Consider the following 54,179-nt stretch of genomic DNA (forward strand, 5'->3'; position numbering starts at 1 on the left):
TGATCTAGGGGCGCTTACCGCTTACGAGGCAATTAAAAAATCATCATGCACTTACAAAACAAGGCAGTTGAGGCAGTTGAGGCAGTTGAGGCAGTATCAGAATTCATTAAAAGAAAAGCCGGGACAAGCCCGGCTTTTTCTTTATCACTCAGCAGCTGCTTCAGCAGCGGCCGGGCGGTCTACCAGCTCAATATAAGCCATAGGGGCGTTGTCACCTGCACGGAAACCGCATTTCAGAATGCGAGTATAACCGCCGGCGCGCTCCAGGTAGCGCGGGCCCAGTTCATTGAACAGCTTAGCCACGATCGCGTTATCGCGAGTACGGGCAAATGCCAGGCGACGATTAGCAACGCTATCAGTCTTGGCAAGGGTGATCAGCGGTTCAACGACACGACGCAGCTCTTTTGCCTTAGGCAGAGTCGTCTTGATGATCTCATGACGAACCAGGGAGCTGGCCATGTTGCGGAACATAGCCTGACGATGGCTGCTGTTCCGGTTCAGTTGACGACCACTCAAACGATGGCGCATGACCTTATCCTTCTAACTAAATCTGTGAAACCCGTAATCTGGATTACTCGTCAGCGATGCTGGCGGGCGGCCAATTCTCAAGGCGCATGCCAAGAGACAGACCACGGGAGGCCAACACGTCCTTGATCTCAGTCAGGGACTTCTTACCGAGGTTAGGAGTCTTAAGCAACTCAACTTCGGTACGCTGTACCAGATCACCAATATAGTGGATAGCTTCTGCCTTCAGACAGTTCGCAGAACGAACTGTCAGCTCCAAATCATCGACAGGACGTAGCAGAATCGGATCAAACTCGGGTTTCTCTTCTTTCTTCTCGGGCACGCTGACATCGCGCAGATCCACAAAGGCTTCCAGTTGCTCGGCCAGAATAGTGGCAGAACGACGGATGGCTTCTTCAGGATCCAGAGTACCATTGGTCTCCATGTCGATGACCAGCTTGTCCAAGTCGGTACGCTGTTCCACACGTGCTGCCTCAACATTGTAGGCAATACGAACGATGGGGCTGAACGCGGAGTCCAGCAGCAGGCGACCAATCGGTCGCTCTTCATCATCGTTGTGAACACGAGCAGAAGCAGGCACATAACCACGACCACGCTGAACTTTCAGGCGCATACTGATCTCAGCATTGGCACCAGTCAGGTGGCAGATTACGTGCTCCGGGTTTACGATCTCGACTTCATCACCGTGAGTGATATCACCAGCGGTAACGGGGCCTGTTCCAGACTTGGTCAGGGACAGAGTTACCTCGTCCTTGCCTTCCAGCTTCACAGCGATACCTTTCAGGTTGAGCAGGATTTCAAGAATGTCTTCCTGTACACCTTCTTTGCTGCTGTACTCATGCAGTACCCCGTCAATTTCGACTTCAGTAACTGCACAACCGGGCATAGATGACAGCAAAATACGACGCAGGGCGTTGCCCAGCGTGTGACCAAATCCACGCTCGAGTGGCTCAAGAGTCACTTTCGCATGAGTCGGGCTAACTTGCTCGATGTCAACTAGCCGCGGTTTAAGAAAATCTGTTACAGAACCCAGCATTGTGTCCTCTCTTTAGAAGCTAGCTTTACTTGGAGTAAAGCTCGACGATCAGCTGTTCGTTAATGTCGGCAGACAGGTCGGAACGCTCTGGCAGGCGCTTGAAAGCACCTTCCATTTTAGCGGCGTCAACCTCTACCCAAGTCGGCTTCTCGCGCTGACCAGCAACTTCCAGGGAAGCTTTGATACGCGCTTGCTTCTTAGCCTTCTCACGAACGCAGATCACGTCCTCAGGGGAAACCTGGAAAGAAGGAATGTTCACAACGCGACCGTTTACCATGATGGCTTTGTGGCTCACCAGCTGACGAGATTCAGCACGGGTAGCGCCGAAGCCCATACGGTAGACAACGTTGTCCAAACGACCTTCCAGCAGCTGCAACAGGTTTTCACCGGTGTTACCCTTTTGACGGGCAGCGTCACGGTAGTAGTTGCGGAACTGTTTTTCCAATACGCCGTAGATACGACGAACTTTTTGTTTCTCGCGCAGCTGAACACCGTAGTCGGACAGACGCGCTTTACGCGCACCGTGCTGACCAGGGGCAGTGTCAATCTTGCACTTAGAATCAATCGCACGAACACCAGACTTCAGGAAGAGGTCGGTGCCCTCACGACGGCTAAGCTTAAGCTTAGGACCGATATATCTTGCCATCTTCTTTCTCCAACAATCCTAGACCAAGTAGCTACAGCGTTATACGCGGCGCTTCTTGGGAGGACGACAACCGTTGTGCGGGATCGGAGTCACATCAGTAATATTAGTGATGCGGAAACCAGCCGCGTTCAGAGCGCGGATGGAAGACTCACGACCGGGACCCGGACCTTTGACCATGACTTCCAGGTTCTTCACGCCGTATTCTTTGGCGATCTCACCAGCACGCTCAGCAGCTACTTGGGCAGCAAACGGAGTGGACTTACGGGAACCACGGAAACCTGAACCACCGGAGGTGGCCCATGACAGAGCATTGCCCTGACGGTCAGTAATGGTCACGATTGTGTTGTTGAAAGATGCATGAACGTGTGCAATACCGTCGCTCACTTGCTTTTTAACGCGCTTGCGAGCACGAGTCGGAGTTTTAGCCATTTTCTACCTTCCCGTTACTTCTTGATAGCCTTGCGCGGACCCTTACGGGTACGAGCGTTGGTCTTGGTACGTTGACCACGAACAGGCAGGCTACGACGGTGACGCAAACCACGGTAGCAACCCAGATCCATCAATCGCTTGATGTTCATGGAAATCTGACGACGCAGGTCACCTTCAACGGTGAATTTACCTACTTGTTCACGCAGACTCTCGATCTGAGCTTCGTCCAGGTCTTTAATTTTCACATTCTCAGCGATACCGGCTGCGGCACAGATGGCCTTGGAGCGGGTACGACCGACGCCATAAATCGCAGTCAAAGCAATGACTGCATGCTTATGGTCAGGAATGTTAATGCCAGCGATACGGGCCACTATTCACTCCTACATATAGTAGATTACGACCACCACAAAGCCCGTGAGCGGATACGTGGCGGTCAACCAATACACAACAAAAGTTGGCTGGCTATATTAGCCAGCACAACTATTTGTTGCAAGTACTAACCGTAAAAAATTAGCCTTGGCGCTGTTTATGCTTTGGCTCGCTGCAAATCACACGCACCACACCGTGACGCTTGATGATTTTGCAGTTACGGCAGATCGCCTTAACGGAAGCACGAACTTTCATTGCTTAACTCCGTAACTACGCCGACCTTTAGCGGCCGTAGCCCTTCAGGTTGGCCTTCCTCAGGACGTCGCCATATTGATGAGACATCATATGGGTTTGTACCTGAGCCATGAAGTCCATGATAACCACCACGATAATCAGCAGCGAAGTGCCACCGAAGTAGAACTGTACGTTCCAGGCAGTCATCAAGAACTGGGGTACCAGACAGATAAAGGTTATATAGAGCGCACCTGCCAATGTCAGGCGAGTCATAACCTTATCGATGTAACGTGCTGTCTGCTCGCCCGGGCGAATCCCCGGGATAAAGGCTCCACTCTTCTTCAGATTATCTGCTGTCTCGCGGGGGTTGAACACCAGCGCGGTATAGAAGAAGCAGAAGAAGATAATGGCTGCTGCATACAGCATCTCGTAAAGCGGTTGACCCGGCTGCAGGACCATAGAGACCTGTTGCAAGATGTCAGCTACCTTACCCTCACCCTGACCAAACCAGGAGGTAATGGTCCCTGGGAAGAGGATGATACTGGATGCGAAAATCGCAGGAATCACACCGGCCATATTCACTTTCAACGGCAGGTGTGTGCTTTGCGCGGCGAATACCTGGCGGCCTTGTTGACGCTTGGCATAGTTAACGACGATACGACGCTGACCACGCTCCACGAACACCACAAAGTAAGTCACTGCGAAAACAATCAAGCCCAGCAACAACAACAGCAGGATATGCAATTCCCCTTGACGTGCCTGTTCGGCCGTAGCGCCAATGGCATGCGGCAGACCAGCAACGATACCCGTGAAAATAATCAACGAGATACCATTACCAATCCCACGCTCGGTAATCTGCTCACCCAACCACATCAAAAACATGGTACCGGTGACCAGACTCACAACCGCTGTGAAATAGAAGCCCAAACCCGGATGAGTCACGAGTCCCTGCATCATATTCGGCAGACCGGTTGCAATACCAATGGCCTGGAAAGTTCCCAAAACCAGCGTGCCCCAACGGGTATATTGGCTAATCTTGCGACGGCCGGATTCACCTTCTTTCTTGAGTTCAGCAAGAGCAGGGTGAACCACTGTCAGCAGCTGGATAATGATCGACGCCGAAATGTACGGCATGATCCCCAACGCAAGAATAGAAGCACGCGAGAGTGCACCACCACTGAACATGTTGAACATCTCAATGATGGTGCCCTTCTGTTGCTGGAACAACTCGGCCAGTACGGCGGCGTCAATACCAGGAATCGGCACATAAGAGCCTGCACGGAAAACGATAATCGCCCCGAGAACGAAGAGCAAACGGCTCTTCAGTTCACTCAGACCACCCTGTGCTTTAACATCCAATCCTGGTTTCTTAGCCATTGTACTGATTATTCCTCGATTTTACCGCCAGCGGCCTCGATGGCTGCACGTGCACCTTTGGTGACGGACAGACCACGAACGGTCACAGCACGGTCAATGTTGCCAGACAGAACAACTTTAGCGAATACGATGTTCTTGGTAACAACACCGGCTTGCTTCAGAGTGCTCAGATCGACCACATCACCTTCCACCATGGCGATTTCGTTCAGACGCACTTCGGCAGAAACCAAAGATTTGCGAGAGAAGAAACCGAACTTCGGCAGACGGATTTTCAAAGGCATCTGGCCACCTTCGAAACCAGCGCGGACTTTACCGCCACCGGAACGAGAGGTTTGGCCTTTAACACCACGACCACCAGTCTTGCCCAGGCCGGAGCCGATACCACGACCACGACGTTGTTTTTCAGGCTTGGAACCAGCGGCCGGAGACAGAGTGTTCAGACGCATGCTTAGCCCTCCACCTTAACCATGTAATAAACCTGGTTGATCATACCGCGAACGCAAGGAGTATCTTCCAGCTCAACGGTGTGACCAATGCGACGCAGACCCAGACCACGCAGAGTCGCCTTGTGCTTTGGCAGACGGCCGATAGAGCTGCGAGTTTGAGTTACTTTTACAGTGTTAGCCATGTCGCATTACCCCAGAATTTCTTCAACGCGCAGACCACGCTTTGCAGCGATCTGAGCTGGGGATTGACCCTGCACCAGAGCATCTACAGTTGCGCGAACAACGTTGATTGGGTTGGTGGAACCGTAGGTCTTAGCCAGCACGTTGTGGATACCAGCAACTTCCAGAACAGCACGCATAGCGCCGCCTGCAATGATACCAGTACCTTGTGAGGCAGGCTTCATGAACACGGTGGAGCCAGAGTGAACACCACGCACCGGATGGTGCAGAGTGCCATTGTTCAGCTCAACTTTGCTCAGATTACGCTTAGCCTGTTCCATTGCTTTTTGAATAGCAGCTGGAACTTCACGGGCCTTACCGTAACCGTAACCTACACGGCCGTTACCATCACCCACCACGGTCAACGCGGTGAAGGACATGATACGACCACCTTTAACAGTTTTCGAAACACGGTTGACTGCAATCAGCTTTTCTTGCAGTTCGCCGGCTTGAGATTCGACTTTAGCCATCTTCGACTCCTAGCTTAGAACTGAAGACCAGCGTCACGTGCAGCAGTTGCCAGAGCGGCAATGCGACCATGATACTTGAAACCGGAACGATCGAAAGATACGTTCTGAACGCCTTTGGCAATAGCTCGCTCAGCGATAGCCTTACCCACAGCGGTAGCAGCATCTGCGTTACCGGTGGATTTGAGCGCTTCACTGATGGCTTTCTCTACTGTGGAAGCAGAGGCCAGAACTTCGGAACCGTTGGCTGCGATTACCTGCGCGTAGATATGACGCGGGGTACGGTGAACAACCAGACGGGTAGCTCCCAGTTCCTGCATCTTCTTCCGAGCACGAGTAGCACGACGGAGACGAGCTGCTTTCTTGTCCATAGTGTTACCTTACTTCTTCTTAGCTTCTTTAGTACGCACTTGCTCATTGGCATAGCGTACACCCTTGCCCTTGTAGGGCTCCGGAGCGCGGTAAGCACGGATATCGGCGGCGACTTGGCCAACCATCTGCTTGTCGACACCACGCAGAACGATTTCAGTGGCAGTCGGGCATTCAGCGGTCACACCAGCCGGCAGCGCATGCTCTACCGGGTGAGAGAAGCCCAGCGCCAGCGCAACAGCATTGCCCTTGATGGAGGCTTTGTAGCCAACACCAACCAGCTGCAGCTTACGCTCGAAGCCTTGGGTAACACCGATTACCATGTTGTTGACCAATGCACGGGCAGTACCGGCCTGAGCGTCAGCACCAGAGATGCCGTCGCGCGGGGCGAACTTCAGTACATTGTCTTCTTTGGTCACTTCTACACCGGCGTGAATAGAGCGAACCAGAGAACCTTTACCACCTTTGATGGTCAGTTCCTGGCCGTTCAGAGTCACCTCTACGCCAGCAGGAATAGTGACGGGTGCCTTAGCAACGCGAGACATATCCTACCTCCTATTAAGCGACGTAGCAGATGATCTCACCGCCCATGCTTGCTTTGCGAGCAGCACGGTCAGTCATCACACCTTTAGACGTGGACACGATAGCAACACCGAGACCGCCCATAACTTTCGGCAGATCAGTAGTGCGCTTGTAAATACGCAGGCCGGGACGGCTCACGCGTTGGATCAGTTCTACAACTGGCTTGCCCTGGAAATATTTCAGTTCAATTTCCAGTTCCGGCTTCACATCACCTGCTACGGAGTAGCCAGTGATGTAACCTTCTTCTTTCAGCACGTTGGCGATAGCCACTTTCAGCTTGGAAGAAGGCATGGAAACCGCAACTTTGCTCGCCGCCTGACCGTTACGGATGCGGGTCAGCATATCCGCGATCGGATCTTGCATGCTCATAAGTCTAACTCCCGAGATTCGTTACCAAGAAGCCTTCTTCAGGCCCGGAATTTCGCCCTTCATGGCATGCTCACGCACCTTGATGCGAGACAAGCCAAACTTGCGCAGGAAACCGTGCGGACGACCAGTAATATTGCAACGGTTACGCTGGCGGGACGGACTGGAATCACGGGGCAGCTGTTGCAGTTGCAGTACAGCATCCCAACGCGCTTCTTCAGAAGCGTTCATATCAACAATGATAGCTTTCAGCTCGGTACGCTTGGTGGCGTACTTGGCTACCAGCTTCGCACGCTTTGCTTCGCGCGCTTTCATGGATGTTTTAGCCATAACCCTAACCTTACTTGCGGAATGGGAAGTTAAAGGCAGCCAGCAGAGCACGGCCTTCTTCATCGGTATTCGCGGAAGTGGTGATGGTGATATCCAGACCACGGACGCGATCGACTTTGTCATAGTCGATTTCCGGGAAGATGATTTGCTCACGCACGCCCATGGAGTAGTTACCACGACCATCAAACGCTTTTGCGTTCAGGCCACGGAAGTCACGGATACGCGGTACGGAGATGCAAATCAGCCGTTCCAGGAACTCCCACATACGCTCGCCACGCAGGGTTACTTTACAACCTATCGGGTAGCCTTCACGAATCTTGAAGCCCGCAACAGATTTGCGAGCTTTGGTGATCAGCGGCTTCTGACCGGAAATGGCGGCCATATCGGCAGCAGCATTTTCCAGCAACTTCTTGTCAGAGATCGCTTCACCAACACCCATGTTCAGGGTGATTTTCTCGATCCGAGGGACTTGCATGATAGTCTTGTAACCGAACTGTTTGGCCAGTTCATTTACTACATCTGATTTGTAGTAATCATGCAGTTTCGCCATCGTTAAACTCCAATTACTTCACAAGTTCGCCGGTGGATTTGAAGAAACGAACTTTTTTGCCGTCTTCAATCCGGAAACCAACGCGGTCAGCTTTGCCAGTGGCAGAGTTGAACAGCGCTACGTTTGATACATCGATCGGGGCTTCTTTGGTGACGATACCGCCAGCCTGACCCAGTGCGGGTACCGGCTTCTGGTGCTTCTTCACCTGGTTGATGCCTTCAACGATTACCTTACCTTTTGCAATCAGAACTTGAGTGACTTTGCCACGCTTGCCCTTGTCTTTGCCGGTAAGTACGATCACTTCGTCTTCGCGACGGATTTTAGCTGCCATCGTTCGACTCCTTACAGTACTTCGGGTGCCAGGGACACAATCTTCATGAACTTCTCATTACGCAGTTCACGGGTCACCGGGCCAAAAATACGAGTACCGATTGGCTGTTGGTTGCCGTTAAGCAAAACAGCCGCATTGTTGTCGAAACGGATGACTGAGCCGTCCGGACGACGAACGCCTTTACGGGTGCGTACGACCACCGCGTTATACACATCACCTTTCTTCACTTTACCGCGAGGAATGGCTTCCTTGATGGAAACCTTGATGATGTCGCCGATGCCGGCGTAACGGCGGTGCGAGCCACCCAGAACCTTAATACACATTACACTGCGAGCGCCGGAGTTGTCGGCTACGCCCAGCATACTTTGCATCTGGATCATTTTAGTGCTCCGCTTTGTTTACTTCTTATCCCTAGTGGGATCTGGCTGCCTTCAAAAGGCGCGAAACTATAACACAGGATTTTTAGAAAAGGTAGCCTAAAAAACAAACGGCCCCTGAAAGGGGCCGTTTGGACTAAAAAGTACCGATTAGGCCTTTTCTAAGATCGCAACCAGGGTCCAGGACTTGGTCTTGGACAGCGGGCGGCATTCGCGGATTTCCACGAGATCGCCTGCTTTACACTCGTTGGTCTCGTCATGCACGTGCAGCTTGGTAGTGCGCTTGATGATCTTACCGTAGATCGGGTGCTTTACCTTGCGCTCGATAGCAACAGTGATGGACTTGTCCATCTTGTCGCTGATTACACGACCTTGCAGAGTACGGATCTTGTCAGTCATTACGCACCTGCCTTCTCAGTCAGTACAGTCTTGATACGTGCGACGTCACGACGCACTTGTTTCAGAGTGTGAGTCTGAGCCAGTTGGCCAGTGGACGCTTGCATGCGCATGTTGAATTGCTCACGCAGCAGGCCCAGCAGCTCCTGGTTCAGTTCTTCGACGCTCTTTTGACGCAGATCTTGGGCTTTCATCACATCACCGTCTTAATTACGAAAGTGGTCTGAACAGACAGCTTAGCTGCGGCCAGGGCAAACGCTTCACGCGCCAGAGCCTCAGGTACACCGTCCATCTCGTACAGAACCTTGCCAGGCTGGATCGGGCAAACCCAGTATTCCACGTTACCCTTACCTTTACCCATACGAACTTCGAGGGGCTTTTCGGTGATGGGCTTGTCCGGGAACACACGGATCCAGATCTTACCTTGACGCTTAACGTGACGGGTCATGGCACGACGGGCTGCTTCGATTTGACGAGCAGTCAGTTGACCACGGGATGTCGCCTTCAGGCCAAAGGTACCGAAGGATACTTCGTTACCAGAGGTGGCCAGACCGCGGTTACGACCCTTATGGGTCTTGCGGAATTTAGTACGCTTAGGTTGCAACATTTACCGAATCTCCTTACTTAGCAGCGCGGCGCTTGTTGTCACGCTTGGGCTTTGCAGGAGCTTGCTCTTGAGCAGCGGCAGCGTTAACAGCAGCCAGACCGCCCAGAACTTCGCCCTTGAAGATCCAAACTTTAACGCCGATCACACCGTAAGTGGTGTGGGCTTCAGAAGTTGCGTAGTCGATGTCGGCACGCAGGGTGTGCAACGGCACACGACCTTCACGGTACCATTCGGTACGCGCGATTTCAGCGCCGCCCAGACGACCGGAAACTTCCACTTTGATGCCCTTGGCACCCAGGCGCATTGCGTTCTGTACGGCGCGCTTCATAGCACGACGGAACATTACACGACGCTCCAGCTGGGAAGTGATGCTGTCGGCAACGAGTTTGCCATCCAGCTCCGGCTTGCGGACTTCGGAAATGTTGATCTGAGCAGGCACGCCAGCAATAGTGGCTACAGCTTTGCGCAGCTTCTCAACGTCTTCGCCTTTCTTACCGATCACAACACCCGGACGAGCGGTGTGAATGGTCACACGGATGCTCTTGGCCGGACGCTCGATGGTGATCTTGGACAAGGACGCGTTTTTCAGTTCCTTGGTCAGGAACTGGCGTACTTGAAAATCGCTGTACAGGTTGTCAGCGAAGTCTTTGGTGTTCGCGAACCAGGTAGAATTCCAAGGCTTGGTAATACCCAGGCGAATGCCATTAGGATGTACTTTCTGACCCATTGCTTATCTCCCAGCCTTAGCGTCGGATACCACTACAGTGATGTGAGCGGTACGCTTGAGGATACGATCCGCACGACCTTTGGCACGCGGACGGATGCGCTTCATGGAGGGACCTTCGTCGACCATGATAGTAGCAACACGCAGCGCGTCGATATCGGCGCCTTCGTTGTGCTCAGCGTTTGCAATGGCAGATTCCAGCACTTTCTTAACCAGCACAGCAGCCTTTTTCGGGCTGAAGGTCAGGATATTCAGAGCCTTGTCTACGGACAGACCACGTACTTGATCGGCTACCAGACGAGCTTTCTGGGCAGAAGTACGGGCATAACGGTGTTTAGCGATAGCTTCCATCATTTATCCCTTAGCGCTTCTTAGCCTTCTTATCAGCAGCATGGCCGCGATAAGTACGAGTCGGTGCGAATTCACCCAGTTTGTGACCGATCATTTCTTCGGTAACGAAAACCGGAACGTGCTGACGACCATTATGGACAGCGATGGTCAAACCGATCATGTTCGGGATGATCATTGAACGACGGGACCAGGTCTTAACCGGCTTTTTATCCCCGCTTTCCACCGCTTTCTCTACCTTCTTCAGCAAGTGCAGGTCAATAAATGGACCCTTCTTGAGAGAACGTGGCATGGTGATTCCTCTATGTTAACAATTACTTGTTACGACGACGTACGATGTACTTGTCGGTACGCTTGTTCTTACGGGTCTTGAAGCCTTTAGCCTTCTGGCCCCATGGGGACACAGGCTGCATGCCTTTGTTACGACCCTCACCACCACCGTGCGGGTGGTCGACCGGGTTCATCGCCATACCGCGAACGGTCGGACGAATACCACGCCAGCGGTTTGCACCGGCTTTACCCAGTTGACGCAACATGTGCTCGGAGTTACCGACTTCACCGATGGTAGCGCGGCACTCGGCCAGAACTTTACGTACTTCGCCGGAACGCAGACGCAGAGTTACATAGTTACCGTCACGAGCCAGGATCTGGATGAAAGTACCAGCGGAACGAGCCAGCTGGGCACCTTTACCAGGCTTCATCTCTACAGCGTGAACGGTAGAACCAACCGGGATGTTGCGCATCGGCAGGGCGTTACCTACCTTGATGGCTGCATCAGCACCAGAAGCGATTGCATCACCAGCTTTCAGGCCTTTCGGAGCCAGGATGTAACGACGCTCACCGTCTGCATACAACACCAGAGCGATGTTAGCGGTACGGTTAGGATCGTATTCCAGGCGCTCTACTTTAGCCGGGATACCGTCTTTGTCGCGCTTGAAGTCGACGATACGGTAGTGCTGCTTGTGACCACCACCGATATGACGGGTAGTGATACGGCCGTTGTTGTTACGACCACCGGACTTGCTTTTGCTGTCCAGCAGAGCGGCGAAGGGCTTGCCCTTGTACAGCTCTTGATTGACGATCTTGACGACGTGACGGCGGCCCGGAGAAGTAGGCTTGCACTTAACGATTGCCATTTTTGAGAACTCCTCTTACTCGGCTGCGCCCATGAAGTCGATGTCCTGACCTGCTTTCAGGGTCACATAAGCCTTTTTCCAATCGGAACGACGGCCTACACGCGCACCTGAGCGCTTGGTCTTACCCTTCATGTTCAGGGTACGGACGGTCTCAACTTCGACCTCAAACAGTTTCGCAACTGCAGCTTTGACTTCCGCCTTGGTGGCATCAACAGCAACTTTGAACACGATAGTGTTCTGCTTTTCTGCGACCATGGTGCTCTTTTCAGAGATGTGCGGAGCCTTCAGAACTTTTAACAGACGTTCTTCGCGGATCATGCCAGCATCTCCTCGATTTGCTTAACTGCGTCAGCAGTCATCAGAATCTTGTCGAAGGCGATCAGGCTGACCGGGTCGATACCGGCAACATCACGCACGTCGACCTTGTACAGGTTGCGAGCAGCCAGGAACAGGTTCTCATCGACTTCAGCAGTCACGATCAGAACGTCAGTCAGTTCCATCTCTTTCAGCTTGGCGATCAGTTCTTTGGTCTTCGGCGCTTCGATGCCGAATTTCTCGACAACGATCAGGCGCTCTTGACGTACCAGTTCGGACAGGATGCTACGGATAGCGCCGCGGTACATCTTCTTGTTTACTTTCTGGCTGTGATCTTGCGGCTTAGCAGCAAAAGTCACACCACCGGAACGCCAGATGGGCGAACGGATGGAGCCAGCACGGGCACGACCAGTACCCTTCTGACGCCACGGCTTTTTGCCGCCACCAGACACTTCAGAGCGAGTCAGCTGCGCACGAGTACCCTGACGGGCACCAGCGGCATATGCAACGACGACCTGGTGAACCAGAGCTTCGTTGAATTCGCGCCCGAAGGTAGTCTCGGAAACTTCAAGAGCGCTCTTGGCGTCTTTCATTACCAATTCCATTACTATCTCCTCAGACGTTACGCTTTGACGGCAGGTTTGACGATCACGTTGCCGTTGGTTGCACCCGGTACTGCACCTTTGATGAGCAGCAGGTTGCGTTCAGCGTCAACACGAACCAGTTCCAGGTTCTGAGTCGTTACACGCTCAGCACCCATGTGACCAGCCATCTTTTTGCCCTTGAATACACGACCCGGAGTCTGGTTCTGACCGATAGAACCCGGAACGCGGTGAGACAAGGAGTTACCGTGGGTCATATCCTGGGTGCGGAAGTTGTGGCGCTTAACAGTACCAGCAAAGCCCTTACCTTTGGATGTGCCGGTAACGTCTACCAGCTTAACGTCAGCGAGAAGATCTACTTTCAGCTCGCTACCAACAGTGAAAGTTTCACCGTTGTTCAGGCGGAATTCCCACAGACCGCGACCGGCTTCTACACCAGCTTTGGCGAAGTGGCCAGCTTCCGGCTTGGTTACACGGCTGGCTTTCTTGGCGCCAGTGGTAACCTGAATAGCGTTGTAGCCGTCGGTTTCTACAGATTTGACCTGAGTTACACGGTTAGCTTCAACTTCGATAACAGTCACCGGGATAGAAACGCCATCTTCAGTGAAGATGCGAGTCATACCCACTTTGCGACCTACAAGACCGATTGTCATTGTTATCAACCTCTTTCCGTAATTAACCCAGGCTGATCTGGACGTCTACACCAGCTGCCAGATCCAGACGCATCAGGGCGTCAACGGTCTTGTCAGTCGGCTCAACGATGTCTACCAGACGCTTGTGAGTGCGGATCTCGTACTGATCACGCGCATCTTTGTTGACGTGCGGGGAGATCAGGACGGTGAAGCGCTCTTTGCGAGTCGGCAGCGGAATAGGACCGCGAACCTGCGCGCCAGTGCGCTTTGCAGTTTCAACGATTTCCGCAGTGGATTGATCGATCAGGCGATGATCAAAAGCCTTCAGGCGGATACGGATTCTTTGGTTCTGCATTGACAGAGCTCCAATAGATAAAAGAACATAAATCAACACCGCCCGACCGAGACTTCTCCCGCCAGAGGTGTGATTTTTCACGTTTCCTCCCATATCGGGAGGACTGTATGGCTGGTCCCTGTAAACAGAAAACTCAGCAGCAGACATATCGTCTGGCTTACCTCATGGGTAAGCGGAGGGGATTATACGGATTTTTCAAATTTGCGCAAGGGAGAGCGAACAGATTATGCGCAGCTTTATGTGACAGATGGATCTCGCCTGCGACAATACACTCTGCTGCCAACACCCAGATAACGACAATGTTACAAGCAGACTGGTAGACTGTGCGCTTGCCTCTGTCAGTGGAACGACACCCCATGCTCAAAGATCAAAAGAAGGCCTATCAGTATGGCCTTTGCGCCGTTGCCCTCTGGTCGACGGTCGCTACAGCCTTCAAGATCTCCCTCACCTATTTCGAACCTGTGCAACTGTTGCTTGTGGCCGCCTTCACCTCGACTCTCACGCTGACAGCCGTCGTCGCCAAACAGGGCAAACTGCCGCTGCTGGGGAGCCACATCAAGGCCCACCCTTTCTACTACCTGACTCTGGGAGTGCTGAACCCCTTCCTCTATTACCTGCTGCTGTTCAAAGCCTATGATCTGCTGCCTGCCCAGCAGGCCCAGACCCTCAACTACACCTGGGCAATCACCCTCAGTCTGCTGGCCGTCCCCTTTCTCGGCCAGAAGCTGCGCCGCCGCGACGGGGTGGCCATCGTGCTGGGGTATTTCGGCGCCCTGGTAATTGCCACCAGGGGGGATGTATTCGGTCTGCAGTTCGACAGCCCGCTCGGAGTGACCCTGGCGCTGGTATCGACCCTCATCTGGGCCAGTTACTGGATCCTCAACACCCGCAATCAGGGAGACCCCATCGTCAGCCTGCTGCTTGGCTTCATTATCAGCCTCCCCTTTATCGTGCTTGCCACCTGGCTACTGGCTGACTTCCGGCTGACCGCCTGGCAAGGGTGGGCTGGCGCCATCTATGTGGGGCTGTTCGAGATGGGCTTCGGCTTCGTGCTCTGGCTGATGGCGATGCGCCATGCCACCAACACGGCGCCCATCAGCAACCTCATCTTTATTTCTCCCTTTGCCTCGCTGCTTCTGCTCAACCTGCTGATCGGCGAAACCATCCATCCAGCCACGCCGATCGGCCTTGCCCTGATCGTCGCAGCCCTGCTGATCCAGCAGCTCAAGTACGGCAAACGCTATCGCAACCAGGCCGAAACGGAAGGCTGACAAAAGCAGAGGGGCGTATCCACGGATACGCCCTTATCTCAATCCACCCACTCCTGCGGCTGATGTTTTGGCAGCCTCATCTCGACCAGCAAACCACCGAGGTCCGAGCTACCCAGCCGGATGGTACCGTGGTGCTGGGCAACGATCTTGGCCACAATCGCCAGCCCACTGCCGCCGACGGTGCGGGCAATATTCCCCTGGGTGAATGGCTTGAGCACTCGGGAGTAATCCTCCTCCGGAATGCCGGGACCATCATTAGAGAGGCGCAGACGCACCCAATGCCCGTCATCCTTCAACTCGGCGTGCAACCGACCCGCCCCATAGCGCAACGAGTTGCTTGAGAGGTTGTTCAATACCCGCCGTATGCTGACCGGATTGCAAGCGACTCGCACCGCCTCTTGCGGCAACGCCAGATCGACCTCCAACCCCTGCTCCGAGTAGAGCAGTAAGGAATCGTGTACCAGCTGGGTCAGGTCGATCGGCAATAAATCCAGCCCCTCATCCGGGCGGATATAGTCGATAAACTGATCGATGATGGCGTTGGACTCGTCGATATCCGAGTTGATGCTCTCCTTGAGATACTCGTCACTGGAGGACATCATCTCGGTCGCCAGCCGGATACGAGTCAGCGGGGTGCGCAGATCGTGGGATACCCCCGCAATCATCAGGTTTCGCTCCTCGATCAGGCTCTTGATGGAGTGCGACATATGATTGAAGGTGCGGGTCAGTCGCCTGACCTCTCGCGATCCCAACTCCCCCAGCGCCTCGGGGAAATGGCCTCTGGCCACCGCAACTGCACCAGCCTCGAGATCCTCGAGCGGGCGCACCAGCTGGCGGGCAAAGCGCCAGGCCGCAAACAAGGTGATCACCAGCAACATGCTCAGATAGATGATGAGGGGTTCGATATCGTCGTCTTCAATCTCGGTCAGCGGGATCCGTACCCAGATTTTGCTGGCCTGGGGCGGCTGGATCCAGATGATGTAGTGATCCTAGATCTCGACCCGCATCTTGGCCGGGCCACCCAGTTCACGACTGATGTTCTCTTCCAGATAGGGGTACGGCTTGGCATTGTTGAAGCCATGATGGATCGCCTCGCTCTGGGTATAGATGTCGGTGCCGGTCGCCACATAGACCAGCGCCTCGGCATCTTCACTCAGCGCCAGCTGATCGGTATTGACCGGAAAGATCAGCTTGACCTGATTGGCCAGCAAGTGACTGATCTGTTTGACGGTGGGAGCAAGCGGGAAACCTGCACGTCAATGCTGCGCTCGGTGGCGGTGTACTCGCGGCCACGGGCCAGATTCATCAGCTTGTCGCGGGAGAGCGGCTCACGGGGATGGCTGACCAGCACCTTGAGCACCGCAAATTCACCGCTGGTGAGCGCCATCGGCTCGCCATCACGGCTCAGCTCGCGGGTCGCCAGATTGAGCTGGAAGGCCCCGAAGTTGACGACCTTTTCCGCGACAGAGGGGGCCCCCGGCAGCTCGACGGTATGGCGACGCAGCACGGCACGGATCCGTGCCAGCAGTTCGCGGGGATTGAACGGCTTGGGCAGATAGTCGTCCGCCCCCATCTCGAGCCCGACGATACGATCCACCTCATCCCCTTTGGCGGTGAGCATCAGCACCGGGATCTGATTGCCCGCTTCGCGCAGACGGCGGCAGATGGAGAGCCCATCCTACCCCGGCAGCATCAGGTCGATGCACCATCAGACTGAAATTTTCACGAGTCAGCAAGCGATCGGCCTGTTCGCCATTGGCCACGCCGCGCACCACGAATCCCTGCTCGGTGAGATAGCGCTCCAACAGGGAACGTAATTTCAGGTCATCATCCACCACCAGGACCCTGTATTGCTGCTGACTCATTGCATTGCCTCTTCGTTCTTTCGCTGCCACCCATACTAGGGGGCAGCTGGCGGGAGCAAAGCACACATATGTTACCGGTTATTACCCATCCCGAGCGCGTGACGGGCCTCAAGCCCCCTTCACCAGCGCCGCCAGGATGGCGCCAGCCAAACAATCACGATTTCCCTCGACAGCGAGAGGACAAAAGCTAATATTCCCGAGCAGTTAGCGATGAATACCCCTCTTTGACCAGACCCGGATCACCATGAAGACAAAGCTGATCACCCGCGAAGGCTACAACAAGCTGAAAGAAGAGCTCGATCTTCTCTGGCGTCAGGAGCGCCCCGAGGTCACCAGGAAGGTGGCATGGGCTGCCAGTCTGGGGGATCGCAGCGAAAATGCCGACTATCAGTACAACAAGAAGCGGCTGCGGGAGATCGACCGGCGGGTGCGCTACCTGCGCAAATGCCTCGAAGAGCTGGGGATCGTCGACTATGCCCCCGCGCAGGAGGGCAAGGTCTTCTTCGGTGCCTGGGTCGAAGTGGAAAACGAAGAGGGCGAGACCAAGCGCTTTCGTATCGTCGGCTATGACGAGATCTTCGAGCGCAAGGATTACATCTCCATCGACTCCCCCATGGCCCGCGCCCTGCTCAAGAAAGAGGTCGGGGATGAGGCCATCGTCCGTACCCCAGTGGGTGACGCCTGCTGGTATATCAACGAGATCAGCTATCCCAAATAAACCAGCGCTGGCCCTGACGGCCAAATCTGCTGACGAGGCCAGGATGGATCGAGCATGCCCACCCACAGGGTATGACAAGAGTCATGTATGCCGGGGTGGCATCCCGCTGCCCGACCCCATATAGTGCTCACACTTGGCGCCTGATGGCGCGGACTCGACCACTGAGGCCATCAACAACATCATGATGCAAACCATAGAGAGACAGATTGCCGATGAGCTCAATGCTCGTCCGGAGCAGGTACAGGCTGCGGTACGCCTGCTGGATGAAGGCTCGACCGTGCCCTTTATCGCCCGTTACCGTAAAGAGGTGACCGGTGGCCTGGACGACAGCCAACTGCGCACTCTGGAGGGCCGCCTCGGCTACCTGCGTGAACTGGAAGATCGCCGTCAGGTGATCATTCGCTCCATCGAGGAGCAGGGCAAGCTGACCCCCGATCTGATGCGCGAACTGAATGGCGCCGACAGCAAGACCCGGCTGGAGGATCTCTACCTGCCCTACAAACCCAAGCGCCGCACCAAGGGGCAGATGGCGATCGAAGCAGGGTTGGAGCCGCTGGCCAATCTGCTGCTCAGCGACCCGATGCAGGATCCCGAGCAAGCGGCAGCCGCCTTCCTCAATCCCGAACAAGGCATTGCCGACAGCAAGGCCGCCCTCGATGGCGCCCGCTATATCCTGATGGAGCGCTTCGCCGAGCAGGCCGACCTGCTGGAGAAGCTGCGCGACTACCTGTGGCAAAACGCCACCCTGCGCGCCCGCGTGGTAGCAGGCAAGGAGCAGGAAGGGACCAAGTTCAAGGATTACTTCGAACACGACGAACCACTGCACAAGGCACCTTCCCACCGGGTGCTGGCCATGCTGCGGGGCCGCAACGAAGGGATCCTCAATCTGGCGCTGGTCACCGGTGAAGATGAGAGTGCCAGCCCCTGCGAAGGGATCATTGCCCACTACCTCAAGCTCAATCTGCAGAACCGCCCGGCCGACAAATGGCTGCAAGGAGTGGTGAGCTGGACCTGGAAGATCAAGCTCTCCCTGCAGATGGAGACAGAGCTGATCGGTCGCATCCGCGAGTCGGCAGAGGAGGAGGCGATCAAGGTGTTCGCCATGAACCTCAAGGATCTGCTGATGGCCGCCCCGGCCGGTATGTGTTGCACCATGGGGCTGGATCCCGGCATCCGCACCGGGGTCAAGGTGGCTGTCGTCGATGCTACCGGCAAGCTGGTCGACTACGCCACCATCTATCCGTTCGAACCGAAACGCCAGATTGACCAGAGCCTCAAGACCCTGAGCGAACTGTGCCAGAAGCACAAGGTAGAGCTCATCAGCATCGGCAACGGCACCGCCTCGCGGGAGACCGATCGACTGGTCAGCGATCTGTTCGAACGCTACCCCGCCACCAAGGCACAGAAAATCGTGGTGAGCGAAGCGGGGGCCTCGGTCTACTCCGCCTCCGAGCTTGCCTCCCAGGAGTTCCCGGATCTCGACGTCTCAATCCGTGGAGCCGTCTCCATCGCACGCCGCCTGCAGGACCCGCTGGCCGAGCTGGTCAAGATCGATCCCAAGAGTATCGGGGTGGGCCAGTATCAGCACGACGTCGGCCAGAGCCAGCTGGCCCGCCGACTCGATGCCGTGGTCGAGGATTGCGTCAACGCGGTCGGTGTGGATGTGAACACCGCCTCGGTTGCCCTGCTCAACCGGGTTTCCGGCCTCTCCCAGACCCTGGCCCAGAACATCGTCGCCTACCGGGATGAAAACGGCGCCTTCAAGAGCCGTCAGCAGTTGCTGAAAGTCAGCCGCCTCGGCCCCAAAGCCTTCGAACAGTGTGCCGGCTTCCTGCGCATTCGCGGTGGCAGCAACCCCCTCGACAGCTCGGCGGTACACCCGGAGTCCTATCCAGTGGTGGAACGGATCCTCGCCAAGCTGGAACAGAGCGTCGCTAGCCTGCTCGGCAACAGCAGCCTGCTGCGCAGCCTGAAACCGGCCGACTACACAGACGAACAGTTCGGCGTGCCCACCGTCACCGACATCATCAGCGAGCTGGACAAGCCGGGTCGCGATCCGCGCCCCGAGTTCAAAACCGCCACCTTCAAGGAAGGGGTGGAGAAGATCAGCGACCTGGTGCCCGAAATGGTACTGGAAGGGGTGGTCACCAATGTCACCAACTTCGGCGCCTTCGTCGATATCGGCGTCCATCAGGACGGGCTGGTGCACATCTCCTCCCTGACCGATCGTTTCGTCAAGGATCCCCGCGAGGTGGTCAAGGCGGGGGACATTGTGCGGGTCAAGGTGCTGGAGGTGGATGCCCCACGCAAACGGATCAGCTTGACCATGCGCCTCGACGAGAAGGCGGGACAACCTGCGCGCAAGCCAGCGGAGTCGCGTCACGCCACTGCGGGCAGCGCCAAGCCAAGAAATGAGCCCCGGCAAACTACCCCTGTGGGTGGCGCCATGGGCAACGCCTTCGCGGCGGCCCTCTCCAAAGCGAAAAAATAACGAAGCATTCCAGAACCCCTCTGAATACAAAAAGCCCCGCAAGGGGCTTTTATACAAGCGAAGATCAGGATTACTGCACCAGGGCAGCGAGAATACTCTCGGGCTCTCCATGGTGTGCCAGCACCTCGCGCAGCCGGTTGAATGCCTTGCAGGCCTCTTGCGGATACTTGCCGTAAGAGACGACGCCGGTGTGGCTCCAGCCAGCTACCAGCATCACTTTTTTCTTGAAATGGGTGCCTTCGGTCCCTCCTCCTCCGAGCTGCATCAGAAACTGCTCCATCTGCAGGTGGGGTGGAGGTACACGGGAGAAGGTAGTGAAATCTTCCGCTTTGACTTCGTCGAAATGCATATCTGCTCCTGTGGAATTGGACTGATCTTCAGGTTAGTTGCAAAACAACGAAAGCTTCTGAAAGTTTGGCGAACCTGATTCAGATATGCAGGCTGAGGGACTTTTTAGAGTCCGGACTGACAGCCTGTTGATAGTGGCCCGCGATGACGCGGTTACGCTTGTCCATATAGGCGCTCAGCACACCACCCGATGTCACGTTTTGCTCAGCCATCAGCTCTTTGCGAGCCCGGGATTCACTCGCGGCGGCACTGCGCGCGACCGACAGGTCTTGTGCGGAGGGCGCGGCAGGCGCCAATGCAGCTGCGCGGATCTGCTGCATCTTGGCGATGGTGGCGGCAGGGTCACCGGGTACGACACTGGTATCGATCTGGACTTCGCCACCTGTTGCATAACGCTTGCCATCCGGTCCTTGCGTAAACTGATAGGTGGGTGAACTGGCGTACTCACCTCCCGCTGACTGATGGGCCTGCTCGTGGGTGCGCACCTCCTTGTCACGTTCGATCAGATCCTGAACCTGCTGCTCTTGCCGCTGTTGCTGCTCCTGCTGTTTGGGATCTTGCTGCTTGCGCTGACCCTCTTCGCCGGTTGCCTCGACAAAGCGATTGTCTGGCAGTATCGTCGGCGCCGGTTGCCCGGTTTCACGGCTGTTCTGGGAGGTCTGATTGCTGGAGGCCTGACCGGCTTTGGATTTCTCTTTCTGGGAGCCGACTTCAGATTCGGCAACGGAGGCTTGACCCGCACGGGCCTGCGGGATCAGTTCTGCCCGGCGATTATCCGTCCTCGCCGCTTCCACCTGGGGTTGCAGCTGTGTCGGGATAAGAGGGGGCAGACTGACATTGATGTTCATCTCACACCCGGATGTCGATGAGGGTTCCCATCATCTCGCTGGCAGTCTGCACGACCTTGGCAGACGCACCAGCCTGCAGCTCGGCCACCTTGAGATTGACGAGCTCATCGGTCACTTGCACCCGATCCCCGCCGGGGGTGTTAAGACGTGCAATCTGATTGGATGCCTTGTCGGCAATCTGTTCGGCTCGCTGAAATCCCTGCACCCCACTGCTGAAAGCAGAATCAATACGCATGATGTTACTCCTCTGATCACAGATTAATTATCAGCCAGTCCAGAGGATTAATGAAGCTTGCCGGCTGTTTTTTAGCCAACAAAATCTCGAACGATTTCAATGAACTCGTCAGGATGGGAGATAAAGGGTGCGTGTGAGGCCTTATTGAGGGTCATGCTGCAACTGGCAGGGTAGAGGTCGTCCAGCAGGGGAATGGCCGCCTTGGGCACCAATGAATCCAGTCTGCCATAGATCCGCAACCAGGGCAGATCCAGTTCCCGCAGCGGTTCGCGCAGGTCAATGTCGGCCAACAGCGTCAGCCCCGCCTCAAGTGCGGCAAACTGGGGCGTCGGACGCTCGGCCAGCCAGTGGCGCAACTGACGGATATCGTCACGGGCATGTTCGCTGCCCATCGCCTGGATGGCGAGGAAACGCTCTATGGTCTGGCGAAAATCCCCCGCCAGCATCTGGTTGAAACTGGTCAGTACCTTGGGGGCGATCCCCGGCCACTCATCGCGGGCCATAAAACAGGGGGAGCTGGCCACAGTGACGAGGGAGTGCAACCGCTCGGGATGCGTCAGCGCCAGCTGGCTTGCCACCAGACCGCCGAGCGACCAGCCAAGCAGATGGCACTTCTGTGGCAAGATGGCGGCCACCTGCTCAGCAAGCCAGGGCAAGCTGTAATCCACCTCATCTGCCAGCGGGCTGTTGCCAAAACCGGGCAAGTCCACCAGATGCACCCGATAATCGGCTGCCAACTGTTGGGCAATGCCATGCCAGACCGCACCGTTCATCCCCCATCCGTGCAGCAGCACCAAATCGGCCCCTTGGCCAAACTGCTCTACCGATATACTCATCTAGACTCAAGATCCCTGTTCATGCTCTTGGGGTCAGCATGTTAAAGCGACTGCTCGCTAAAGCAAGCCTGCTGCTCGGCAGCCACAGCGACTGGCAAGGGATCTGCCTGCTCTGTCATCAGCCTTGCGACAACGAGCCCCTGCTCTGCAACTGGTGTCGGAAGGCGCTGCACCAGTCACAGCCAAGATGCCGCCTCTGTGCCGCACCGCTGGCTGACTATATAGAAGAGAGCATACAGGTCTGTGGCCGCTGCCAGCGCAGACCGCCCCCCTGGGAGCGGTTGCAGGTGGTCGGTGACTACAAGGCCCCCTACCCCATGCTGATCCCGCAGCTAAAATATTCCGGCCAGACCTTGCTGGCACCATTGCTGGCACGCCTACTGGCCGATCATCTGGATGGCAGCGATCAGCCTGAGGCGATCATTCCGGTCCCCCTCCACTGGTGGCGACAGTGGCGGCGAGGTTTCAATCAGGCGGAGGAGCTCGCGCAAGCCCTTGGCGAGCTCACCGGCATCTCCTGCGACAACTCGCTATTGCAGCGCATCAAGGCAACTCCGCAGCAAACAACCCTGAGCGCCGGGCAGCGACGGCGCAATCTACGCGGGGCATTCCGGATCCGCCCTCACCACTATCGCCACGTAGCCCTGCTCGATGACGTTGTGACCACAGGCGCCACCGCCGGTCAGCTAAGCCGTTTGCTCCATGAGAGCGGCATCACAAAGGTAGAAGTGTGGGCAATCTGTCGTACCCTCCGGCACAGCAAGTAGCCCTCGGCATGCTACCCAAGCATTAATAACCGCGTTATCATGAATACCCTAGTCGTACACTCAGGTTTATGAGGATAGTGATGATCAGCATTTCCGACACCGCCCAGGCCCATTTCCGTAAACTTCTGGAAAAACAGCCTGATGGCACCAATATCCGGGTGTTTGTGGTCAATCCGGGAACCCAGAATGCCGAGTGTGGCGTATCCTATTGCCCGCCCGACGCAGTGGACCCGGAAGACGAGCACCTCCCCTTCAGCGGCTTCGACTGCATGGTCGATCCCCTGAGCGCCCCCTTCCTGGTGGATGCCACCATCGATTTCGTGACCGATCAGATGGGCTCCCAGCTCACCCTGAAAGCGCCGAATGCCAAGATGCGTAAAGTGGCGGACGACGCGCCACTGATCGAGCGTATCGAGTACACCCTCATCTCCGAGGTAAACCCCATGCTGGCCGGCCACGGCGGCAAGGTGACCCTGACCGAATTGACCGAAGATGGCTACGCCATTCTGCAGTTTGGCGGCGGCTGTAACGGTTGCTCCATGGTCGACTACACCCTGAAAGAGGGGATCGAGAAGCAACTGCTGGAGAAGTTCCCGGGCGAGCTCAAGGGGGTGAAAGACGCCACCGAGCACCAGCGCGGCGATCACTCCTACTACTGATTTGTTGTGCTTGCGACGCAAAGAAAAGGCCCCGCCAGATGGCGGGGCCTTTTGCATGGGCAATCGTCCGATTACTCGTCCTTCTTGTCGCGCGACAGCAGGGCGATGGCAGCCTCTTTCGGGTTCTTACCCTCGTAGAGCACCTTGAAGATCTGCTCGCAGATGGGCATCTCGACGCCGCAGCGGGCCGCCAGAAGATGCACCTCCTTGGTATTGCGATACCCTTCCACCACCTGACCAATTTCGGTCATGGCGGTGTCGACATCTTTACCGGCGCCCAGCGCCAGCCCGAAACGACGGTTGCGCGACTGGTTGTCGGTACAGGTGAGCACCAAATCCCCGAGCCCCGCCATCCCCATAAAGGTTTTGGCATCGGCCCCCAGCGCCGCCCCCAGACGCTGCATCTCTACCAGACCCCGGGTGATGAGCGCGGTTCTGGCATTGGCGCCAAACCCGAGCCCGTCGGAGAGACCGGCCCCGATAGCGATGACGTTCTTCACTGCCCCACCCAGCTGCAAACCGACGAAATCCGGATTGGTATAGACCCGGAACGAACGGCCACAGTGCAGCAGGTGGGAGAGATCGTCGGCGAACTCGTCGTGGGTTGAGGCGACCGAGATGGCGGTCGGCAAACCGGCAGCCAGCTCCTTGGCGAAGGTGGGGCCGGAGATCACCGCCAGCGGCATCTCGTCACCCAGCACTTCGCGGGCCACATCCTGCAACAGACGGCCGCTGTCAGGCTCCAACCCCTTGGTGGCCCAGGCGATACGGGTATCGGGGCGCAGAAAGGGCTTGATCCGGGTCAGCACATCGCCAAATACATGGCTAGGCACGACCAGCAGCAGCACGGGGGCAGCTTGTACCGCACGTTGCAGATCCGCAGTCAGCTGCAGATCGGCAGGAAAAGGGACATCAGGCAAAAATGCCTTGTTGCAGCGGTCTTGTTCCAGCTCGGCGACATGGGCGGGGTCGTGACCCCACAGCAGGGTCGGGTGACCGTTGCGCGCCAGAGAAATGGCAAGGGCGGAGCCATAAGACCCCGCCCCCAAGACCGAGATAGCGATCTGGTCAGCCATTATCAGGCTTCCGCAGTCGCCTGCTGGGCCTGTGCTTGCGCCATGTGCTGGGCAAACAGGGCATCGAAGTTGACCGGTGCCAGGTTCAGCTGCGGGAAGGAACCCTTGCTCACCATGTTGGCCACGGCTTCGCGGGCATACGGGAACAGGATGTTCGGGCAGAAGGCAGCCAGGCAGTGAGCCAGTTGCGGCTCCGGCAAGTTACCGACGGTGAAGATACCGGCTTGCTGTACTTCGCACAGGAAGGCGGTTTCGGTTTCCAGTTTGCAGGTCACGGTCAGGGTCAGCACAACCTCGTACACGCTCTCAGCCAGGATGTTGGTCTTGGTATCCATATCCAGCTTGACGTCCGGCTGCCACTCTTTCTGGAAGATGTGCGGGGTGTTCGGCGCTTCGAAAGAGACATCCTTGGTGTAAACACGCTGGATGTGGAATTCCGGTTGTACTTCCTGGTTGTTGATCTCGTCAGCCATTTCGTTTGATTCCTTGTTATATGGGTAAGTGGGCTCAGGCCCTGCTTAAATCAGCGTTTCTTGGTTACCGGCAGATTTTCTGCACGCCATTGGGCCATGCCGCCGCCGAGCACATAAACCTGCTTGAAGCCAGCTTTGCTCAGCTGACGGCCCGCGCCGCCCGCAGTCATTCCCGACTCGCACACCACTATGATGGGGGCATCTTTATGCTTTTCAACCGGGCCCAGATTATTGCTCTGGATCTGGGTCAGCGGGAGGTGCTGGGCACCGGCCAGATGGCCCTTGGCGTACTCTTCCTGACTGCGAATATCCACCACGGTGGCATTCTCGCGGTTGATAAGCAGGGTCGCGGTGTGGTTGTTGACGGTTTTGACCGGAGACAAACGGGCACGCACCGTGGTGTAAACCAGGGTGCCAGCCAGACCCAACCAGGCGGCGGTCAGCAGCGGGTTACGGGCCGCAAAATCCAAATACTCTTGCATCTTCTACTATCCAGGGACCAAGACAAGGGCCCGAGTATACATGGGGGTATTGATAAGATCAGCCATCTTGGCAGCAAAGCGCGAGCAGGCTCCCATCATCATTGGGCAGCGAGCATGGCAGGAAGGGCGTGGCTTGCGGGGCCGCGGGAGCGCCCCTTGGCTATCAGGTGACTATTTCGGCAGATGTAGTAATATTACGCTAGTTTCATTTCCCGCATTCTTTCCACTCCGAGAGGACATACTCTTATGTCAACAGCTAAGAAACCTTTGGTTCTGGTCATCATGGACGGTTGGGGCTACAGCACCAAGCAAGAGCACAACGCCGTCGCTGCCGCCAAGACCCCCAACCTCGATCGTCTGGCCCGTGACTACACCAGCACCCTGATCTCCGGCTCCGGCCTGGATGTGGGTTTGCCGGATGGCCAGATGGGCAACTCCGAAGTGGGCCACGTCAACATAGGTGCCGGTCGCATCGTCTATCAGGAGCTGACCCGCATCTCCAAAGACATCAAGGATGGCGACTTCTTCCAGAACGTCGAGCTGGCCAAGGCTGTTGACGCTGCCGTGACCAACGGCAAAGCCGTTCACATCATGGGCCTGATGTCCCCGGGTGGCGTACACAGCCACGAAGAGCACATCATGGGCATGATCGAAATGGCTGCCAAGCGTGGCGCCGAGAAGATCTATCTGCATGCCTTCCTGGATGGCCGCGACGTTCCGCCGCGCTCAGCCCAGTCCTCCATCGAGCTGTTCGATGCCCTGTTCGCCAAGCTGGGCAAGGGTCGTTTCGCCTCCATGATCGGCCGTTACTTCGCCATGGACCGTGACAACCGCTGGGATCGCGTGCAGCAAGCCTATGACCTGATGACCCAGGGCAAGGGCGAGTTCACCGCCGAGAGCGCTACCGAAGCACTGGCTGCCGCCTATGCTCGCGATGAGAACGACGAGTTCGTCAAAGCCACCCGCATCGGCGAAGCTGCACCGATGGAAGATGGCGATGCGCTGATTTTCATGAACTTCCGTGCTGACCGTGCCCGTGAAATCACCCGCGCTTTCGTTGACGCCGACTTCACCGGCTTCGCCCGTGCAGTTGAGCCCAAGCTGAACTTCGTGATGCTGACCGAATACGCGGCCGACATCAAAACCGCCTGCGCCTACCCGCCGACTGCCTTGGTCAACACCCTGGGTGAGTGGCTGGCCAAGCAGGGCAAGACCCAGCTGCGCATCTCCGAAACCGAGAAGTACGCTCACGTCACCTTCTTCTTCAACGGCGGTGAAGAGTCCTGCTTCACCGGCGAAGATCGCGAGATCGTGGCCAGCCCGAAAGTGGCAACCTATGACCTGCAGCCGGAGATGAGCTCCGAAGAGCTGACCGACAAGCTGGTTGCGGCCATCAAGAGCGGCAAGTACGACGTCATCATCTGTAACTACCCGAATGGCGACATGGTTGGTCACACCGGTGTGTTCGATGCTGCCGTCAAAGCCTGTGAAGCCGTTGACCACTGCATCGGTCGCGTCACCGACGCGCTGCGCGACGTGGGTGGCGAGTGCCTGATCACTGCCGACCACGGTAACGCCGAAAAAATGCAGGACGAAGAGACTGGTCAGGCCCACACCGCCCACACCAATCTGCCGGTTCCGCTCATCTATTTCGGTCGCAAAGCCGAGGTTGCTGAGGGTGGCAAACTGTCCGATCTGGCCCCCACCATGCTGACCCTGATGGGTCTGCCGGTGCCGCCGGAAATGACTGGCAAGCCCCTGATGATTCTGAAATAATCCTTCCCCATGCGGGGATGCGAAGTTATTTCACAGAAAACCAGTCGCGTCGGCCTGTTGGCCGGCGCGCTGTTTTTTTGCCTGCTGGGTGGCGCCACGCCTGTCGTTGCCGCCAACCAGCAGTTGGGGACCATGCAGTCCCAGATCAAAGAGCAACAGAAGACCATCAAGCTCAGCAAGCAGGAGCTTGCCAAGCTCAATACCCAGCTCAAGGCTGACGAGCAGGCCATCTCGGCCGCCGCCGCCAAACTCAACCAGACCAGGCAGCAGTTGAAGCAGAACCAGCAGACGCTGGCGACCCTGCAAAAAGACAAGCTGGCGCTGGAGCTGCAAGCCAAACACCAAAAGCAATTGCTGGCCAAGCAGGCGGAGAGCGCCTTTCAGGCGGGCAACCACGACTACCTCAAACTGCTGCTTAATCAGCAGGATCCGGCCAAACTGAGCCGCTCACTCGACTACTACGACTACCTCAACAAGGCCCGCATCGAGGCCATCGATGCGCTGCGCGCCACCCGCGACCAGCTGGCAAAAAACCAGCTGGCTACCAAAGAGACCGAGAGCAAGCTGCAAGCCCTGCTAAGCGAACAGCAGGAGCATCACCAGACCCTGCAGGCCAGCCAGCAGAGCCGGGCCAAGGTGCGCAACCAGTTGCAGCAGTCGGTACAGGATGACGAGCAGAAGCTCACCAAGCTGGTCAAGGCGGAGAAGGCGCTGAAAGCCCGACTGGAAGAGCTGCGCCGCAAGCGAGAAGAGCAGGAGCGCCGTGAACGGGCCGAGCGGGAACGGCTGGCCAAGCTGAAAGCGGAGCAGGAGCGTCAGCGCAAGCTGGCCGAACAGCGCCGCGCCGAGCAACAACGACTCGCCGCCCAGCAGAACAAAACCGTCAAACCGGCAGAACCGGCAGAACCGGTCGAAGAGGTAGCCAGCAGCAAACCGGAGCGCGGCTCGGGCATCAGCAGTGCCGGTCACTACAGCGGTCTCAAGACCAATGGCAGCCTGCGCTGGCCGGTACAGGGGCCGATCCTCATCTCCTACGGTTCGCCGCGCACCGCCCAGCTCAAGTGGAAAGGCACCCTGATCGGCGCCAGCGAAGGGACCCAGGTCAAGGCCGTCGCACCCGGGCAGGTTGTCTATGCCGACTGGCTCGACGGCTTCGGCATGCTACTGGTGATCGACCACGGCCGTGGCTACATGAGCCTCTACGGTCACAACCAGTCGCTGCTACGTCATGTCGGCCAGAATGTCGAGCAGGGTGAACCGGTGGCGCTGGTCGGCGACAGTGGCGGCCAGGACAGACCGGGCCTCTACTTCGAAATTCGCTATCAGGGCGAGGCGATCAACCCGACCAAATGGCTGGCCAAGGGTTGAGTTAACCCGGCCAACAAGCGCGTCACACGCTCACTAGCAAAAGCCTGCCTCACGCAGGCTTTTGTCATCTCAGGAGCGCCCTCCCCACTGTCGGTCCCATTTGATGAAAAATTACCTAATTTTTCGCTCGGCTCAGGGGAAGACAACCAGACCGATCTGCTCCAGCAAGATCTGCTGCTGATCCTCGTTGATCTGCACTCCCTGCAGATCGACCCGGCGCAGATCCAGCCCAGGCAGATCGCACTGGCGCAGATCGCAGCCCTGCAGCTTGAAGCTGGTCCAGTCAATCTGGCCAAACTCGGAGCCGCTGAGATCGGAACCCGCCAGCGAGGCACCAAACAGGTTGGCTCCCTGCCAGCGGTTGCCGGTCAGCTCGCACTTCTCCAGCAGGCAGCCCTCGAAGCTGGCGTAGCTGAAGTTGTTGCCGGTCAGATGGGCCTCGCAGAAGTAGCTTTTGGCGGTGATCTGGTTGGCGAAGCTGGCATGGCTGAAGTTGATGCCGACCGCCTGACAGTCGCGCATCTCCAACCCCAGACACTGGCTGCGGCTGCAATCGGCCATGGTGAGATCACAGCACAGGAAGCTGGCCTCGCGCAGATCGCAACCCTGCAACAGGCAGCCCCGTTCACTCTCCCGATCGTAGAAGCTGCAGTCGATGAAGCGGCTATCGCTCAGATCCAGCCAGGAGAAGTTGCAGCCGATAAAGCGGCACTCCGAGAACTGCTCCCCCTCCACATCCTGCTGCCCGAACCTGACATCCACGAACTGCTTGCCTCTGATCATCGGAAAACTCCTGCAAAAACGGCTTCATATGCTGACTTTATCCGCCAAAAACGGTAATGTTACATGTAACATCCACGCTGGACACCCCTATGAGCCCCACCCGCAAGCGCCGCCCCACCCTGCAAGATATCGCCGACCAGACCGGCGTGACCAAGATGACTGTCAGCCGCTATCTGCGCGACCCGCAAACTGTGGCGGAGGGGACCCGCGAGCGGATCGCCGCGGTGGTGGAAGAGCTGGGTTATATTCCCAACCGGGCGCCGGATATACTCTCCAACGCGACCAGCAAGGCGATCGGCATCCTGATCCCCTCACTCTCCAACCAGGTCTTCTCGGCGGTGATCCACGGCATCGAGTCGGTGACCCGACCAGCCGGTTACCAGACCCTGCTGGCCCACTACGGCTACAGCCCGGAGCGGGAGGAGGAGCAAGTCGCGTCCCTGCTCTCCTATCACGTGGATGGGCTCATCCTCTCCGACAGCCAGCACACCGAGCGCACCCGCAAGATGATCGCCACCGCCGGCATTCCGGTGGTGGAGACCATGGATCTGCCGCAAACCCCCATCGACATGGTGGTCGGCATGGATCATAGAGCCGCGGCCCGGGCCATGGTAACAGAGATGCTGCGCCGGGGCCGACGCAAGGTAGTCTATCTGGGGGCGCGGCTCGACGTGCGTACCCAGCTGCGGATGGAGGGTTACTATCAGGCGATGACCGATTTCGGCCTCACCGGCCAGCATCTGCTGACCGAACAATCCTCCAGCTTCACCCTGGGGGGCGAGCTGCTGGATCAGGTGCTGGTGCGCTATCCCGACCTCGACGGCCTGTTCTGCACCAACGATGACCTGGCGGTGGGCGCCCTGTTGCAGTGTCAGGCAAAGTGGATCCCGGTGCCCCAGCAGATCGCCATCGCCGGTTGCAACGCCCTCGACATTGGCCACGCCATGACACCCAAGCTGGCCAGTATCGCCACCCCGCGCGAAGCGATCGGTCGGGAGGCGGCCACCATGCTGCTGGCACGTCTCAACGGCCAATCGCAACCCGACACCCGCAAGGATATCGGCTTCTCCCTCTATGTCGGGGAGAGTCTGGGGTAATCCCTTCCCTCACCCACTTACGTCACGCCGATAACAAACAGGCCACCCGAGGGTGGCCTGTCTGGTTTTCTGCACAACTGACGCTTAGCGTTTAACCATTGCAACCGCTTCGCGGGAGAGGCGGGTCACCTCTTCCCAGTTGCCGCTCTTGACCGCATCGGCCGGCAGCATCCAGGAGCCGCCGACGGTGGCCACGCACTTGAGCGCCAGATAGTCGGCCACGTTTTTCGGGCCGATACCGCCGGTAGGGCAGAACTTCACCTGGGGCAGCGGCGCGGCAATGGCGGAGAGCGCCTTGGTGCCGCCGTTCGCTTCGGCCGGGAAGAACTTCAGATGGTCATAACCCGCTTCCAGCGCCTGCATCACTTCAGACGGGGTAGCGACGCCCGGGATCAGCGGTGCAGTGCTCTTGGCCGCGTGGGCCAGCAGGGCCGGGGTCATCCCCGGGGAGATGACGAAGCGGGCACCGACAGCAACGGCTGCGTCAAACTGCTCGCAGTTGAGCACGGTACCGGCACCGACCATGGCATCCGGCATCGCCTTGGCGATGAGGGCGATGGCATCGAGCGCCACCGGGGTGCGCAGGGTGATTTCGAAGACGGAGATACCGCCGTCGAGCAGCGCCTTGGCCATCGGCAGGGCCTGATCCAGCTCGTTGATAACCATCACGGGTACCAGCGGGGAGGCGGCAAACACCTCGGCCGGGGTCACTTTCCAGTTCTGCATAGCTCTTCCTTAGTCAGCTCTTAATCAAAGATGGTAGCGCCACACTCGGCGCTCGATACCGCGCGACGCATCACGCTGAACAGTTCACGGCCCCACCCCTCTTGTTCCAGAGTGAGGTCAATCTCGGCCTGGGTACGGCCACTCAAATCGGTCAGGCAGTCGAGGCGACCACTCACCGCATCCACCCGCAGCAGATCGCCGTCGGCAAGCAGGCCGATGGCCCCGCCGTGCAGCGCTTCCGGAGTGACGTGGATGGCGGCCGGGATCTTGCCGGAAGCGCCGGAGAGACGGCCATCGGTGACCAGCGCCACCTTGTAACCCGCCTTCTGCAGGTTGCCGAGCACCGGCATCAGCTTGTGCAGCTCCGGCATGCCGTTGGCGGCCGGGCCATTGTGGCGCACCACGATCACGGCGTCCTGATTGAGATCGCCCGTCTTGTAGGCCGCTTCCACCGCATGTTGGGAGGAGAAGACCCGCGCCGGGGCTTCAATCACCCGATACTCGGGCGCGACGGCAGAGACCTTGACCACGGCGCGGCCCAGATTGCCCGCCAGCAGCTTGGTGCCGCCAGTCGCATTAAATACGCTACCCGTGGGAGAGAGCACGCTCGCATCGCTGCTTTCACCGACCGGCAGCCATACCAGCTGGCCATCGACCAGTGCCGGACGGGTGAGGTAATCCTGCATCTCGCCAAAGACCGGGGTGGCATCCATGTGGATCAGCCCCTCTTCGGCCAGACGACGCATCAGACCCGGTACACCACCCGCCTGTTCGAAGGCGTTGACGTCGGCCGGGCCGTTCGGGTACATGCGCACCAGCAGCGGCACCACGTCAGAGAGATCGCTGATGTCATCCCAGGTCAGTACCAGACCGGCTGCGCGGGCCAGCGCCACCATGTGGATGCTGTGGTTGGTGCTGCCACCGGAGGCGAGCAGGGCCACCAGACCGTTGACCAGTGAACGCTCGTCCAGCACCTCACTCAGCGGGCGATAGGCCGGGGAGCCCGGGATCATGGCGCTGATGCGGCGGGCCGCCTCATCGGTCAGGGCGTGGCGCAGTTCGCTATGGGGGTGTACGAACGCCGAACCCGGCAGCATCAGGCCCATGGCCTCGAATACCAGCTGGTTGGTGTTGGCGGTGCCGTAGAAGGTGCAGGTGCCTGCCGCGTGGTAGGCGCCGCACTCCATCTCGAGCAGGGCATCGCGACCCACTTCACCGGCGGCGTACTGCTGGCGCACCTTCACCTTTTCATCGTTGCTGATGCCGCTTGCCATGGGGCCAGCAGGAACAAATGCCGTCGGCAGGTGAGCGTGGGAGAGCGCCCCCATGATCTGACCCGGAGCTATCTTGTCGCAGATGCCGAGCAGCAGGGTGGCATCGAAGGTGTTGTGAGAGAGCGACAGCGCGGTGGCCTGAGCAATCAGGTCGCGGGAGAAGAGGGACATGTCCATCCCCGGCTGACCCTGAGTCACCCCGTCACACATCGCCGGAACGCCGCCAGCAACCTGAGCGCTGTGACCCAGTTCAGCCAGCGCCAGCTTGATCTGGTCCGGATAGCCCTGATAGGGCTGATGGGCACTCAGCATGTCGTTGTAGGCAGTGACGATACCGACGTTGGCACGGGTCATGTCGAGAATGCGGCCCTTCTCGTCACTGCTGCAGGCGGCCACGGCGTGGGCCAGGTTGCCGCAGGCCAGCGCGGCGCGGGTCTTGCCCTGCTCTGCCTGACGCTGGATGCGGGCCAGAAATGCCTGACGACGGGCGACACTGCGTTCGCGGATGCGGGCGGTGACGTCGGAAATGACCTGATGAATCATTGGGCTTGCTCCAAGGCTGTGACGGCGCGGTCAACCACCTGTTCGAAGGTGCCGTCGATATCAATGTGGAAGACACCGGCTTCGCCATCCGGGCGCTCCAGGGTATCGAACTGACTTTGTACCATGCTTTCGCGCATGAAATGGCCCTTGCGGGCCCGCATCCGCTCGAGGATCAGCGGCTGGCTGCCATCAAGGAAGATGAAATTGACCGATTCGTTGCCTTCGCGGATCTGGTCGCGGTACTTCTTTTTGAGGGCGGAACAGACGATGATGCCGGTCTCGTTCTTCTGCTCAAGGCTATAGGCGGCGTCACGGATCCGCTCCAGCCAGGGGGCGCGGTCCTCATCGTTGAGGGGGTTGCCGCCTGCCATCTTCTGGATGTTGGCCTTGGGATGCAGATCATCACCATCGATGAACTTGGCGCCCAGTGCGTCGGCCACTTTCAGACCCACGCTGGATTTGCCGCTACCACACACACCCATCACGATAATGCACTTACCCGCCATAATTTGACCTCTGTCCCACTTTTCAAAAAACCAGCTGTTGATGGGTTCTAATTTACCACGTTACCGGTAACATGTTACCGGTAACTACTAAAAATGTGAAGTCTGCCACAGACTGAGCAAACCCATAGTCACCTGGGCGCCTGATGTTGAGCCCTCGCCATAAATCTAAATAAATCATAAAGATATGGTTTGCCGACGGATCGGCAAGGTGTCACTACTGAACTTGGAAAAAGGAACGCATAACAATGTCTGACCTCTCCCTGATCATGACGGCCGCCGGCTCGATTGTGCTGCTGCTCTTCCTGGTGATGAAGGCCCGTCTGCACGCCGTCGTCTCCCTCATTCTGGTCTCCATGGTGGCGGGTCTCGCCGCCGGCATGAACCCGGCCGATATCGCCGCCACCATCCAGAAAGGGATGGGCGGTACTCTGGGCTTCGTGGCCGTGGTCGTGGCGCTGGGCGCCATGTTCGGCAAGGTGATGGAAGTGACCGGTGCCCTCGACCGGGTCGCCCATACCCTGCTCGGCAAGTTCGGCGTCAAGCGCGCCAACTGGGCCATGGCCCTGACCGGCTTTGTCTGCGCCCTGCCGCTCTTCTTCGACGTGGCCGTGGTGCTGCTGATCGGCGTCGCCTTTGCCATCGTCCGTCGTGGCGGCGGCAGCGTGGTGAAGATCGGTATCGCCCTGCTGGCGGGTATCGCCACCTGTCAGGCCTTCCTTATTCCGGCGCCGGGCCCCATCCTGGTGGCTTCCCAGCTGGGGGCCGACTTCGGCTATATGATCCTGTTCGGCCTGATCGCCGCCGTACCGGCGCTGATCCTGGCGGGCCCGCTGTTCGGTGACTTCATCAGCAAGATCGTCGATGTACCGCTGCCTGCCGATGCCCAGAATAGCGTCCACGATGACAGCAAATCCCTGCCCTCCTTCGGGCTGGCCATGGGGCTCATCGGTCTGCCGCTGCTGCTGATCGGCCTCAAGACCATCGTCAGCCGCTTCGTCGAGACAGGCACAACCCTGCACAACTGGCTGGAATTTGTCGGTCACCCCTTCACCGCCATCATGGTCGCCTGTCTGGCCGCCTTCTATCTGCTGGGCATTCGCCGCGGCATGTCCCGTGACGAGGTGATGAGCGTCTGCAACAGCGCCATCCAGCCCGCCGGTGTCATCATCCTGGTGACCGGTGCCGGTGGTGTGTTCAAGCAGGTACTGGTTGATTCCGGCGTAGGCGCCGCTCTTGGCAACATGCTGGCCGACTCCGGTCTGCCCATCGTCGCGCTGGCCTTCATTCTGGCCGCTGCAGTACGGGTGATTCAGGGCTCCGCCACCGTCGCCATGCTCACTGCCTGCGGTCTGGTGCTGCCAATGCTGGAACCCCTCGGCCTGAACGGTGCCCAGCTGGCGGCCGTGACCATCGCCATTGGTGGTGGGTCCATCGTGCTCTCCCACGTCAACGACTCCGGTTTCTGGCTGGCCAACCGCTACCTCGGCCTGACCGAGAAGCAGACCCTGCAGACCTGGACCGTGATGGAGACCATCATAGGCACCACCGGCGGCGTGATGGCGATGATCATCTACAGCTTCCTCTGACAAGGGCAAAAAACTGACAAAAAGGCCTCACTTGTGAGGCCTTTTTCATCTTTCTGATGATTCTTTCTTTGGCTGAGAGGGCGAGATTGCTAGAATCACCTATTCATCGCTCCGAGTGGAACGCTTAACCCCGTGATTTCAGGTTTATCTATGCATTCATCGGCCCATTATCGACAACTGCTGGCGCGCCTGCCCCAGATCGCCGTCCCGGCGGATCAGTTTGAAGTGCTCTACAGCACGCAGGATTTCAAACGCCGTATTCTTGCGCTTATCGCCAGCGCCACCCGGCGCATCTATCTGGTCGCGCTCTATCTGCAGGATGACGAAGCCGGCCGGGAGATCCTCTCCGCCCTCTACGCCGCCAAGCAGCGCAATCCGGCCCTCGACATCAAGCTGTTCGTCGACTTCCACCGTGCCCAGCGCGGCCTGATCGGCAAGGGCAAGCAAGGCGGCAACCACCTGATGTATCAGGGTATGGCTGCCGAAAACGAGCACCCTATCGAAATCTACGGCGTGCCGGTCAAAGGACGCGAGCTGCTCGGCGTGCTCCACCTCAAGGGCTTCATCTTTGACGATGTGGTGCTTTACTCCGGCGCCAGCCTCAACGACATCTACCTGCACCAGCAGGATCGCTACCGCTTCGATCGCTATCACCAGATCACCAGCCCGGAGCTGGCCCGCAGCATGGTCAACTATGTGGACGACCTGCTCGTGAAGAGCGACGCGGTGCAGCGACTGGATCACAGCGACATCCCCAGCGCCAAACAGCTGAAGGGGCCGATCCGCCGCTTCAAGCAGAGCCTGCGCAAGAACCAGTACCGCTTCAGCACCATGCCGGTCAGCACCCAGGAGGTGGCCGTCACCCCCATGGTGGGTCTGGGCAAGCGCAACAATCAGCTCAACCTGATGATCCGCAATCTGGTGCGCGCCACCGAGCGGGAGATCTTCATCTGCACCCCTTACTTCAACCCCCCCAAGGAGTTGAGCAAGGATATCGAGGATCTGCTGCAACGCGGTTGCAAAGTCACGATCGTAGTGGGCGACAAGACAGCCAACGACTTCTTCATTCCGCCGGAAGAGAAGTTTTCTACCATAGGTGGCCTGCCCTACCTCTACGAGACCAATCTGCGCAAGTTTGCCGAACGCAACCAGCGTCACATCGACGACGGACGCCTCAACCTGATGCTCTGGCGTTGCGAGCGCAACTCCTACCATCTCAAGGGGATCTTCGTGGATGACGAGTGGGCCCTGCTCACCGGCAACAACCTCAACCCCCGCGCTTGGGCGCTGGATCTGGAGAATGGCCTGCTGGTGCACGATCGCCGCCATCTGCTGCGCCCCCAGTTCAACGCGGAGCGGGACAACATCCTGGCCAACACCAAGCGGATCAGCTGCTTAGATCAAGTGGAGCAGGTCCAGGACTACCCGGAGCAGGTGCGCAAGCTGCTGGGGCGGATCCACCGGGTCAAGGCCCATCTGCTACTCAAACGCATCATCTGACCCCGGGCGTCATGCGCCTGCCCGTTGCCACCCGCACAAAGGCCTCCCGTTTTCGGCAGGCCTTTGTTATATCCGCCGCGTCCCCCGCGTTGGCGGCCCGGCCCGCAGCAACTCGGCTTGCATCAGCCCCTCAACAACCCCTATCATCTGGACATATTTACAGTATTTTCGGGCATCTAATTGATGAAATTGGATAAAATCTCCCTCGACAGCCTCAAGGGCGTCGGCAGCAAGATGCAGGAGAAACTCGAGCGGCTGGGGCTGGCAACGGTGCAGGATCTGCTGTTCCACCTCCCCCTCCGCTACGAGGACCGCACCCAGGTGTGGCCCATCGGCGATCTGCCGCCCGGGCTACACGGTGCCGTCGAGGGAGAGATCCAGGACACTCAGTTGGTGATCGGGCGCCGTCGCATGCTGGTCTGCCGTATCAGCGATGGTACCGGCACCCTTACCCTGCGCTTCTTCAACTTCACCGCTGCCCAGAAGAACAGCCTGAGCCCGGGCCGCCTGATGCGCTGCTTCGGCGAAGTACGCCCCGGTAAATATGGGCTGGAGATGGCCCACCCCGAGTACAAGCTGCTCGGCGAGGAACAAGCGGGCCAGACCGAAGAGGCGCTCACCCCCGTCTACCCGACTACCGAAGGGCTACGCCAGCTCACCCTGCGCAGCCTCACCGATCAGGCGTTGGCCCAGCTCGACCTCTATGGCGTGGAGGAGCTGCTGCCCGCCGGACTCTATCCCCATCAGATTGAACTGGCCGTCGCCCTGAAATTGCTGCACCGCCCGCCACCCTCGGTGGCGCTGCCACTGCTTGAAAGCGGCCAGCATCCGGCCCAGCAGCGGCTGGTGCTGGAGGAGCTGCTGGCTCACAACCTCTCGGTACTCAAGGTGCGCGCTCAGGCACAGACCCAGCTGGCTCGCGCCCTCAAACCGGCACCCGCGCTGGTTGAACAGCTGCTCGGCGCCCTGCCATTCAAACCCACCGGCGCCCAGAGCCGGGTAGTGGCCGAGATAAGTAAGGATCTGCAACAGCGCCACCCCATGATGCGGCTGGTGCAGGGGGATGTGGGCTCCGGCAAGACCCTGGTCGCGGCGCTGGCCGCCCTGCAAGCCATCGGCAACGGCTGTCAGGTGGGCTTGATGGCGCCGACCGAACTGCTGGCCGAACAGCATGCCATCAACTTCGCCAAGTGGCTGGAGCCGCTCGGCATCGGAGTCGGCTGGCTGGCGGGCAAACAGAAAGGCAAGGCGCGGGAAGAGGCGCTGGCCGCCATCGCCGATGGCAGCGTCAAGATGGTGGTGGGCACCCACGCCATCTTTCAGGAGCAGGTGATGTTCCAGCGTCTGGCGCTGGTCATCATCGATGAACAGCACAGATTCGGCGTGCATCAGCGCCTCGCCCTGCGGGAAAAAGGGGAGCGGGAAGGGGTGCATCCCCATCAGCTCATCATGACCGCCACCCCCATCCCCCGCACGCTGGCGATGACCGCCTATGCCGACCTCGATACCTCGGTCATCGACGAGCTGCCACCGGGCCGTACCCCCATCACCACGGTAGCGCTGCCCGACAGCCGTCGCGGCGATGTGATCGAGCGGGTCAAACTCGCCTGCACCGAGGGCAAGCAGGCCTACTGGGTCTGCACCCTGATCGAGGAGTCGGAGGTGCTGGAGTGTCAGGCCGCCGAGGATACCGCCACCGAGTTGCAAGCCCTGCTACCCGGTCTGCACATCGGGCTGGTGCACGGCCGGATGCGGCCGGTGGAGAAACAGCGGGTGATGGAGGAGTTCAAGGCTGGCATACTGCAACTACTGGTCGCTACCACCGTCATCGAGGTGGGGGTAGATGTGCCCAATGCCAGCCTGATGATCATCGAGAACCCGGAGCGACTGGGGCTGGCGCAGTTGCACCAGCTGCGCGGTCGGGTTGGCCGGGGGGCGGTCGCCTCCCACTGCGTGCTGCTCTATCATGCCCCCTTGTCCAAAACGGCCCAGAGCCGACTCGGGGTGCTGCGGGAGACCAACGACGGCTTCCTCATCGCCCAGCGCGATCTGGAACTGCGCGGCCCGGGGGAACTGCTCGGCACTCGCCAGACCGGTCTTGCCGACCTCAAGATCGCCGATCTGGTGCGCGACCAGCCGCTTATTCCACAGGTGCAAAAAATGGCGCGCTTCCTCATGGATAGGCATCCAAGCCATGTCGAACCCTTGATACGGCGCTGGCTCGGCTTACGGGATCACTATTCCAATGCCTGATCTAGGTAGATGCAGAAGATGGGCACATGTCCTTATGGATAGGCATCCAAGCCATGTCGAACCCTTGATACGGCGCTGGCTCGGTCTGCGAGACCACTACTCAAACGCCTGACAACACACCCCAAAACAGGAGGAAAGCAACTATGAATTCCTGGCTACGCGGCCTGCTCTACACCTTCGCCTTCCTGCTGCTGTTTGTCTGGGTTGCCCTCGGCCTGTTCGACGCCGAGCGCGCCAAAGGCCCCATCGCCAGCTGGATCAGCCAGCAGACCGGCGTGCCGGTCACCATAGGGCGGCTGGTGTTCAATCCACTTCACCCCTACACCCTGCTGGCGGAGCAGGTGCGTTATGGCGATGCGGTCTCCCTCGACAAGATCTATCTGGAGATCGAGAGCATCGACTGGCTGAGCCGCGATGTGCGCATCGCCCATCTCGATCTCATTCGTCCCGCCATCAAGCTGCCACTGCCCAACCAGTTGCCAAGCCTGCCGGTGCACTCCCTCACCATCAGCGACAGCACTATCGACAGACTCAGTCTGGAGAGCAGCGAGCTGACCATCCGCGGCCTCAACGCCACCCTGAGCGACTGGGAGCTGATCGACCCGAAACGGCAACCACAGGCCAACCTGAACCTCAACATCGGCCAGCTGGAGACCCCGCAATTCACCTTCGCCCGTCTCAACCTGCAAGGACGGCTGGAGGGGGAAGTGCTGCGCACCGACAAGCTGGTGACCAACCTGTTCGACGGCGGGCTTACGACCGGCATGGTGCTGGACTGGCCCGCCCGCACCCTGCAACTGCAAGACCTCAAGGCGCGCGGCATGCGGGTGGAGCTGGGTGATCTGACGCAGCACGAATTCCCGCTACGGCAGGTATCGCTGGATCGCGGCCAGCTGGACGGCGTCAGCCTCAACGACATCAATCAGGAGCTCTCTTTCAACAACTTCAGCGGCCAGCTCACCGCCTTCAACTGGCAGGCGGGCAGCCAGCCTACCGGCTATCTGACCGGCACTCTGGGCGACATGGGGCGCGGCCTGTTCCAGCTGGAGGAGATCAAGGGCAAGGTTGCTTTCTCCGCACAGCAGATCGATGCCGAACTGCAGGGCAAGGCCTATGAAGGGGCATTCACCCTGGATCTGGCCCTTGACACCCAGCAGCAGAAGCTGACCCTCAAGGATATGACCCTGAGCGGCATGGATATCAGCCTGCCGCAGGGGTGGTGGCAGGATTGGCAGAGCTGGCGCCCGCAACAGGTGGATATTCGCAAGCTGGCGTTCGACAAGCTCAAGGTGCTCTCCTTCGACGATACTCTGCCCCTGTCGCTGACCGGCTGGCAGCTCTATCTGAGCGATCTCGCCCTGCGCGATAATCAGCCCGGCCCGTTGCTTGGCCGTGCCCGCATCGAGAGCAAGTGGTTCGAGCTGGTGTGGGATGGTCTCAGCGCCCGCAACGGCGAGCTGGATGGGGAGCTGACCCCCAGCTCCTGGCAGTTGGGCAAACTCACCAGCTCGCTGCCGGATGAGGGCACCCTCAGCATAAGCGGCCAGTGGGGCCGCGAACCGGGCCAGAGCAGCCACCTGCAACTGCAGGCGACCCAGCTGGATCTGCAGCAGTGGGGCAAGATATTCCACTCCCCGGTCTCCTTTGCTGGCAAGGCGGACGTGAACGCCGACCTGCAAGCCGAACACGGCAAAACAGCGGGCGAGTGGCGCCAGACCCTGCAGGGCAGCTTTGCCCTCGATGCGGACGAGCCCTTCTGGGACAAGGTGAAGATAGACCCGCTGCTGGATGAGTGGTTCAAGGGAGCGACCCCGCCCACCCTGACGCCGGATCAGCTATGGCTGGCGATGCAGGAGGGTGACACCCCCTTCTACCGCATCAAGCTGCAAGGCAAGATCGACAAGGGGGAACTGCAGATCGAGCAGGCTGGCGCCTCCACCATCACCCACCTGCTGGCGCTGCAAGGGGGGGTCGATCTGGTCAACGAGCTGTGGCAGCTCGATCTGGGGGTCCTCAACGGCAACCGCTGTGCCGAGCTGCTCGGCCAGTGGCGCGGGCCACTGACGGCCCCCACGCTGGCATGGAGCTTCCCGCAGAAGCAGGACGCCTGCGGCTGGGAGGTGGGGGTACGCTATCCGCCACAAGGTAACAGCACTCCGCTCTGGCGACCGGCCCCGGTGCCTAAAACCCAGGCCCAAGCGGGCCAGACAACCGACAGACAGCAAGGGTAAAAACAGACCAGGCCTCATCGTGAGGCCTGGTCGTTTGATGGGGAAACGGTGCGGTTACTGGCCCGAACGGCGGGGCGGCTGCACCACGTAGTGACCGAGGAACTCCGCCGCCAGTTTGCTACCGCTGAACAGCTGGATCCTGAGGCTAAACTTGGCGGATTCGCCGGCCTTGAGCGGCTCAAGCACGGCGGGCATACCTTCCCGCGCCACCCGCGCCTCTGGCTCTTCCTTGACCGGCCGGTAGTATTTGATGTTGCCCTCCGCCAGCACCGTATCCCCCACCAGCCCAGCCTCCTTGAGTTGCAGCCAGATCAGGCCCCAGCCCGCCAACACGCACTGACTGTAAATGCTGCCGGCAAACATGGTGTCATGCACGTTGAAATTGGCTGCCAGATTGGCCTTGAGGTGGAAAGTCTGGCCGTCGTAGTGGGTGATATGCACCCCCATCTTCTCGCTGATGGGAATGCCGCGCGACCAGCGGGTGGTCAGATCCTGGCACCACTCCGGCCGGTACTGGATGGTCTGCAGCGGGCTCAGGGACTTGATCATCTGGCGGTGCGGGATGCGCCCGAAGGAGACGGGACCCTCCCCCACCTCGAGAAAGCCACACTTGCGGTAAAACTCCACCGCCTCCTGGCGGGCATTCATCACCAGCCGCTTCACCTTCTCGCTGCGAGCCAGCTGTTCAAGATCTTCCACCATGCGAGCGCCCAGCCCCTGACCGCGAAATTCGGGGCGCAGCGCCATAAAGCGGATCTGTGCCTCGTCGCCACCGACAAACAGCCGCCCCACCGCGATAGGGGTGCCGTCGGGGGCCAACATCAGCCGGTGAATAGCGACGGTGTCGTACTCATCCCGTTCGGAACCGACCGGCAGATTGAAGGGTTTACGCAAGAGTTCCCAGCGCAACTGGTAGTAGGCATCCAGCTCGGCGGCTGTCTGAGGGGTGACTACCCGATACATAAAGCGATCCTTAGAGTTTGCGCCGACAGGCAGATTGAAGGGCTTACGCAACCATTTATTCCAGCGCAGCCTGCAGTAAGTACCCAGCTCGGCTGCCGCTTGGGGGGGACTACCCGGTACATAGTTTCATCCTTGAGTTACACTGGTCGGAAACCATCTTGCCGTGCAAATTCATGGACTTCAATCTGCAAGCGTACCAAGCCGATCACTTGTTGCACCTCAGCGTCAAACCCCAGCGCCGCCTTACCGTGCAGGAAAATAGCCACCACCGCTGGCTGGAAATAGACGGCGTGGTGCAATCCGCCATGTCGCTCGCCGACCCCGCCGCCCTCTGCCTGCCCCATCAGCGGGTCATCGCCTGTCTGCTGCCCGAGCAGGCCACCCGGATCCTCGAGCTGGGGCTGGGGGGCGGCGATTTCACCCGCCATCTGCACCAGCGCTGGCCCGCTGCTCGCCACGAGTGCGTCGACCTCGACGAAGAGGTGTTGACCGTTTATCAGCAGTTTTTCCAGCATCAGGAGAGCGATAAACGCGCCGCTCCGGCACTCCATCAGGCCGATGCCCTCGCCTTTCTCGAACAGAGCGAGCAGCAGTACGACCTCATCCTGCTCGATCTCTTCAGTCAGGATGGCAACCCGCTGCTGCTGTTTCAGGAACGGCTCTACCGGGCGCTGGCTCCCCGCCTCAGCGGCACCTTGGTTATCAACCTGCTGCCGCGTACCGAACTTGAGCTAACCCACGCCCTGACACTGATCGAGCAGTGGGTTGGCCCGGCCACCCCCTATCCGGTCGCGGGACTCATCAACGTGATCGTCCACGTCACACCGCGGGATCAAGCCTCCTCAGACCTGTAGCCAGAAGGTGACCGGGCCGTCATTGACCAGCGCCACCTTCATGTCGGCGGCAAAACGGCCGGTTTCGGTCGGGATACCGCTGGCTGAAGCCTTGGCCACGAAGTAGTCATAGAGCCGCTCGGCCTCGCTCGGGTGGGCACCGCAGGAGAAGCTGGGACGCATCCCGCTCTTGGTATCGGCCGCCAGGGTGAACTGGGAGACCACCAGCAGGCTGCCGCCGACTTGGCTGACATTGAGATTCATCTTGCCATTCTCGTCGCTGAAGACCCGATAGCCGCTCACCTTGTGCAGCAGCTTGTCGGCCTTGGCCTCGTCATCCCCCTGCTCCACCCCGAGCAGCACCAGCAGCCCCTGCCCGATGGCACCGGTCACTTCCCCCTCGACGGTCACGCTGGCCTCGCTGACCCGCTGAATCAATGCAATCACATCCCTCTCCTCTGAAAACAGAACGACCGCCCCCTCACAGGGACGGTCGTCGATGCTACCAATAAACCGGTGGCCAAGGCGATGGATCAGCCCAACTCTTCGCTCGCCGGTTTTTCGTATTCACCGAGGCAGGCCGTGGTTTCCGCACCAAGCAATACCACCAGCCAACTGAGATAGACCCAGACAAACAGAATTGGAATGATGCCGCTCAGCCCGGCTCTTCGCTGGCTGGTTTCTCGTATTCACCGAGGCAGGCCGTGGTTTCCGCACCAAGCAATACCACCAGCCAACTGAGATAGACCCAGACAAACAGAATTGGGAATGATGCCGCTCAGCCCAGCTCTTCGCTGGCTGGTTTCTCGTATTCACCGAGGCAGGCCGTGGTTTCCGCACCAAGCAATACCACCAGCCAACTGAGATAGACCCAGACAAACAGAATTGGGATGGTCGCCAGCGCGCCATAGATAGCCTGATAGGAGGGGAAGCTGGTGATGTAGATGGCAAAGCCGCGCTTGGCCAACTCGAACAGGGTCGCCGCTACCAGCGCGCCGATAAAGGCGTGGATCAGCCGCACCTTGCAGTTGGGCACCACCGTATAGACCAGCAGGAAGGTGAGCACAGAGAAGAGGAACGGCAAGCCGCGCAACAGCAGATAACCGATGCCGAACAGGCTCTCGGCACCAAACAGCCGCAACGAAAAGATGTAGGAAGAGATGGCAATGCTGGCCCCGATAAGCACGGGCCCCAGGGTCAGGATCATCCAGTACATGGCGAACGCCTGCGCCAGCGGGCGGCTCTGGGTCGAGCGCCAGATGTAGTTAAGATTCTTGTCGATGGCGGAGATCAGCATCAGGGCCACCACCACCAGCGCCCCGATCCCCACCGCCGTGGTGTTGGTGGCGTTGGCCACGAAGCCGTCGATGTACTCCTTGAGCATCTCCCCGGCGGTCGGCACGAAGTTGTGGTAGACGAACTGCTCCATCGCCTGCTTGAGGCTCTGGAACACCGGGAAGGCGGACATCATGCCAAACACCACGGCGATCATCGGCACCAGCGAGAGCAGGGTGACATAGGCCAGATAACCGGCGGTGACCGTCAATCTGTCCTGCTGGAAACGGCCCCAGACAAACTGGGCGAAGTGGCGACCATCGTGGCGCACAAAGGAGAGGGCGTGGGCCAAACGGCCGCTGATTTGCTGCTGCATCTTGATTCCCGTAAGTGTCGACATGCCGACATTGTGTCAGAGGGGAGCGCTGTTTGACCACCTGTGAACCGGGATCGCCGCCATATCTCCCCCGTTGCGGCACAGGCTGCACCTCTGGCTGTCACCGGATGCCATAACAACAACAGCCCCGATAACGGGGCCGTTTGCAACGCCGGATTACAGCATGTAGTCCGCTAGTAGAAAGGGCAGCAAGTGGACCTTGCCGCCCTATTCCGGTGCCGATGCTGTCGAGCCAGCTCAGTTACCCAGATAGACAGGCAGCAGACCCGCCATCGACAGGAAGTGGAACAGCGCGGTCGCCAGACCGAACAGGATCAACAGCCAGGCCATCAACTTGCCGCCCGGGGTGACAAAGTGCGGTGTGACTTCACCACGCTCGGCCCGCGCCCGGGTACGCAACACCAGCAGCGCCGGGATGATGCAGGTCCAGATGGTGGCGGCGGCACCGGCATAGCCGATGGCCAGCAGGAAACCAAGCGGGAAGAGCAGGGAGAGCAACAGCGGCGGCAGGAAGGTGACCGCCCAGGTCTTGCTGCGACCGGCGCGGCTGTTGTCGAACTTGAACAGATCCGCCAAATAGTCGAACACCCCGAGCCCCACCCCGATAAAGGAGGAGAGGATGGCCGCCATGGAGAAGCCGTTGATGGCGCTGGCCACCTTCTCCGATTCGATCACCCCAGAGAGTGCGGAGAGCAGCACGTTCACATCACCCCCCTTGGCAATGACCGGGGCAAAATCCTGACGGGGCAGGTTGCCGAAGATCCCCAGCAGCCAGAGCACATACAGGGCCAGCGCGATCAGGGTGCCCACCAGAATCGCCCAGCGGGCCTGCTGCTCGTTCTGGTAGTAGGCGCGCAGGGAGGCGACCGAGTGGTGATAGCCGAACGAGGTGAGCGCCACCGGCAGCATGGCCATGGCGTAGGGGGCATAGCGGCTCTCGCTGCCCGCCAGATCGAGCAGGGTCGGCAGCTTGATATTGCCGAGCAGCCCGGCCACACCGAGGGCGAAGCTGAGGATCATGAAAGCGATCAGCACCACAGAGATGCGGTCAACGGCGCGGGTCGAGTGCCACACCACCAGCGAGAAGATCGCCACGAACAGTACCGAAGCGAGCTTGCTGTCGATCCCCAGAATGCCCTGCAGGATGGCACCGGAGGAGGTGATATAAGCGTAAAGCAATATGCCGCCAACAAAGTAGACCGAGAGGTTGTTGAGGAGATTGAGCTTCTCCCCCAGCAGCTCGCGGGTCACGGTATTGAAGGAGACCCGCATCTCGTGGTGCTGGAAGGACTCCAGCAGCATCCAGCCAGAGAGGGTCATCATCACCATGGTGACGGTCAGTGCCAGCACCGACCAGAGGGTCCAGGCCCCCGCCCCAGAACTCGGCAGACCGAGCATGCCGGCGCCCACGCAGACGCTGGCAATGATGCAGGCGCCCCCCAAAATTGACGGTTTTTTCTTCATAGTCCCTTCTTTTTCTGACTGATTATCTATCCGCAGTAAACAAGACCGCGGCATGATGCCAGCCTTTTCCATAAGACGCCTACCACTATCTGCCGCGACAGGGCATGGCGGCCCCATAAAAAAGTGCCCCGTTCGGGGCACTCTATCAGCGGAAATGATGTGAAGAGGGGTTAATCCATCACCGGGATACCCGCTCTCGCTTCGGCCTGACGGGCGATGGCTTCGGTCATCCCCTGAAAGATAAAGAGGTGGAACGGCAGCATGGCGAGCCAGTAGGCCAGCCCCCAGGCGCCCTGCGGGTGCCAGTGAGCGGTGACCCGGATGCGGGTCAGGCCAGACTCCTCCGGCAGGATGTTGAACTCCAGCCGCCCGACGCCCGGGGCCTTCATGTTGAACAAGAGATCGAGCCTGCGCCCCTCCTCCACCCCGAGGATCTGCCAGGAGTCGAGCATGTCACCCTTCACGAAGCGATCGGGATTGGTGCGGCCACGGGTACGGGCCGGGCCGCCGATCAGATGATCCATCCATTCGCGCACCACCCACAGCTCGTTCATGTAGAAGTAGCGCTGCTCACCCCCCAGCTGCTGCAACACCTGCCACACCACCTCGGGAGAGGCGAGGCAGATGGCCTCGCCGCTGGCGGTACGGTCGTAGAAGCCATATTCGGGATGGCGCCAGCGCAGGCCGAGCGGCGTCTCCTGCCCCTGCTGCTCGGCCCCGAGCGTCTGCTCCAGGGCCAGACTCTCCGTCAGCGCCTCGTCGAAGCTGAGCAGGGTCTGTGGCAGCAGGGCACGCAGCGGGCTGTCATCGGCCGGGATGTCGTGCTTGAGGCCGCCCACCAGCGCCTTGGCCACCGGCTGTGGCACCGAGGTGACAAACTGCAGCCACCAGGCGGAGAGGCGTGGACTCAGAAACGGGATGGGAATGATGGGGCAGCGCTTGCCGATATGGGCGGCGAACTTCTGCAACTGCTGCTGATAGCTGAGCAGCTCGGGGCCGACCGCGTTGAAAATTCTGCCATCCACCTCGTCTGCTTCCACCAGTCCACTCAGATAGTGCAGCAGGTTGGACAACGCGATGGGGGGGGTGCGCGAGCGCACCCATTTGGGCGTCACCATCATCGGCAGGTTGAACACCAGATCCCGCATCACCTCGAACGCCGCCGAACCGGGCCCGATGATGATGCCGGCGCGCAGCTCTACCGTCGGTACGCCAGCGTCACGAAACAGCTCGCCGCAGTGGCGGCGGGAGTTGAGATGGCGGCTGTTGCACTGCCCGGGCTGGATCGCACCCAGATAGATGATGCGGCGTACCCCGGCGGCGCGGGCAGCGGCGGCGAAGTTCTTCACCCCCTGCTGCTCCAGCCGGTGAAAATCGGCCCCTGCGCCCATGGCGTGCACCAGATAGAAGACGGTGTCGATGCCCGCCAGCGCAGGCAGCAGGGTGATGGGTTTGAGGCTGTCGGCGAGGCGAAACTCGACCCCCTCCGGCAGACGGCAGGGACGGCGAGCCCCGGCAATCACCCTGTAGCCCAATGTTTGCAGGTGGGGCACCAGATAGGAGCCTATGTAGCCCGCCGCCCCCATCACCAGACAATTTCTCATCCTCTATTCCTCTTCACATGTTGCGCCCTGCGCTTGGGCAAACGGGCTACCACCCGCATGCCCATCATCCTGCCACGCCGCCACCTTGCAACCTAGTACTAACCACCTCTCTGATTAGTCCGATTTGGTGTTAAGCCCTGCTCACCAACTGGTCGATAACCGACCAGATGTATAGCGCCGAGGGCGAACGTATGCGCATCGATCACTACGACCTCCAGGGGGAGGTGCAATACCGGCAACAGCAGGCCCAGAGCCGCAAGGTGCGCAACCTCGGGCCAGTGCCACCCACCGTCAATCCACCAGAAGGCAACAGAGCGGCTGCGGCTGGCGAACGCGGCAGCACCCTGACACTCACCAACCCCCTGACGCTGCAAACCGCGAGGCAATCGGCAGTCAGCCAGCAAGCGGCAACGCCTCCCGCCCCGCCCGCAGCGGACGTCGGCAAAGAGCAGGATGGCATTCCCGATGATGGGCTCGATAACCGCCAGCGGCTGATCAAGCTGATGGTAGAGGCGATGCTGGGCCATGAGATCGAGTTGCCCAAGCCGATCAAACCCACTGAAGAAGGGGGCAAGGGAGTGACCCAAGGAGACGCCGCCACTCAGGCCGTCGAGCAGGATCAAGTGGTGGAGGTAACGGACACCCTGCTGCAACAGGAGCAGCTCAAGGTGGTGGCGTCAGCCAGCGTAGCGACTCGGGATGGCCAGACTATTCAGCTCGATCTCGGCTTTTTCCTCGACTGGCGTCAGCTGGAGGTGAGCCAGCGGCGCACCACCCTCAATGCCCTCAAGGATCCGCTGGTGCTCAGTCTGGATGGCAAGATTGCCGATCTGACCGAGGCACGGGTCACTTTCGATATCGATCAGGATGGCAAGGAGGATAGCCTGCCGGGCCTGCGGGAAGGGAGTGGCTTCGTGGCACTGGATCGCAATGGCAACGGCACCATAGACGATGGTGGCGAGCTGTTCGGCGCTCGCTCTGGCAATGGCTTCGGCGAGCTGGCCGGGCTTGATGAAGATGGCAACGGCGTGCTGGACGAGGGGGACAGCCAGTTTTCTGCGCTGCAGTTCTGGCACCCGGAGCACACCCCCATCGCCTTGGTGGAGCTAGGGATCGGCGCCATCCTGCTGCGTCCCCTCGATACCCCCTTCAACCATCTGGGGGAGAGTGGCACTCAGGGGGTGCTGCGCCAGTCCGGCCTCTATGTGACCGAGCAGGGCAAGGGAGGCTGGGTGCAGCAGATCGACCTGCGGGTCTGAGCCTTGAAACGGAATCATCCGATCGGTCGTTGATGAAATCTGCCAGCGACCGGCTCCGGCGCCATCAACTCAGCTCGGTGGGGTCGATATCCAGACTCCAGCGCACCTTTTTGGTCTCGGGCCAGCCTTCCAGCTCCTTCACCGCCCAGTCCAGCAGTTGGGCCATTGGCGCTCGATTCGGCCCCTGCACCAGCAACTGCATGCGAAACTTGCCCGCCTTGCGCTCCATAAAACCGCTGATGGGCCCCAGCACCTGCAGATGGGGATAGCGGGCGCTGCGAAGGGTATCAGCGAGACGGGTGAGGAACAGCTGCACCTCGTCGCGGCCGTTGGCCTCGGCGCGGAACAGCCCCTGATAGCTGAAGGGCGGCAACCCCAACAGGCGGCGCTCTTTCAGCGCCGTGTCGGCAAAATGGCCGTAGCCGTTCTGGGTCAGATCCTGCAGCAGGGCATGCTCGGGGTGGTGACTCTGCAACACCACCAGCCCCGGCTTGCTGGCGCGACCGGCGCGGCCCGCCACCTGGGTGTAGAGCTGGGCCAGCTTCTCGGCGGCGCGAAAATCGGCGCAGAACAAAGCACCATCCACATCCAGCAGACCCACTAGTGTCACATCCGGGAAGTGGTGCCCCTTGGCCAGCATCTGGGTACCGATCAGGATCTTGTACTTGCCCGCCTTGATGTCGCCGAGATGGGTCTCCAGCTCCCCCTTGCGGCGGGTGTTGTCCCGATCGATGCGCACCACAGGGTATTGCGGGAAAACGGTGGTGAGCAGCTGTTCTAGCTGCTCGGTACCGACCCCGGAACCGATCAGCTCGCTGCTGCCGCACTCGGGGCAGTGGTGGGGCAGCGGGCGCACGCTGTCGCAGTGGTGGCAGTGCAGCCGTCGCCCGGCCTGGTGCCAGGTGTACCAGGCATCGCAGCGCTCGCAGGCGGCGCTCCAGCCGCACTGGTGGCAGATGAGGGATGGGGCATAGCCACGGCGGTTGAGAAACAGCATCACCTGATTGCCTGCCGCCAGATGTTCCGCCATCAACTGCTCCAGCTGGGGGGAGAGCCCTGCCTGCAGCCGCACGCTCTTGATATCCAGGATCACCTGACGGGCCATCTGGGCGTTACCGGCGCGGCGGGTCAGGGTGAGGTGGTGATACTTGCCGGTGCGGGCGTTGTGCAGCGTCTCCAGCGAGGGGGTGGCTGAACCGAGCAGGATCGGGATGCCGGCACGATGGGCCCGCATTACCGCCAGATCCCGCGCGTGATAGCGAAAACCGTCCTGCTGCTTGAAAGAGCCGTCGTGCTCCTCGTCGATGATGATGATGCCGAGGTTGTGAAACGGGGTGAACACCGCAGAGCGGGTGCCGATCAGGATGGCGGCACCACCGTCACGGCAGGCGAGCCAGGCATCGAGCCGCTCCCGGTCGTTCATGGCGGAGTTCATCGCCACCACAGGCACATTGAAGCGACGGCGGAAGCGGTTGATGGTCTGCGGGGTGAGGCCGATCTCCGGCACCATCACCAGCGCCTGCTTGCCCGCCTTGAGCAACGGCTCGAGGATACTCAGGTAGACCTCGGTCTTGCCGGAGCCGGTGATGCCATCGAGCAGGAAGGCACCGAACTGGTTGCTCTGGCTGGTAACGGCGGAGACGGCCAGCGCCTGCTCGCCGTTGAGACGCAGCCCCTCCCCCGGTTCAAAGCGGGCGGCCCAGTCGCCGTCGTGGCTCGGCTCCAGCAAGCGTTTCTCCAGCAAGCCCTTCTTCTCCAGCGCGGTGAGGGCGGCGCTCTGGATCTCCTCCTGCTTGAGGGCGGATGGCGTTTGCGGCCCCTTGCGCAGCAGCGCAAGCGCCTGCTGCTGCTTGGCCGCACGCTTGAGCTCGTTCAGATCGACGGCCATGCCAGCCTCGGTGGCAAACCAGAACTCCAGCTCCCGATAGGCGGCAGGCTCCCCCTTGCGCACCAGCACCGGCAGGGCGTGGGGCAGCACCTCCCCCAGCGGATGCTGGTAGTAACTGGCGCTCCAGTTCATCAGCGCCAGTATATCCGGCCCCAGCACGGGGGTACTGTCGAGCACCCGCTTGATGGGCTTGAGCTTGTTGCGCGGCACCTGACTGTCGGTCGGATGATCCACTACCAGCCCGACCAGAGTTTGCGGGCCAAAAGGGATCTCGACCCGGCAACCGGGAGCAGGTAACGGCAGGGAAGAGAGATAGTCGAAGTGACGGCGTAACGGTACCGGGACAGCGACACGAACCATATCCAGCGTTTGGGAAGAATTCACCAGGGGTTGCCTATTTTTTCTGCGAAGCCACTTGCCTGATCTCAGGCATTTCCTATATTATTCGCAGCCTTTGAAACTGTGTTCAACAATCGTGTGGTGTCCGACAAGAGATCGGATGGCGACACGGCCTATTAATTGAGGTTGTCCATGAAAGCTGGTATCCATCCTGACTACGTAGCCATCACCGCCAAGTGCTCTTGCGGTAACGTCATCAACACTTTCTCTACCCTGGGTAAAGATCTGAACCTGGACGTGTGCTCCGAGTGCCACCCGTTCTATACCGGCAAGCAGAAAGAAGTTTCTAGCGGCGGCCGCGTAGACAAGTTCAACAAGCGTTTCGGTGCGATGACCACCAAGAAGTAATTTTACTTCTGAAGAATTCTGAAAAAGGCGCCCATCGGGCGCCTTTTTTATTGTTCCTCGTTTGCTTCCTGCACATTTCCTCAACCGGCCGCACTCGCTCCTACTGACCAACCTCCATGGCACGACGCAGATAGACATACCCCTCACCCGGGCTGCCCCAGCGCGGGCGCCCTGTGTTGTCATAGGCACGATCCAGCAGTCTGACACTATCCGGGCCAATCCAGATATGCTGCACCAGCGTCGTGGCACCACCAAAATCGGTGGCGCAGTGGCCAACCCGGGTGTGACCTGCATATTCGCCGGAGGGGGTGCGGGTCAGCCAGATCTCGCACCCATGGCGCAAGGAGAGCTGCTGCGGGGTCAGGCTGTCGAGCAGGGTGGGCTCATGCCAGGCACCGGCAAAATCGATGGCCCGGGGCATGGTTAACTCTGCCATCAGGATCCGCCCGTCAGGGGCAGGGGAGAAGCGATAGATGCGCTGGCGGAAGGGGCGGATGGAGCGCTGGCTCAGGGACTGCTCGGCATAGACCCAGCGATAGCCCAGATAGCCGGGCCAGATCTCCATCAAGCGCAGCTCGGCACTGGTAAAGCGGCTGTCGTAACTGGCCTGCTCCCGGCTCGAGAATGCCCCGTTGTACCAGCTGAGGAGCGGCTCCATGCCCGGCTTGAGTGGGGTGGCCTGGGGGACCGGTCCTGCCAACGCCAGACAGGAACAGATCAGCCCGAATACAGCCACCAGCAACTTTGCCATCGAATCCTTCCGAATCATCATAGTGGCGGCGATTATATGAGCGAATTCGCCCAATAACAGCCCTTACGATCAAATCATTGCCACTCTGGTGCAAAAACCTCGCAAGGATCTTCGCCCGGTCACTAGACTCGGTACTTCGCAACCGCCTGATTCAATAGCTGAGCCTGTTTATTGAGTCCATCGCTGGACTTGGCATTCTCTTCGGCCATGGAGCTCGACTCCTGGGCGATGTCACGGATGTTGTTGACGTTGCGGTTCACCTCGTTGGCCACCAGGCTCTGCTGCTCGATGGCCGCTGCTATCTGGGTACTCATGTCCATGATGTGGGTCACATCCTGGGTGATCTGCCCCAGCAACGCCCCTGCGGTACTGGCCTGATCCGAGCTGCGGTTGCCCTGCTCGCGACAGGTTGCCATCACCTCGACGATGCTGCCGGTCTGTTTCTGCAGGGAGTCGATGATGCCGGCGATCTCCTGGGTCGATTTCTGGGTACGAATGGCCAGATTGCGCACCTCATCGGCCACCACCGCAAAGCCGCGACCCTGATCCCCTGCCCGGGCCGCTTCGATGGCCGCGTTGAGGGCCAGCAGGTTGGTCTGCTCGGCAATACCACGGATCACATCGAGCACCGAACCGATGGTCTCGCTCTCTTTTTGCAACTGGCTCACCTCGCGGGATGAGCTCTCCAGATTGCCCGCCAGCGAGCGGATCTGCTCGACAGTATTCTCGACCGCAGCCCGCCCCTCCATCGCCTTGTTGTTGGTCGCCTGCGCATTGTTGGCCGCCTGCTCGGTGTTGCGGGCGATCTCTTCGATGGTGGAGCCCATCTCGGTGGAAGCGGTCGCCACCATGTCGGTCTCCTGCAGCTGGCGCGCCGCCCCTTCACTGGTGCGTTTGACGTTGGTCGAAAGGTGATCCGCCGCCTCGGTCAGGGTGTGCACGCTCTGCTTCACATCGCCAATCAGGTTGCGGAACCCGCCCAGCATCACGTCGAGATTGCCAGCCAGCTGGGACATTTCATCAGCGCCTTGCAACTCTATCTTCAGACGCAGGTCATTATCCTGACGAATGCGGTTGACTGTTTCATTCACCTGAGTAATGGGACGGTCGATACTGCGCCCCAGCAACACGCTCATGATGCCGATCAGCACCACAATCACCCCGCCACAGACCAGCATCAGGCTGTTGAGGCGAGCGCTCTGCCGCTCCAGCTCATCGACAATGTGCTGATCGACGGCTGCAAACCCCTGTTCGGTCTGATGCACCAGATCCCGCATCTGGTTGCGCAGCCCTTCATCCTCTTTCAGCCCCAGTACCTGCATCCCCTGCACCAGCGCCACAAAGTCCTGCCGGTACTGCTTGCTGGCCTGCTCCAGCTTGCCACGATCCGCCTCCGGCAAAGTGGCAAGGCTATCCTGAAAACTCTTGTGCAAGGTCTCGAAACGCTCCAGATACTGGATATCGGCGCGCAGCATGAAGTCTTTCTCCACCCGCCTCAACTGCAACATGGTGATGAGC

Annotated in this window: 64 protein-coding genes and 2 pseudogenes (1 of these 66 running past the window's edge); 15 read left to right on the forward strand and 51 right to left on the reverse strand. The window is 59.2% G+C overall.

Annotated features, from left to right (window positions below; translation table 11 throughout):
• Window positions 1-144: 144 nt before the first annotated feature.
• From rplQ to rpsJ, 28 genes are all read right to left on the reverse strand, one after another.
• Complete coding sequence (gene rplQ, locus BN1125_RS01530) at window positions 145-528, reverse strand: 50S ribosomal protein L17 (RefSeq protein ID WP_005307999.1); 384 nt, start codon at window positions 526-528, stop codon at window positions 145-147.
• A gap of 43 nt (window positions 529-571) precedes the next feature.
• Window positions 572-1,561: a DNA-directed RNA polymerase subunit alpha gene (locus BN1125_RS01535; protein WP_005307997.1), complete on the reverse strand. Its 990-nt coding sequence runs from the start codon at window positions 1,559-1,561 to the stop codon at window positions 572-574.
• Window positions 1,562-1,586: 25 nt separating this feature from the next.
• Entirely contained in the window at window positions 1,587-2,207 is a 621-nt protein-coding gene (rpsD, locus tag BN1125_RS01540; RefSeq protein ID WP_005340600.1) for a 30S ribosomal protein S4, read from the reverse strand.
• Window positions 2,208-2,246: 39 nt separating this feature from the next.
• Window positions 2,247-2,636 carry a 30S ribosomal protein S11 gene (gene rpsK, locus BN1125_RS01545; protein ID WP_005319702.1) on the reverse strand — a complete coding sequence of 130 codons (390 nt, stop codon included), beginning with the start codon at window positions 2,634-2,636 and terminating at the stop codon, window positions 2,247-2,249.
• 14 nt (window positions 2,637-2,650) lie between these two features.
• Window positions 2,651-3,007, reverse strand: coding sequence for a 30S ribosomal protein S13 (rpsM, locus tag BN1125_RS01550; protein ID WP_005307991.1), 357 nt, complete (start codon window positions 3,005-3,007; stop codon window positions 2,651-2,653).
• Window positions 3,008-3,146: 139 nt separating this feature from the next.
• Complete coding sequence (gene rpmJ, locus BN1125_RS18265) at window positions 3,147-3,260, reverse strand: 50S ribosomal protein L36 (RefSeq protein ID WP_005319705.1); 114 nt, start codon at window positions 3,258-3,260, stop codon at window positions 3,147-3,149.
• A gap of 27 nt (window positions 3,261-3,287) precedes the next feature.
• A complete protein-coding gene (secY, locus tag BN1125_RS01555; protein WP_005307989.1) occupies window positions 3,288-4,616 on the reverse strand; it encodes a preprotein translocase subunit SecY in 1,329 nt (442 codons plus the stop codon).
• Window positions 4,617-4,624: 8 nt separating this feature from the next.
• On the reverse strand, window positions 4,625-5,062 hold the full coding sequence (rplO, locus tag BN1125_RS01560; RefSeq protein WP_042010193.1) for a 50S ribosomal protein L15: 438 nt from the start codon (window positions 5,060-5,062) through the stop codon (window positions 4,625-4,627).
• Between the two features lie 2 nt (window positions 5,063-5,064).
• On the reverse strand, window positions 5,065-5,244 hold the full coding sequence (rpmD, locus tag BN1125_RS01565) for a 50S ribosomal protein L30 (protein ID WP_005307985.1): 180 nt from the start codon (window positions 5,242-5,244) through the stop codon (window positions 5,065-5,067).
• 6 nt (window positions 5,245-5,250) lie between these two features.
• Window positions 5,251-5,751, reverse strand: coding sequence for a 30S ribosomal protein S5 (gene rpsE / locus BN1125_RS01570; RefSeq protein WP_042010196.1), 501 nt, complete (start codon window positions 5,749-5,751; stop codon window positions 5,251-5,253).
• Between the two features lie 14 nt (window positions 5,752-5,765).
• Window positions 5,766-6,119 carry a 50S ribosomal protein L18 gene (gene rplR / locus BN1125_RS01575; protein ID WP_042010198.1) on the reverse strand — a complete coding sequence of 118 codons (354 nt, stop codon included), beginning with the start codon at window positions 6,117-6,119 and terminating at the stop codon, window positions 5,766-5,768.
• A 9-nt stretch (window positions 6,120-6,128) separates the two neighbouring features.
• Window positions 6,129-6,662, reverse strand: a complete 534-nt coding sequence (gene rplF / locus BN1125_RS01580) for a 50S ribosomal protein L6 (protein WP_042010200.1) — start codon at window positions 6,660-6,662, stop codon at window positions 6,129-6,131.
• Window positions 6,663-6,675: 13 nt separating this feature from the next.
• Window positions 6,676-7,068 carry a 30S ribosomal protein S8 gene (gene rpsH / locus BN1125_RS01585; protein ID WP_042010203.1) on the reverse strand — a complete coding sequence of 131 codons (393 nt, stop codon included), beginning with the start codon at window positions 7,066-7,068 and terminating at the stop codon, window positions 6,676-6,678.
• 21 nt (window positions 7,069-7,089) lie between these two features.
• Window positions 7,090-7,395, reverse strand: coding sequence for a 30S ribosomal protein S14 (gene rpsN / locus BN1125_RS01590; protein WP_042010205.1), 306 nt, complete (start codon window positions 7,393-7,395; stop codon window positions 7,090-7,092).
• Window positions 7,396-7,405: 10 nt separating this feature from the next.
• Window positions 7,406-7,945 carry a 50S ribosomal protein L5 gene (gene rplE, locus BN1125_RS01595; protein WP_005319725.1) on the reverse strand — a complete coding sequence of 180 codons (540 nt, stop codon included), beginning with the start codon at window positions 7,943-7,945 and terminating at the stop codon, window positions 7,406-7,408.
• 13 nt (window positions 7,946-7,958) lie between these two features.
• Entirely contained in the window at window positions 7,959-8,276 is a 318-nt protein-coding gene (rplX, locus tag BN1125_RS01600) for a 50S ribosomal protein L24 (RefSeq protein ID WP_005307977.1), read from the reverse strand.
• Between the two features lie 11 nt (window positions 8,277-8,287).
• Window positions 8,288-8,656, reverse strand: coding sequence for a 50S ribosomal protein L14 (gene rplN / locus BN1125_RS01605; protein WP_005890908.1), 369 nt, complete (start codon window positions 8,654-8,656; stop codon window positions 8,288-8,290).
• Window positions 8,657-8,803: 147 nt separating this feature from the next.
• A complete protein-coding gene (rpsQ, locus tag BN1125_RS01610; protein ID WP_033138836.1) occupies window positions 8,804-9,052 on the reverse strand; it encodes a 30S ribosomal protein S17 in 249 nt (82 codons plus the stop codon).
• Complete coding sequence (rpmC, locus tag BN1125_RS01615) at window positions 9,052-9,243, reverse strand: 50S ribosomal protein L29 (RefSeq protein ID WP_005307965.1); 192 nt, start codon at window positions 9,241-9,243, stop codon at window positions 9,052-9,054. The genes rpsQ and rpmC overlap by 1 nt, the downstream gene beginning before the upstream one ends.
• Window positions 9,243-9,656, reverse strand: a complete 414-nt coding sequence (gene rplP / locus BN1125_RS01620) for a 50S ribosomal protein L16 (protein ID WP_005340612.1) — start codon at window positions 9,654-9,656, stop codon at window positions 9,243-9,245. Before rplP ends, rpmC begins: the two co-directional genes overlap by 1 nt.
• Window positions 9,657-9,669: 13 nt before the next feature.
• The gene (gene rpsC / locus BN1125_RS01625; RefSeq protein WP_005307962.1) at window positions 9,670-10,383 is read right to left on the reverse strand and encodes a 30S ribosomal protein S3; all 714 of its coding nucleotides are present in this window, start codon (window positions 10,381-10,383) and stop codon (window positions 9,670-9,672) included.
• Between the two features lie 3 nt (window positions 10,384-10,386).
• On the reverse strand, window positions 10,387-10,731 hold the full coding sequence (gene rplV, locus BN1125_RS01630; RefSeq protein WP_005319741.1) for a 50S ribosomal protein L22: 345 nt from the start codon (window positions 10,729-10,731) through the stop codon (window positions 10,387-10,389).
• A gap of 10 nt (window positions 10,732-10,741) precedes the next feature.
• Complete coding sequence (gene rpsS, locus BN1125_RS01635) at window positions 10,742-11,020, reverse strand: 30S ribosomal protein S19 (protein WP_005307960.1); 279 nt, start codon at window positions 11,018-11,020, stop codon at window positions 10,742-10,744.
• A 22-nt stretch (window positions 11,021-11,042) separates the two neighbouring features.
• Window positions 11,043-11,864, reverse strand: a complete 822-nt coding sequence (gene rplB / locus BN1125_RS01640) for a 50S ribosomal protein L2 (RefSeq protein ID WP_042010209.1) — start codon at window positions 11,862-11,864, stop codon at window positions 11,043-11,045.
• Between the two features lie 15 nt (window positions 11,865-11,879).
• Window positions 11,880-12,182 (reverse strand): 50S ribosomal protein L23, encoded by a 303-nt coding sequence (gene rplW, locus BN1125_RS01645; protein ID WP_005331199.1) that lies wholly within the window; start codon window positions 12,180-12,182, stop codon window positions 11,880-11,882.
• Window positions 12,179-12,784, reverse strand: coding sequence for a 50S ribosomal protein L4 (gene rplD / locus BN1125_RS01650; protein ID WP_025325386.1), 606 nt, complete (start codon window positions 12,782-12,784; stop codon window positions 12,179-12,181). The genes rplW and rplD overlap by 4 nt, the downstream gene beginning before the upstream one ends.
• A gap of 17 nt (window positions 12,785-12,801) precedes the next feature.
• Window positions 12,802-13,434, reverse strand: coding sequence for a 50S ribosomal protein L3 (gene rplC / locus BN1125_RS01655; protein ID WP_005340620.1), 633 nt, complete (start codon window positions 13,432-13,434; stop codon window positions 12,802-12,804).
• A gap of 22 nt (window positions 13,435-13,456) precedes the next feature.
• Window positions 13,457-13,768: a 30S ribosomal protein S10 gene (rpsJ, locus tag BN1125_RS01660; protein WP_005307944.1), complete on the reverse strand. Its 312-nt coding sequence runs from the start codon at window positions 13,766-13,768 to the stop codon at window positions 13,457-13,459.
• A gap of 356 nt (window positions 13,769-14,124) precedes the next feature.
• Between rpsJ and BN1125_RS01665 the strand changes: the two genes are divergently transcribed.
• Window positions 14,125-15,039, forward strand: a complete 915-nt coding sequence (locus tag BN1125_RS01665) for a DMT family transporter (protein WP_042010211.1) — start codon at window positions 14,125-14,127, stop codon at window positions 15,037-15,039.
• Window positions 15,040-15,077: 38 nt separating this feature from the next.
• Here the strand turns inward: BN1125_RS01665 and envZ are convergent.
• The 3 genes and pseudogenes from envZ to BN1125_RS19635 all read right to left on the reverse strand — a co-directional run.
• Window positions 15,078-16,280 (reverse strand): annotated as a pseudogene (envZ, locus tag BN1125_RS01670) (two-component system sensor histidine kinase EnvZ); the annotation flags it as partial.
• The gene (locus BN1125_RS19630; RefSeq protein ID WP_280136057.1) at window positions 16,226-16,660 is read right to left on the reverse strand and encodes a winged helix-turn-helix domain-containing protein; all 435 of its coding nucleotides are present in this window, start codon (window positions 16,658-16,660) and stop codon (window positions 16,226-16,228) included. The pseudogene envZ and the gene BN1125_RS19630, both read right to left, overlap by 55 nt.
• Window positions 16,638-16,904 (reverse strand): response regulator transcription factor family protein, encoded by a 267-nt coding sequence (locus BN1125_RS19635; protein WP_280136055.1) that lies wholly within the window; start codon window positions 16,902-16,904, stop codon window positions 16,638-16,640. Before BN1125_RS19635 ends, BN1125_RS19630 begins: the two co-directional genes overlap by 23 nt.
• 244 nt (window positions 16,905-17,148) lie before the next feature.
• On the opposite strand from BN1125_RS19635, the gene greB reads away from it, so the two are divergent.
• The gene (gene greB, locus BN1125_RS01680; protein ID WP_042010213.1) at window positions 17,149-17,622 is read left to right on the forward strand and encodes a transcription elongation factor GreB; all 474 of its coding nucleotides are present in this window, start codon (window positions 17,149-17,151) and stop codon (window positions 17,620-17,622) included.
• Between the two features lie 181 nt (window positions 17,623-17,803).
• Complete coding sequence (locus tag BN1125_RS01685; RefSeq protein ID WP_042010310.1) at window positions 17,804-20,113, forward strand: Tex family protein; 2,310 nt, start codon at window positions 17,804-17,806, stop codon at window positions 20,111-20,113.
• 70 nt (window positions 20,114-20,183) lie between these two features.
• Here BN1125_RS01685 and BN1125_RS01690 read toward each other — a convergent pair whose 3' ends face one another.
• From BN1125_RS01690 to bioH, 4 genes are all read right to left on the reverse strand, one after another.
• Window positions 20,184-20,462: a hypothetical protein gene (locus BN1125_RS01690; RefSeq protein ID WP_042010214.1), complete on the reverse strand. Its 279-nt coding sequence runs from the start codon at window positions 20,460-20,462 to the stop codon at window positions 20,184-20,186.
• A 79-nt stretch (window positions 20,463-20,541) separates the two neighbouring features.
• Window positions 20,542-21,309, reverse strand: a complete 768-nt coding sequence (locus tag BN1125_RS01695; protein ID WP_042010216.1) for a putative metalloprotease CJM1_0395 family protein — start codon at window positions 21,307-21,309, stop codon at window positions 20,542-20,544.
• Between the two features lies 1 nt (window position 21,310).
• On the reverse strand, window positions 21,311-21,544 hold the full coding sequence (locus BN1125_RS01700; RefSeq protein ID WP_042010218.1) for a flagellar hook protein FlgE: 234 nt from the start codon (window positions 21,542-21,544) through the stop codon (window positions 21,311-21,313).
• 71 nt (window positions 21,545-21,615) lie between these two features.
• Window positions 21,616-22,380 carry a pimeloyl-ACP methyl ester esterase BioH gene (bioH, locus tag BN1125_RS01705; protein WP_042010221.1) on the reverse strand — a complete coding sequence of 255 codons (765 nt, stop codon included), beginning with the start codon at window positions 22,378-22,380 and terminating at the stop codon, window positions 21,616-21,618.
• Between the two features lie 38 nt (window positions 22,381-22,418).
• Here bioH and BN1125_RS01710 point away from each other — a divergent pair, with 38 nt between their 5' ends.
• Together BN1125_RS01710 and nfuA are read left to right on the forward strand one after the other, a co-directional pair.
• The gene (locus tag BN1125_RS01710) at window positions 22,419-23,147 is read left to right on the forward strand and encodes a ComF family protein (RefSeq protein ID WP_042010222.1); all 729 of its coding nucleotides are present in this window, start codon (window positions 22,419-22,421) and stop codon (window positions 23,145-23,147) included.
• 80 nt (window positions 23,148-23,227) lie between these two features.
• Window positions 23,228-23,806: a Fe-S biogenesis protein NfuA gene (nfuA, locus tag BN1125_RS01715; RefSeq protein ID WP_042010224.1), complete on the forward strand. Its 579-nt coding sequence runs from the start codon at window positions 23,228-23,230 to the stop codon at window positions 23,804-23,806.
• A gap of 71 nt (window positions 23,807-23,877) precedes the next feature.
• On the opposite strand, the gene gpsA is transcribed toward nfuA, so the two are convergent.
• Genes gpsA through BN1125_RS01730 form a run of 3 tightly spaced genes read right to left on the reverse strand, consistent with a single transcriptional unit; the run spans window position 23,878 to window position 25,837 of the window.
• Window positions 23,878-24,882: an NAD(P)H-dependent glycerol-3-phosphate dehydrogenase gene (gene gpsA, locus BN1125_RS01720; protein WP_042010226.1), complete on the reverse strand. Its 1,005-nt coding sequence runs from the start codon at window positions 24,880-24,882 to the stop codon at window positions 23,878-23,880.
• 2 nt (window positions 24,883-24,884) lie between these two features.
• On the reverse strand, window positions 24,885-25,355 hold the full coding sequence (gene secB / locus BN1125_RS01725; RefSeq protein WP_042010228.1) for a protein-export chaperone SecB: 471 nt from the start codon (window positions 25,353-25,355) through the stop codon (window positions 24,885-24,887).
• A gap of 50 nt (window positions 25,356-25,405) precedes the next feature.
• Complete coding sequence (locus BN1125_RS01730; protein ID WP_005340640.1) at window positions 25,406-25,837, reverse strand: rhodanese-like domain-containing protein; 432 nt, start codon at window positions 25,835-25,837, stop codon at window positions 25,406-25,408.
• Window positions 25,838-26,083: 246 nt separating this feature from the next.
• Here BN1125_RS01730 and gpmM point away from each other — a divergent pair, with 246 nt between their 5' ends.
• The gene (gene gpmM / locus BN1125_RS01735) at window positions 26,084-27,613 is read left to right on the forward strand and encodes a 2,3-bisphosphoglycerate-independent phosphoglycerate mutase (protein ID WP_042010230.1); all 1,530 of its coding nucleotides are present in this window, start codon (window positions 26,084-26,086) and stop codon (window positions 27,611-27,613) included.
• A 9-nt stretch (window positions 27,614-27,622) separates the two neighbouring features.
• Entirely contained in the window at window positions 27,623-28,981 is a 1,359-nt protein-coding gene (gene envC / locus BN1125_RS01740) for a murein hydrolase activator EnvC (RefSeq protein ID WP_042010232.1), read from the forward strand.
• Between the two features lie 132 nt (window positions 28,982-29,113).
• Here the strand turns inward: envC and BN1125_RS01745 are convergent, their stop codons facing one another.
• A complete protein-coding gene (locus BN1125_RS01745; protein WP_042010234.1) occupies window positions 29,114-29,764 on the reverse strand; it encodes a Qnr family pentapeptide repeat protein in 651 nt (216 codons plus the stop codon).
• 89 nt (window positions 29,765-29,853) lie between these two features.
• On the opposite strand from BN1125_RS01745, the gene BN1125_RS01750 reads away from it, so the two are divergent.
• Entirely contained in the window at window positions 29,854-30,861 is a 1,008-nt protein-coding gene (locus BN1125_RS01750) for a substrate-binding domain-containing protein (RefSeq protein ID WP_042010235.1), read from the forward strand.
• 84 nt (window positions 30,862-30,945) lie between these two features.
• Here the strand turns inward: BN1125_RS01750 and BN1125_RS01755 are convergent, their stop codons facing one another.
• The 3 genes from BN1125_RS01755 to BN1125_RS01765 are packed head-to-tail and all read right to left on the reverse strand — an operon-like array spanning window position 30,946 to window position 33,910.
• Window positions 30,946-31,587, reverse strand: coding sequence for a bifunctional 4-hydroxy-2-oxoglutarate aldolase/2-dehydro-3-deoxy-phosphogluconate aldolase (locus BN1125_RS01755; protein ID WP_042010237.1), 642 nt, complete (start codon window positions 31,585-31,587; stop codon window positions 30,946-30,948).
• A 20-nt stretch (window positions 31,588-31,607) separates the two neighbouring features.
• On the reverse strand, window positions 31,608-33,404 hold the full coding sequence (gene edd / locus BN1125_RS01760; RefSeq protein WP_042010238.1) for a phosphogluconate dehydratase: 1,797 nt from the start codon (window positions 33,402-33,404) through the stop codon (window positions 31,608-31,610).
• Entirely contained in the window at window positions 33,401-33,910 is a 510-nt protein-coding gene (locus BN1125_RS01765) for a gluconokinase (RefSeq protein ID WP_042010240.1), read from the reverse strand. Before BN1125_RS01765 ends, edd begins: the two co-directional genes overlap by 4 nt.
• Window positions 33,911-34,155: 245 nt before the next feature.
• Between BN1125_RS01765 and gntU the strand changes: the two genes are divergently transcribed.
• The 4 genes from gntU (at window position 34,156) to BN1125_RS01785 (ending at window position 41,480) form a co-directional block, all read left to right on the forward strand.
• Complete coding sequence (gene gntU / locus BN1125_RS01770; protein ID WP_042010241.1) at window positions 34,156-35,496, forward strand: gluconate transporter; 1,341 nt, start codon at window positions 34,156-34,158, stop codon at window positions 35,494-35,496.
• A gap of 150 nt (window positions 35,497-35,646) precedes the next feature.
• Entirely contained in the window at window positions 35,647-36,996 is a 1,350-nt protein-coding gene (pssA, locus tag BN1125_RS01775; RefSeq protein WP_042010243.1) for a CDP-diacylglycerol--serine O-phosphatidyltransferase, read from the forward strand.
• A gap of 183 nt (window positions 36,997-37,179) precedes the next feature.
• A complete protein-coding gene (gene recG / locus BN1125_RS01780) occupies window positions 37,180-39,249 on the forward strand; it encodes an ATP-dependent DNA helicase RecG (RefSeq protein WP_042010245.1) in 2,070 nt (689 codons plus the stop codon).
• A 143-nt stretch (window positions 39,250-39,392) separates the two neighbouring features.
• Window positions 39,393-41,480: an AsmA family protein gene (locus BN1125_RS01785; RefSeq protein ID WP_042010246.1), complete on the forward strand. Its 2,088-nt coding sequence runs from the start codon at window positions 39,393-39,395 to the stop codon at window positions 41,478-41,480.
• Between the two features lie 54 nt (window positions 41,481-41,534).
• Here BN1125_RS01785 and BN1125_RS01790 read toward each other — a convergent pair whose 3' ends face one another.
• Complete coding sequence (locus tag BN1125_RS01790; RefSeq protein ID WP_042010248.1) at window positions 41,535-42,443, reverse strand: bifunctional GNAT family N-acetyltransferase/hotdog fold thioesterase; 909 nt, start codon at window positions 42,441-42,443, stop codon at window positions 41,535-41,537.
• A gap of 173 nt (window positions 42,444-42,616) precedes the next feature.
• On the opposite strand from BN1125_RS01790, the gene BN1125_RS01795 reads away from it, so the two are divergent.
• On the forward strand, window positions 42,617-43,297 hold the full coding sequence (locus tag BN1125_RS01795; protein WP_042010311.1) for a spermidine synthase: 681 nt from the start codon (window positions 42,617-42,619) through the stop codon (window positions 43,295-43,297).
• Here the strand turns inward: BN1125_RS01795 and dtd are convergent.
• The 5 genes and pseudogenes from dtd to BN1125_RS01815 form a co-directional block, all read right to left on the reverse strand.
• Window positions 43,286-43,723 carry a D-aminoacyl-tRNA deacylase gene (gene dtd / locus BN1125_RS01800; RefSeq protein WP_042010251.1) on the reverse strand — a complete coding sequence of 146 codons (438 nt, stop codon included), beginning with the start codon at window positions 43,721-43,723 and terminating at the stop codon, window positions 43,286-43,288. The genes BN1125_RS01795 and dtd overlap by 12 nt on opposite strands.
• Before the next feature lie 86 nt (window positions 43,724-43,809).
• Window positions 43,810-43,923 (reverse strand): annotated as a pseudogene (locus tag BN1125_RS18270) (virulence factor BrkB family protein); the annotation flags it as partial.
• Between the two features lie 131 nt (window positions 43,924-44,054).
• Window positions 44,055-44,927: a virulence factor BrkB family protein gene (locus tag BN1125_RS01805; RefSeq protein ID WP_042010254.1), complete on the reverse strand. Its 873-nt coding sequence runs from the start codon at window positions 44,925-44,927 to the stop codon at window positions 44,055-44,057.
• Between the two features lie 258 nt (window positions 44,928-45,185).
• Window positions 45,186-46,412, reverse strand: coding sequence for an aromatic amino acid transport family protein (locus tag BN1125_RS01810; protein WP_042010257.1), 1,227 nt, complete (start codon window positions 46,410-46,412; stop codon window positions 45,186-45,188).
• A gap of 170 nt (window positions 46,413-46,582) precedes the next feature.
• Window positions 46,583-48,016: a DUF2867 domain-containing protein gene (locus tag BN1125_RS01815; RefSeq protein ID WP_042010259.1), complete on the reverse strand. Its 1,434-nt coding sequence runs from the start codon at window positions 48,014-48,016 to the stop codon at window positions 46,583-46,585.
• Window positions 48,017-48,183: 167 nt separating this feature from the next.
• Between BN1125_RS01815 and BN1125_RS01820 the strand changes: the two genes are divergently transcribed.
• A complete protein-coding gene (locus BN1125_RS01820; RefSeq protein WP_042010261.1) occupies window positions 48,184-49,275 on the forward strand; it encodes a hypothetical protein in 1,092 nt (363 codons plus the stop codon).
• Between the two features lie 64 nt (window positions 49,276-49,339).
• Here BN1125_RS01820 and priA read toward each other — a convergent pair whose 3' ends face one another.
• On the reverse strand, window positions 49,340-51,547 hold the full coding sequence (gene priA, locus BN1125_RS01825) for a primosomal protein N' (RefSeq protein WP_156993021.1): 2,208 nt from the start codon (window positions 51,545-51,547) through the stop codon (window positions 49,340-49,342).
• Window positions 51,548-51,694: 147 nt separating this feature from the next.
• On the opposite strand from priA, the gene rpmE reads away from it, so the two are divergent.
• The gene (gene rpmE, locus BN1125_RS01830; RefSeq protein WP_016352348.1) at window positions 51,695-51,910 is read left to right on the forward strand and encodes a 50S ribosomal protein L31; all 216 of its coding nucleotides are present in this window, start codon (window positions 51,695-51,697) and stop codon (window positions 51,908-51,910) included.
• 100 nt (window positions 51,911-52,010) lie between these two features.
• Here rpmE and BN1125_RS01835 read toward each other — a convergent pair whose 3' ends face one another.
• Both BN1125_RS01835 and BN1125_RS01840 read right to left on the reverse strand, forming a co-directional pair.
• A complete protein-coding gene (locus BN1125_RS01835) occupies window positions 52,011-52,661 on the reverse strand; it encodes a chromophore lyase CpcT/CpeT (protein WP_042010266.1) in 651 nt (216 codons plus the stop codon).
• A gap of 122 nt (window positions 52,662-52,783) precedes the next feature.
• Window positions 52,784-54,179: the 3' portion of a methyl-accepting chemotaxis protein gene (locus BN1125_RS01840; RefSeq protein ID WP_042010269.1), read on the reverse strand. The gene runs 458 nt beyond the window's last position; the window shows 1,396 of its 1,854 coding nt (coding positions 459-1,854); its start codon lies off the right edge, out of view — the gene reads right to left on this strand; its stop codon occupies window positions 52,784-52,786.

It is taken from the genome of Aeromonas fluvialis (assembly GCF_000819885.1).
In the GTDB taxonomy this organism is placed as follows: domain Bacteria; phylum Pseudomonadota; class Gammaproteobacteria; order Enterobacterales; family Aeromonadaceae; genus Aeromonas; species Aeromonas fluvialis.

Coding starts and splice junctions, on each gene's coding strand:
- rpsJ (WP_005307944.1), bottom strand. CDS start 13,768: ATGCAGAACCAAAGAATCCGTATCCGCCTGAAGGCTTTTGATCATCGC.
- BN1125_RS01805 (WP_042010254.1), bottom strand. CDS start 44,927: ATGCAGCAGCAAATCAGCGGCCGTTTGGCCCACGCCCTCTCCTTTGTG.
- rplP (WP_005340612.1), bottom strand. CDS start 9,656: ATGTTGCAACCTAAGCGTACTAAATTCCGCAAGACCCATAAGGGTCGT.
- BN1125_RS01730 (WP_005340640.1), bottom strand. CDS start 25,837: ATGCAAGAGTATTTGGATTTTGCGGCCCGTAACCCGCTGCTGACCGCC.
- rpsS (WP_005307960.1), bottom strand. CDS start 11,020: ATGCCACGTTCTCTCAAGAAGGGTCCATTTATTGACCTGCACTTGCTG.
- BN1125_RS01700 (WP_042010218.1), bottom strand. CDS start 21,544: ATGCGTATTGATTCTGCTTTCAGCAGTGGGGTGCAGGGATTTCAGCGA.
- BN1125_RS01810 (WP_042010257.1), bottom strand. CDS start 46,412: ATGAAGAAAAAACCGTCAATTTTGGGGGGCGCCTGCATCATTGCCAGC.
- BN1125_RS01820 (WP_042010261.1), top strand. CDS start 48,184: ATGTATAGCGCCGAGGGCGAACGTATGCGCATCGATCACTACGACCTC.
- rpsN (WP_042010205.1), bottom strand. CDS start 7,395: ATGGCTAAAACATCCATGAAAGCGCGCGAAGCAAAGCGTGCGAAGCTG.
- rplF (WP_042010200.1), bottom strand. CDS start 6,662: ATGTCTCGCGTTGCTAAGGCACCCGTCACTATTCCTGCTGGCGTAGAG.
- rplW (WP_005331199.1), bottom strand. CDS start 12,182: ATGATCCGCGAAGAACGTCTGTTAAAAGTTCTGAAGGCTCCGCACATC.
- rpsD (WP_005340600.1), bottom strand. CDS start 2,207: ATGGCAAGATATATCGGTCCTAAGCTTAAGCTTAGCCGTCGTGAGGGC.
- secB (WP_042010228.1), bottom strand. CDS start 25,355: ATGGCTGACGAGATCAACAACCAGGAAGTACAACCGGAATTCCACATC.
- rplQ (WP_005307999.1), bottom strand. CDS start 528: ATGCGCCATCGTTTGAGTGGTCGTCAACTGAACCGGAACAGCAGCCAT.
- edd (WP_042010238.1), bottom strand. CDS start 33,404: ATGATTCATCAGGTCATTTCCGACGTCACCGCCCGCATCCGCGAACGC.
- gpmM (WP_042010230.1), top strand. CDS start 26,084: ATGTCAACAGCTAAGAAACCTTTGGTTCTGGTCATCATGGACGGTTGG.
- BN1125_RS01750 (WP_042010235.1), top strand. CDS start 29,854: ATGAGCCCCACCCGCAAGCGCCGCCCCACCCTGCAAGATATCGCCGAC.
- rplV (WP_005319741.1), bottom strand. CDS start 10,731: ATGGAAGCTATCGCTAAACACCGTTATGCCCGTACTTCTGCCCAGAAA.
- BN1125_RS01815 (WP_042010259.1), bottom strand. CDS start 48,016: ATGAGAAATTGTCTGGTGATGGGGGCGGCGGGCTACATAGGCTCCTAT.
- rpsE (WP_042010196.1), bottom strand. CDS start 5,751: ATGGCTAAAGTCGAATCTCAAGCCGGCGAACTGCAAGAAAAGCTGATT.
- rplD (WP_025325386.1), bottom strand. CDS start 12,784: ATGGAATTGGTAATGAAAGACGCCAAGAGCGCTCTTGAAGTTTCCGAG.
- BN1125_RS01755 (WP_042010237.1), bottom strand. CDS start 31,587: ATGCAGAACTGGAAAGTGACCCCGGCCGAGGTGTTTGCCGCCTCCCCG.
- gntU (WP_042010241.1), top strand. CDS start 34,156: ATGTCTGACCTCTCCCTGATCATGACGGCCGCCGGCTCGATTGTGCTG.
- rpmC (WP_005307965.1), bottom strand. CDS start 9,243: ATGAAAGCCCAAGATCTGCGTCAAAAGAGCGTCGAAGAACTGAACCAG.
- BN1125_RS01795 (WP_042010311.1), top strand. CDS start 42,617: ATGGACTTCAATCTGCAAGCGTACCAAGCCGATCACTTGTTGCACCTC.
- bioH (WP_042010221.1), bottom strand. CDS start 22,380: ATGAGTATATCGGTAGAGCAGTTTGGCCAAGGGGCCGATTTGGTGCTG.
- nfuA (WP_042010224.1), top strand. CDS start 23,228: ATGATCAGCATTTCCGACACCGCCCAGGCCCATTTCCGTAAACTTCTG.
- BN1125_RS01685 (WP_042010310.1), top strand. CDS start 17,804: ATGATGCAAACCATAGAGAGACAGATTGCCGATGAGCTCAATGCTCGT.
- envC (WP_042010232.1), top strand. CDS start 27,623: ATGCGGGGATGCGAAGTTATTTCACAGAAAACCAGTCGCGTCGGCCTG.
- BN1125_RS01695 (WP_042010216.1), bottom strand. CDS start 21,309: ATGAACATCAATGTCAGTCTGCCCCCTCTTATCCCGACACAGCTGCAA.
- BN1125_RS01790 (WP_042010248.1), bottom strand. CDS start 42,443: ATGTATCGGGTAGTCACCCCTCAGACAGCCGCCGAGCTGGATGCCTAC.
- BN1125_RS01665 (WP_042010211.1), top strand. CDS start 14,125: ATGCTCAAAGATCAAAAGAAGGCCTATCAGTATGGCCTTTGCGCCGTT.
- greB (WP_042010213.1), top strand. CDS start 17,149: ATGAAGACAAAGCTGATCACCCGCGAAGGCTACAACAAGCTGAAAGAA.
- rpmJ (WP_005319705.1), bottom strand. CDS start 3,260: ATGAAAGTTCGTGCTTCCGTTAAGGCGATCTGCCGTAACTGCAAAATC.
- rpsH (WP_042010203.1), bottom strand. CDS start 7,068: ATGAGCATGCAAGATCCGATCGCGGATATGCTGACCCGCATCCGTAAC.
- rpsQ (WP_033138836.1), bottom strand. CDS start 9,052: ATGACTGACAAGATCCGTACTCTGCAAGGTCGTGTAATCAGCGACAAG.
- rplB (WP_042010209.1), bottom strand. CDS start 11,864: ATGGCAATCGTTAAGTGCAAGCCTACTTCTCCGGGCCGCCGTCACGTC.
- rpsK (WP_005319702.1), bottom strand. CDS start 2,636: ATGGCTAAAACTCCGACTCGTGCTCGCAAGCGCGTTAAAAAGCAAGTG.
- BN1125_RS19630 (WP_280136057.1), bottom strand. CDS start 16,660: ATGCTCACCGCCAAAGGGGATGAGGTGGATCGTATCGTCGGGCTCGAG.
- BN1125_RS01785 (WP_042010246.1), top strand. CDS start 39,393: ATGAATTCCTGGCTACGCGGCCTGCTCTACACCTTCGCCTTCCTGCTG.
- pssA (WP_042010243.1), top strand. CDS start 35,647: ATGCATTCATCGGCCCATTATCGACAACTGCTGGCGCGCCTGCCCCAG.
- rpsC (WP_005307962.1), bottom strand. CDS start 10,383: ATGGGTCAGAAAGTACATCCTAATGGCATTCGCCTGGGTATTACCAAG.
- gpsA (WP_042010226.1), bottom strand. CDS start 24,882: ATGGCTGACCAGATCGCTATCTCGGTCTTGGGGGCGGGGTCTTATGGC.
- BN1125_RS01535 (WP_005307997.1), bottom strand. CDS start 1,561: ATGCTGGGTTCTGTAACAGATTTTCTTAAACCGCGGCTAGTTGACATC.
- rpmD (WP_005307985.1), bottom strand. CDS start 5,244: ATGGCTAACACTGTAAAAGTAACTCAAACTCGCAGCTCTATCGGCCGT.
- rplO (WP_042010193.1), bottom strand. CDS start 5,062: ATGCGTCTGAACACTCTGTCTCCGGCCGCTGGTTCCAAGCCTGAAAAA.
- rplX (WP_005307977.1), bottom strand. CDS start 8,276: ATGGCAGCTAAAATCCGTCGCGAAGACGAAGTGATCGTACTTACCGGC.
- BN1125_RS01835 (WP_042010266.1), bottom strand. CDS start 52,661: ATGGCAAAGTTGCTGGTGGCTGTATTCGGGCTGATCTGTTCCTGTCTG.
- BN1125_RS01765 (WP_042010240.1), bottom strand. CDS start 33,910: ATGGCGGGTAAGTGCATTATCGTGATGGGTGTGTGTGGTAGCGGCAAA.
- rplC (WP_005340620.1), bottom strand. CDS start 13,434: ATGACAATCGGTCTTGTAGGTCGCAAAGTGGGTATGACTCGCATCTTC.
- BN1125_RS01710 (WP_042010222.1), top strand. CDS start 22,419: ATGTTAAAGCGACTGCTCGCTAAAGCAAGCCTGCTGCTCGGCAGCCAC.
- rpmE (WP_016352348.1), top strand. CDS start 51,695: ATGAAAGCTGGTATCCATCCTGACTACGTAGCCATCACCGCCAAGTGC.
- BN1125_RS01690 (WP_042010214.1), bottom strand. CDS start 20,462: ATGCATTTCGACGAAGTCAAAGCGGAAGATTTCACTACCTTCTCCCGT.
- recG (WP_042010245.1), top strand. CDS start 37,180: ATGAAATTGGATAAAATCTCCCTCGACAGCCTCAAGGGCGTCGGCAGC.
- secY (WP_005307989.1), bottom strand. CDS start 4,616: ATGGCTAAGAAACCAGGATTGGATGTTAAAGCACAGGGTGGTCTGAGT.
- BN1125_RS19635 (WP_280136055.1), bottom strand. CDS start 16,904: ATGAGTCAGCAGCAATACAGGGTCCTGGTGGTGGATGATGACCTGAAA.
- rplN (WP_005890908.1), bottom strand. CDS start 8,656: ATGATCCAGATGCAAAGTATGCTGGGCGTAGCCGACAACTCCGGCGCT.
- BN1125_RS01745 (WP_042010234.1), bottom strand. CDS start 29,764: ATGATCAGAGGCAAGCAGTTCGTGGATGTCAGGTTCGGGCAGCAGGAT.
- rplE (WP_005319725.1), bottom strand. CDS start 7,945: ATGGCGAAACTGCATGATTACTACAAATCAGATGTAGTAAATGAACTG.
- rplR (WP_042010198.1), bottom strand. CDS start 6,119: ATGGACAAGAAAGCAGCTCGTCTCCGTCGTGCTACTCGTGCTCGGAAG.